41 protein-coding genes and 8 pseudogenes (1 of these 49 running past the window's edge) are annotated in these 57,671 nt (G+C 70.8%); 29 read left to right on the top strand and 20 right to left on the bottom strand.

What is annotated here, in order from left to right; all coding sequences use genetic code 11:
- The 3 genes and pseudogenes from ACFPZJ_RS29465 to ACFPZJ_RS29455 form a co-directional block, all read right to left on the bottom strand.
- Window positions 1-245 carry the start of an MFS transporter gene (locus ACFPZJ_RS29465; RefSeq protein ID WP_381027806.1) on the bottom strand. It extends 1,018 nt beyond the left edge of the window, so only the first 245 of its 1,263 coding nucleotides appear in the window; it begins with the start codon at window positions 243-245; its stop codon lies off the left edge, out of view.
- A 366-nt stretch (window positions 246-611) separates the two neighbouring features.
- Window positions 612-1,712, bottom strand: a pseudogene (locus ACFPZJ_RS29460) (pectate lyase family protein); the annotation flags it as partial.
- A gap of 223 nt (window positions 1,713-1,935) precedes the next feature.
- Window positions 1,936-2,736: a pectate lyase gene (locus ACFPZJ_RS29455; RefSeq protein WP_381027804.1), complete on the bottom strand. Its 801-nt coding sequence runs from the start codon at window positions 2,734-2,736 to the stop codon at window positions 1,936-1,938.
- A 589-nt stretch (window positions 2,737-3,325) separates the two neighbouring features.
- On the opposite strand from ACFPZJ_RS29455, the gene ACFPZJ_RS29450 reads away from it, so the two are divergent.
- Window positions 3,326-4,861 (top strand): fused MFS/spermidine synthase, encoded by a 1,536-nt coding sequence (locus tag ACFPZJ_RS29450; protein WP_381027802.1) that lies wholly within the window; start codon window positions 3,326-3,328, stop codon window positions 4,859-4,861.
- Window positions 4,862-4,918: 57 nt separating this feature from the next.
- On the opposite strand, the pseudogene ACFPZJ_RS29445 reads toward ACFPZJ_RS29450, so the two are convergent.
- From ACFPZJ_RS29445 to ACFPZJ_RS29435, 3 genes and pseudogenes are all read right to left on the bottom strand, one after another.
- Window positions 4,919-5,029: pseudogene (locus tag ACFPZJ_RS29445) on the bottom strand (RNA polymerase subunit sigma-24); the annotation flags it as partial.
- A 255-nt stretch (window positions 5,030-5,284) separates the two neighbouring features.
- Window positions 5,285-6,241 (bottom strand): sigma-70 family RNA polymerase sigma factor, encoded by a 957-nt coding sequence (locus tag ACFPZJ_RS29440; protein ID WP_381027799.1) that lies wholly within the window; start codon window positions 6,239-6,241, stop codon window positions 5,285-5,287.
- A gap of 10 nt (window positions 6,242-6,251) precedes the next feature.
- A complete protein-coding gene (locus ACFPZJ_RS29435) occupies window positions 6,252-7,460 on the bottom strand; it encodes an NAD(P)/FAD-dependent oxidoreductase (RefSeq protein WP_381027797.1) in 1,209 nt (402 codons plus the stop codon).
- A 605-nt stretch (window positions 7,461-8,065) separates the two neighbouring features.
- Here ACFPZJ_RS29435 and ACFPZJ_RS29430 point away from each other — a divergent pair.
- Window positions 8,066-9,742: a multicopper oxidase family protein gene (locus ACFPZJ_RS29430; protein ID WP_381027795.1), complete on the top strand. Its 1,677-nt coding sequence runs from the start codon at window positions 8,066-8,068 to the stop codon at window positions 9,740-9,742.
- 224 nt (window positions 9,743-9,966) lie between these two features.
- Window positions 9,967-10,614: a class I SAM-dependent methyltransferase gene (locus tag ACFPZJ_RS29425; protein ID WP_381027794.1), complete on the top strand. Its 648-nt coding sequence runs from the start codon at window positions 9,967-9,969 to the stop codon at window positions 10,612-10,614.
- Window positions 10,615-10,703: 89 nt separating this feature from the next.
- Here the strand turns inward: ACFPZJ_RS29425 and ACFPZJ_RS29420 are convergent, their stop codons facing one another.
- Both ACFPZJ_RS29420 and ACFPZJ_RS29415 read right to left on the bottom strand, forming a co-directional pair.
- The gene (locus tag ACFPZJ_RS29420; protein ID WP_381027791.1) at window positions 10,704-12,416 is read right to left on the bottom strand and encodes an FAD-dependent monooxygenase; all 1,713 of its coding nucleotides are present in this window, start codon (window positions 12,414-12,416) and stop codon (window positions 10,704-10,706) included.
- Between the two features lie 589 nt (window positions 12,417-13,005).
- Complete coding sequence (locus tag ACFPZJ_RS29415; RefSeq protein WP_381027789.1) at window positions 13,006-15,063, bottom strand: S8 family serine peptidase; 2,058 nt, start codon at window positions 15,061-15,063, stop codon at window positions 13,006-13,008.
- A 388-nt stretch (window positions 15,064-15,451) separates the two neighbouring features.
- Here ACFPZJ_RS29415 and ACFPZJ_RS29410 point away from each other — a divergent pair, with 388 nt between their 5' ends.
- The 4 genes and pseudogenes from ACFPZJ_RS29410 to ACFPZJ_RS29395 all read left to right on the top strand — a co-directional run.
- A complete protein-coding gene (locus tag ACFPZJ_RS29410; RefSeq protein WP_381027786.1) occupies window positions 15,452-15,745 on the top strand; it encodes a hypothetical protein in 294 nt (97 codons plus the stop codon).
- A gap of 38 nt (window positions 15,746-15,783) precedes the next feature.
- Window positions 15,784-16,326 (top strand): hypothetical protein, encoded by a 543-nt coding sequence (locus ACFPZJ_RS29405; protein WP_381027784.1) that lies wholly within the window; start codon window positions 15,784-15,786, stop codon window positions 16,324-16,326.
- A gap of 55 nt (window positions 16,327-16,381) precedes the next feature.
- Window positions 16,382-17,299 (top strand): peptidase, encoded by a 918-nt coding sequence (locus tag ACFPZJ_RS29400; protein ID WP_381027782.1) that lies wholly within the window; start codon window positions 16,382-16,384, stop codon window positions 17,297-17,299.
- A gap of 407 nt (window positions 17,300-17,706) precedes the next feature.
- Window positions 17,707-18,102, top strand: a pseudogene (locus ACFPZJ_RS29395) (hypothetical protein); the annotation flags it as partial.
- A 51-nt stretch (window positions 18,103-18,153) separates the two neighbouring features.
- Here the strand turns inward: ACFPZJ_RS29395 and ACFPZJ_RS29390 are convergent.
- From ACFPZJ_RS29390 to ACFPZJ_RS29375, 4 genes are all read right to left on the bottom strand, one after another.
- Complete coding sequence (locus ACFPZJ_RS29390; protein WP_381027777.1) at window positions 18,154-19,137, bottom strand: TIGR04222 domain-containing membrane protein; 984 nt, start codon at window positions 19,135-19,137, stop codon at window positions 18,154-18,156.
- A 188-nt stretch (window positions 19,138-19,325) separates the two neighbouring features.
- The gene (locus tag ACFPZJ_RS29385; protein WP_381027775.1) at window positions 19,326-20,711 is read right to left on the bottom strand and encodes a M6 family metalloprotease domain-containing protein; all 1,386 of its coding nucleotides are present in this window, start codon (window positions 20,709-20,711) and stop codon (window positions 19,326-19,328) included.
- Between the two features lie 368 nt (window positions 20,712-21,079).
- Window positions 21,080-24,544 (bottom strand): S8 family serine peptidase, encoded by a 3,465-nt coding sequence (locus tag ACFPZJ_RS29380; protein WP_381027773.1) that lies wholly within the window; start codon window positions 24,542-24,544, stop codon window positions 21,080-21,082.
- Window positions 24,544-26,505 (bottom strand): M14 family zinc carboxypeptidase, encoded by a 1,962-nt coding sequence (locus ACFPZJ_RS29375; RefSeq protein WP_381027770.1) that lies wholly within the window; start codon window positions 26,503-26,505, stop codon window positions 24,544-24,546. Before ACFPZJ_RS29375 ends, ACFPZJ_RS29380 begins: the two co-directional genes overlap by 1 nt.
- Before the next feature lie 335 nt (window positions 26,506-26,840).
- Between ACFPZJ_RS29375 and ACFPZJ_RS29370 the strand changes: the two genes are divergently transcribed.
- Window positions 26,841-27,365 carry a bacterial transcriptional activator domain-containing protein gene (locus ACFPZJ_RS29370; protein WP_381027767.1) on the top strand — a complete coding sequence of 175 codons (525 nt, stop codon included), beginning with the start codon at window positions 26,841-26,843 and terminating at the stop codon, window positions 27,363-27,365.
- Here ACFPZJ_RS29370 and ACFPZJ_RS29365 read toward each other — a convergent pair.
- Together ACFPZJ_RS29365 and ACFPZJ_RS29360 are read right to left on the bottom strand one after the other, a co-directional pair.
- A complete protein-coding gene (locus ACFPZJ_RS29365) occupies window positions 27,310-27,546 on the bottom strand; it encodes a copper chaperone PCu(A)C domain-containing protein (protein ID WP_381027764.1) in 237 nt (78 codons plus the stop codon). The two genes, ACFPZJ_RS29370 and ACFPZJ_RS29365, sit on opposite strands and share 56 nt — an antisense overlap.
- 989 nt (window positions 27,547-28,535) lie before the next feature.
- Window positions 28,536-29,480, bottom strand: a complete 945-nt coding sequence (locus ACFPZJ_RS29360; RefSeq protein ID WP_381028330.1) for an MIP/aquaporin family protein — start codon at window positions 29,478-29,480, stop codon at window positions 28,536-28,538.
- 681 nt (window positions 29,481-30,161) lie between these two features.
- Between ACFPZJ_RS29360 and ACFPZJ_RS29355 the strand changes: the two genes are divergently transcribed.
- The 3 genes and pseudogenes from ACFPZJ_RS29355 to ACFPZJ_RS29345 all read left to right on the top strand — a co-directional run.
- Window positions 30,162-31,499 carry a hemolysin family protein gene (locus ACFPZJ_RS29355; RefSeq protein WP_381027762.1) on the top strand — a complete coding sequence of 446 codons (1,338 nt, stop codon included), beginning with the start codon at window positions 30,162-30,164 and terminating at the stop codon, window positions 31,497-31,499.
- Window positions 31,496-32,515: a hemolysin family protein gene (locus ACFPZJ_RS29350; protein WP_381027760.1), complete on the top strand. Its 1,020-nt coding sequence runs from the start codon at window positions 31,496-31,498 to the stop codon at window positions 32,513-32,515. The genes ACFPZJ_RS29355 and ACFPZJ_RS29350 overlap by 4 nt, the downstream gene beginning before the upstream one ends.
- Window positions 32,516-32,723: 208 nt before the next feature.
- Window positions 32,724-32,943 (top strand): annotated as a pseudogene (locus ACFPZJ_RS29345) (prolyl aminopeptidase); the annotation flags it as partial.
- Between the two features lie 33 nt (window positions 32,944-32,976).
- Here ACFPZJ_RS29345 and ACFPZJ_RS29340 read toward each other — a convergent pair.
- Window positions 32,977-33,180 (bottom strand): hypothetical protein, encoded by a 204-nt coding sequence (locus ACFPZJ_RS29340; protein WP_381027757.1) that lies wholly within the window; start codon window positions 33,178-33,180, stop codon window positions 32,977-32,979.
- A 377-nt stretch (window positions 33,181-33,557) separates the two neighbouring features.
- A pseudogene (locus ACFPZJ_RS29335) lies at window positions 33,558-33,677 on the bottom strand (o-succinylbenzoate synthase); the annotation flags it as partial.
- 341 nt (window positions 33,678-34,018) lie between these two features.
- On the opposite strand from ACFPZJ_RS29335, the gene ku reads away from it, so the two are divergent.
- The 6 genes and pseudogenes from ku to ACFPZJ_RS29305 all read left to right on the top strand — a co-directional run.
- Complete coding sequence (ku, locus tag ACFPZJ_RS29330) at window positions 34,019-34,921, top strand: non-homologous end joining protein Ku (RefSeq protein WP_381027754.1); 903 nt, start codon at window positions 34,019-34,021, stop codon at window positions 34,919-34,921.
- Between the two features lie 316 nt (window positions 34,922-35,237).
- Window positions 35,238-35,351: pseudogene (locus ACFPZJ_RS29325) on the top strand (DUF2267 domain-containing protein); the annotation flags it as partial.
- 263 nt (window positions 35,352-35,614) lie between these two features.
- Window positions 35,615-36,067, top strand: a complete 453-nt coding sequence (locus tag ACFPZJ_RS29320; RefSeq protein WP_381027752.1) for an Hsp20/alpha crystallin family protein — start codon at window positions 35,615-35,617, stop codon at window positions 36,065-36,067.
- A 904-nt stretch (window positions 36,068-36,971) separates the two neighbouring features.
- A complete protein-coding gene (locus ACFPZJ_RS29315; protein ID WP_381028327.1) occupies window positions 36,972-37,220 on the top strand; it encodes a hypothetical protein in 249 nt (82 codons plus the stop codon).
- 987 nt (window positions 37,221-38,207) lie between these two features.
- Entirely contained in the window at window positions 38,208-39,056 is an 849-nt protein-coding gene (locus ACFPZJ_RS29310) for an alpha/beta hydrolase (RefSeq protein WP_381027749.1), read from the top strand.
- 69 nt (window positions 39,057-39,125) lie between these two features.
- A pseudogene (locus ACFPZJ_RS29305) lies at window positions 39,126-39,218 on the top strand (IS5/IS1182 family transposase); the annotation flags it as partial.
- Between the two features lie 378 nt (window positions 39,219-39,596).
- Here the strand turns inward: ACFPZJ_RS29305 and ACFPZJ_RS29300 are convergent.
- The gene (locus tag ACFPZJ_RS29300; RefSeq protein ID WP_381027747.1) at window positions 39,597-40,796 is read right to left on the bottom strand and encodes a TolB-like translocation protein; all 1,200 of its coding nucleotides are present in this window, start codon (window positions 40,794-40,796) and stop codon (window positions 39,597-39,599) included.
- A gap of 93 nt (window positions 40,797-40,889) precedes the next feature.
- Here ACFPZJ_RS29300 and ACFPZJ_RS29295 point away from each other — a divergent pair, with 93 nt between their 5' ends.
- The 11 genes and pseudogenes from ACFPZJ_RS29295 to ACFPZJ_RS29245 all read left to right on the top strand — a co-directional run bounded on the left by ACFPZJ_RS29295 (window position 40,890) and on the right by ACFPZJ_RS29245 (window position 53,407).
- The gene (locus ACFPZJ_RS29295; RefSeq protein WP_381028324.1) at window positions 40,890-41,867 is read left to right on the top strand and encodes an ABC transporter substrate-binding protein; all 978 of its coding nucleotides are present in this window, start codon (window positions 40,890-40,892) and stop codon (window positions 41,865-41,867) included.
- Window positions 41,868-41,959: 92 nt separating this feature from the next.
- A complete protein-coding gene (locus ACFPZJ_RS29290; protein WP_381028322.1) occupies window positions 41,960-43,036 on the top strand; it encodes a FecCD family ABC transporter permease in 1,077 nt (358 codons plus the stop codon).
- Complete coding sequence (locus ACFPZJ_RS29285; protein WP_381027745.1) at window positions 43,033-44,040, top strand: FecCD family ABC transporter permease; 1,008 nt, start codon at window positions 43,033-43,035, stop codon at window positions 44,038-44,040. Before ACFPZJ_RS29290 ends, ACFPZJ_RS29285 begins: the two co-directional genes overlap by 4 nt.
- A gap of 17 nt (window positions 44,041-44,057) precedes the next feature.
- A pseudogene (locus tag ACFPZJ_RS29280) lies at window positions 44,058-44,878 on the top strand (ABC transporter ATP-binding protein).
- Between the two features lie 58 nt (window positions 44,879-44,936).
- Window positions 44,937-45,050 carry a streptamidine family RiPP gene (amiA, locus tag ACFPZJ_RS29275; RefSeq protein WP_381027742.1) on the top strand — a complete coding sequence of 38 codons (114 nt, stop codon included), beginning with the start codon at window positions 44,937-44,939 and terminating at the stop codon, window positions 45,048-45,050.
- A 92-nt stretch (window positions 45,051-45,142) separates the two neighbouring features.
- On the top strand, window positions 45,143-45,964 hold the full coding sequence (locus ACFPZJ_RS29270) for a hypothetical protein (RefSeq protein WP_381027739.1): 822 nt from the start codon (window positions 45,143-45,145) through the stop codon (window positions 45,962-45,964).
- A complete protein-coding gene (locus tag ACFPZJ_RS29265) occupies window positions 45,961-47,442 on the top strand; it encodes a CocE/NonD family hydrolase (protein WP_381027736.1) in 1,482 nt (493 codons plus the stop codon). The genes ACFPZJ_RS29270 and ACFPZJ_RS29265 overlap by 4 nt, the downstream gene beginning before the upstream one ends.
- Complete coding sequence (locus ACFPZJ_RS29260; protein ID WP_381027733.1) at window positions 47,439-48,818, top strand: YcaO-like family protein; 1,380 nt, start codon at window positions 47,439-47,441, stop codon at window positions 48,816-48,818. The genes ACFPZJ_RS29265 and ACFPZJ_RS29260 overlap by 4 nt, the downstream gene beginning before the upstream one ends.
- Before the next feature lie 10 nt (window positions 48,819-48,828).
- On the top strand, window positions 48,829-49,914 hold the full coding sequence (locus tag ACFPZJ_RS29255; protein WP_381027731.1) for a SagB/ThcOx family dehydrogenase: 1,086 nt from the start codon (window positions 48,829-48,831) through the stop codon (window positions 49,912-49,914).
- A complete protein-coding gene (locus ACFPZJ_RS29250) occupies window positions 49,911-51,650 on the top strand; it encodes an ABC transporter ATP-binding protein/permease (RefSeq protein ID WP_381027728.1) in 1,740 nt (579 codons plus the stop codon). The genes ACFPZJ_RS29255 and ACFPZJ_RS29250 overlap by 4 nt, the downstream gene beginning before the upstream one ends.
- Window positions 51,647-53,407, top strand: coding sequence for an ABC transporter ATP-binding protein (locus ACFPZJ_RS29245; RefSeq protein ID WP_381027726.1), 1,761 nt, complete (start codon window positions 51,647-51,649; stop codon window positions 53,405-53,407). The genes ACFPZJ_RS29250 and ACFPZJ_RS29245 overlap by 4 nt, the downstream gene beginning before the upstream one ends.
- 89 nt (window positions 53,408-53,496) lie before the next feature.
- On the opposite strand, the gene ACFPZJ_RS29240 is transcribed toward ACFPZJ_RS29245, so the two are convergent.
- Window positions 53,497-54,606 carry an SPFH domain-containing protein gene (locus ACFPZJ_RS29240; RefSeq protein WP_381027724.1) on the bottom strand — a complete coding sequence of 370 codons (1,110 nt, stop codon included), beginning with the start codon at window positions 54,604-54,606 and terminating at the stop codon, window positions 53,497-53,499.
- A 29-nt stretch (window positions 54,607-54,635) separates the two neighbouring features.
- Window positions 54,636-55,073 carry an NfeD family protein gene (locus tag ACFPZJ_RS29235; RefSeq protein WP_381027721.1) on the bottom strand — a complete coding sequence of 146 codons (438 nt, stop codon included), beginning with the start codon at window positions 55,071-55,073 and terminating at the stop codon, window positions 54,636-54,638.
- 944 nt (window positions 55,074-56,017) lie between these two features.
- Here ACFPZJ_RS29235 and ACFPZJ_RS29230 point away from each other — a divergent pair.
- Window positions 56,018-56,898, top strand: a protein-coding gene (locus ACFPZJ_RS29230; RefSeq protein ID WP_381028319.1) for an IS5 family transposase whose coding sequence is annotated in 2 segments (ribosomal slippage) — window positions 56,018-56,369 and window positions 56,369-56,898 — 882 coding nt in all. Because the reading frame shifts where the segments join, the coding sequence is not laid out codon by codon here.
- A gap of 14 nt (window positions 56,899-56,912) precedes the next feature.
- Here the strand turns inward: ACFPZJ_RS29230 and ACFPZJ_RS29225 are convergent.
- Window positions 56,913-57,428: a DinB family protein gene (locus ACFPZJ_RS29225; protein WP_381027719.1), complete on the bottom strand. Its 516-nt coding sequence runs from the start codon at window positions 57,426-57,428 to the stop codon at window positions 56,913-56,915.
- Window positions 57,429-57,671 lie beyond the last annotated feature (243 nt).

Raw genomic sequence — 57,671 nt, 5'->3', positions numbered from 1 at the left:
AGCGCCAGCGCCAGCGCGGGAACGGTCAGCGCGAGGGGAACCAGCGCCTTGGCGCCGGGAGCCGACGCGAAGTGGTCCTGCATCTTCGGCAGCACCGGGGCGATCAGCACCGCCCCGAGGATCGGCAGACAACTGCCCGCCATCAACAGGGTCACCCGCAGCAGATGGGAGGGACCCGACACGGGGACGGGCGGCGGGGCGGTCTCCTCCACCTCGACGGGAGGCAGGGGCACGGAAGCGGGCATGGCGTCTCCAGATGGCGGCGTACGGAAGCGCGCATACCGTCACGGGCGCCGAGGGTGCACGGCATGCTGAGCGCTGGAGGAGGCCGCACGCCGGCGGCGGATCCGGTCAGCGGCGTGCGGGTAGGCCCGACTATGGGGTCTCCGGAGGGCCGCCGCCATCCTTGTCGCCATCGCAATCCCGAATCCGCCTCATCCACGGCGTGGATGAGCGGTGCACGTTCCTGGACGACAGGACGGCGACCACTGGGTTCTGTCTCCCCAACGGTCACCGTTCGCGGAGCCAGAGGGTGCATGAGGCGATGCGGAGGCGGGCGAGGTGGGCGGCGGCCGTCTTGTCGAGACGGGTGGCTCGTCAGACACGGCCTAGCACTTGCCGTCCGACACCTGGAGCCCCTTGTCGGCGCCTGCCGTGCGGCTGACGATGCTCGGCACGCAGTCGGCCGCGTCGAGGCTGTGGGCGTAAGGGATGCTGACCGAGGTGGTGGACTGCGGGTCGGGGCCGGCCGGGTGGTTCTCGCTGCCGGGGCGAGACCAGGTCACGTTGTCGAAGATGTTGCCGCTGACCTGCCAGTATCCGGCGGCATCGGTGTAGAAGGTGCCGAGGACGTCCTTGGAGTCCTCGAAGTAGTTGTTGTCCACCCTGGCGCGGGCTCCGGCCCGGGAGTTGATGCCGGACTCGTTGAGGCGCACGTAGTGGTTGTTGTACATGTGCGCGATGCCGCCGCGCAGCAGCGGGGCGCGGGAGTCGATGTTCTCGTACCGGTTGTGGTGGTAGGTGATGAAGCTGTTCGAGCGGTCGCTCTCGCTGTTCCCGACGAGGCCGCCACGGCCCGAGTTGCGCAGCACGCTGTACGACAGGGTGACGTACTGGGTGTTGTCCTTAAGGTCGAAGAGGCCGTCGTACCCTTCCGACTCCCCACCCGACGCCTCCAGGGTGGTGTGGTCGACCCAGACGTTGCGCACGTTGCGCTCCATACCGATGGCGTCCCCGCCGTTGGACGTGGGGGAGCCCGACTTCTTGACGTTCCGCACGGTCACGTTGCGGATGATGATGTTCTTGGCTTCACGCAGGTGGATGCCCACTTGGTCGAAGACGGCGCCGCCGCCGACCCCGACGAGCGTGACGTTGCTGACCTTCTTGAGCTCGATCACGCCGTCGGCGGTGTCGCAGCTGTCGCCCGACACCTTCTTGGTGTTGGCGTGGTTGATGGTGCCCTGGACCTCGATCGTGATCGGGGTGCTGGTGGCAGCACGGCCGCACAGGGCCGCGTGTATGGCGGTTCCGGTGGTGGCCCGCACCGTCTGCCCGCCCGCGCCGCCGGTGGTCCCGCCGTTCTGGGTCGCGTAGCCGGTGACGCCGCCCGTCGCCGCCGACGCCGCGGCCGGCGAGAGAACCGCACCGGTCGCGGCCGCGAGAGCCAGCGTGGCCAGCGCCGCACAGAGCCGTAGTGCGCCTGGTCGCCTCATCCTTGCCTCCCCATTTCGCCTTCGAATGCCGAGTGTGCTGCTGCTGTGAACTGTCGTCGTTTCGTCAGCCGTCGAGGTTCGTCTGTCCGTCTGTCCCGCCCTGCCGCGCCGACGGTCGGTGAGACTCCGAGTCCTCCGGTCTTCGGCATGCTGCCGGGCCGGGGGCGGCCGTACGAAGCGCCGCAGGGGACGCTCCGTACAGCCGGATGTCACCGCGGTGCGATCACTTGTAGGTGATGTCGGACGCTGAGTACTTGCAGTACTTGCCGTCGGGACCAGTACCGTTTTCCTTCGGCTCGTTTCCCGTGCTGTTACCGATCCACTTCTGGCAGGGAATGATCTTTCGGCTGCTGTCCCCGACGATCGTGATGTTCCTCAGAGTCGCGACGTCGTCGTAGTTGGTGTTGATGCCGACGATCCGGTCGCCCTTCCAATTCACCTCGATATTGCTGAGGTTGATCGTTCGCTTGTACTGCTTGCTGCAGTTGCCGCACGTGCGGGCGAAGGTGCCGAAGTTCTTCACCGAGAAGTTCGACACGTTCAGCGTTCCGGCGCCGTTGAACTGGAACACCTTGTCGCTGGCGTCCCGCGCGCCGCCGCCGTTCACGGTGTACACGTTGGACGAGGAGGTGCCGCGGAACGTCGCCGCGTCCTCGCCGACGTCCTCCCACCAGACGTTCTGCAGGGTGCAGCTGCCCTCGCAGTGGATGCCGTCGGCAGCGGGCTTGCCGAGGATGACGTTCTTCAGGACGGCACCGGGAGTTAGTTGGAGGATCGGTCCCTGGTCCTCGCCCTGGCCGTCCCCGCCCAGGGACCCGGTGCCGTAGAGGCGCTTCATCCCGTAATCCTTGGTGCCGGAGATCTTGATGGTTTTGGAGACCGGCTCGCTGCCGTTCGGGGTCGGCCAGTTGGCTGCCTCCGCCGAGCCGTGCAGTGTCGTGAGCATGCCAAGTGAGAGTGCGAGTGAGGCCAGTGCCCCGGTGAGCGCGCGCCGGCGCGAACGCGAGCGTGTTGCAGAGGTCATGGGCGACTTCCTTCTCTCTCAGTGGAGGGTGAGGTGACGGGGTCGGGTGGTCCCGCTCCCTGTTCCCGTCGTCCGAGCTCGCCGCGCTGGACGCGGGCTCGGTGGTGCAGTCGTACGGCGGGTCGCCGGCTGGAGTCCGAGCAGTAAGTGCCCGTACCCAAGCGCCCGTTGACGCGGTGCGATCCGATGCTTGCCGCAAGGGCGTGGCGGTACCTCACCTCCCTGCTGGGGAAAGTGGGCATCGGCGCGTCCCTTCAGAAGCACTCTCGTACATGTAGGTGCCTTGTGTTCCCCCATCCGAACGGATGGCAGGATCGGAGGGGCATTCCAGGTGCGGAGTGACCTGACTGGTCATAACTGTGACGGAACGTATGGGGCAAGCGCTTACTAGTCAACGGTTCGCGCACACCGTATTCGGCCAGCCCTGGCGGTCCGTGAGGACGAACAAGAAGTCAGCGAAGCGAAGTCCCGTGAGATACGGCGGAAGCACGAGGCAGGCCGTGCCGGGCTGTAGCGCGCCGTCGCCTCAGCCGCTCTCATCGGGCACGACTGGCCTCGCCTCGATAAGTCTCATGCAAGGATGTCGCCCGTGACCGGATCGTCTTCGTCGCCTGTCGCCGAGGGCACGCCTGGCAACTACGGCCTGGGTCCCCGTGCCGCTGTCGTGCTCGTGTTCGGGTCCTCGGCCGCAGTCCTGGTGGTCGAGATCGTCGCTCTGCGGCTGCTGGCCCCCTACCTCGGCCTCACCCTCGAGACCAGCACCCTGGTGATCGGGATCGCCCTCACCGCGATCGCCGTCGGCTCCTGGCTGGGTGGGCGCATCGCGGACCAGGTCGATCCACGCCGGCTCCTCGGCCCCTCGCTCGGGGTGTCGGGAGCAGTCGTGGCGCTCACCCCCGCCGTGCTGCGCACCACCGCGGAGTGGGCACCGGCGACGCTCTTGTTGATTGCGTCGCTGACCATTCTCGTGCCGGGCGCGCTGCTGTCCGCGGTGACGCCGATCGTGACCAAGTTGCGTCTCACCAGCCTCGCCGAGACAGGAACGGTTGTCGGCCGACTGTCCGGCGTGGGTACCGTCGGCGCCATCGTCGGCACCGTCCTCACCGGCTTCGTCCTCGTCTCGCGGTTGCCGGTCAGCGGCATACTGATCGGTCTCGGAGCACTGCTGGTGCTCGGCTCCGCGGTGGTCGAGTGGCGCACGCGCGGGTGGAGCAGCCCCCCTGCCCTGACACTCGTGGTCGTTGTCGGCGGCCTCACCACCACGGTCGCGCCCGGTGGCTGCGACACGGAGACCAAGTACCACTGCGTACGGGTCGTCGCAGATCCCGACCGGGACAGCGGCCGCACACTCGTGCTGGACGGCTTGCGGCACTCCTACGTCGACGTCGACGACCCGACCGTCCTGGAGTTCGAGTACGTGCGCGCCATCGCGTCGGCGGTCGATGCCGCCTTTCCCGAAGGTGAGCCACTTGCCGCCTACCACCTGGGCGGTGGCGGGCTCACCTTTCCCCGTTACCTCGCGGCCACGCGGCCCGGGACGCGCAGCCTGGTATCCGAGATCGACAGCGGGGTCGTGCGCATCAACCGCGACCGACTCGGCCTGAGTTCAAAGGCCGGCATCGACGTACGCGCCGAGGACGGCAGGCTCGGCCTGCGGCGACTGGACACCGGCAGTCGTGACCTCGTCGTCGGCGACGCCTTCGGGGGCGTCAGCGTGCCGTGGCACCTCACTACGGTGGAAGCCATGACGGACGTACGGCGGGTGCTCGACGAGGACGGCCTGTACGTCGCCAACCTCATCGATCACGGTGGTCTGGCCTTCGCACGCGCCGAAGTAGCCACCCTCAGCCAGACCTTCGAGCACGTCGCCCTCGTCGGCGAACCCAGCGATATCGGCCTCGACCCGACCGCCACCCCCGAGGGCGGCAATCTGGTGGTGCTCGCCTCCGACCGACCAGTCGGCCTACGCGCGACCCAGAAGGCGCTGGACGCCCGGCGAACGGGCTGGAAGATCGTCACCGGTGACGACCTCACTGCCTGGATCGGCGATGCCCAACCGCTCACCGACGACTACGCACCCGTCGACCAGCTCCTCCAGCCCTACAGCTCTCCGAGCAGCCAGTGACACGACGCATGAGGTGCGTCGGCAGGGCTTACGCCCCTATGGAGCGTGTTTCACCTGGACGTCCTGGGCGTCGGCCAGTGATGCGAGCATGTCCTGGGCGACGGTGAACAGCGGGTCGCGGTGGGCGAGGAACGTCTCGGTCGTCGGGGCGGTGGCGCGGTCGGTCATCTCTCCGCACTCTCCCTTGCACGGTCGGGGGTCAGGCTGATCGGTCCAGGTCCAGGGTCGGCCTCCAAGCACCGCTTCCCCGGCAGCTGTGACAGCGCGTCAGCCAACTCATCCCCTCGACGGCGATCGGCAAGGATCTCAGCGGGTGACGGCAGCGAGCCGCTGCACGTTGTCCGTATGCGGCTGGTGGCGCCCGAAGCCCGGCAGCGGTTGATCGCGGCGCGGGTGCTGCGCCTGGACCCGGTCGGCGTCGGGTCACCACTGGGGGATGAGCGGTGTGTCCGGCTCGTGCTGCCTCCAGGCTTCGGTGAGGCGGGCGAGGCGGGCGGGGGCGGCGATGCCGCGCACGGTTGCGATCTTGCCGTTGGTGATGTCGAAGGTCACGGCGCCGACGACCTGGTCGCCGAGCACGACGAGGACGGCAGGGGTGCCGTTGACGAGCGCGTAGTGGACGGCGGGCGTCCCGCCGATGAATCGCCGTTTCGCCGGGGTGGGTTTGAAGCCGGCCCGTGCGACGGCGGCGATGCGCTGCGGAGTGTCGTACTGCAGCAGCGTCTCGGTCAGGCCGGCGCCGTCGGAGATCGCGGTCGCGTCGTCGGTGAGCAGCGCCACCAGCCGTTCGGTGCGGCCCGAGGTGGCGGCGGCGAGGAATTCCTCGACGATTCCGCGGGCGGATGCGGGGTCGACCGCGCCGCCGCCGTGGCGGCGCGCGGCGGTGATGCGGCGCCGGGCCCGGTGGAGGTGCTGCTGGCTTGCGGACTCGGTGATGTCGAGGATCTCGGCGATCTCGGCGTGACTGTAGGAGAACGCTTCGCGCAGGACGTAGACGGCCCGCTCGACGGCTGACAGGCGCTCCAGGAGAGTCAGCACGGCCAGGGAGACCGATTCGCGCTGCTCGAAAGTATCGGCCGGGCCCAGCATCGGGTCGCCGTCCAGCAGCGGTTCGGGCAGCCAGGCGCCGACGGTGCGTTCGCGGCGGGCGTGTGCCGAGCGGAGCCGATCGAGGCACAGGTTGGTGACGACCTTGGTCAGCCATGCTTCCGGCACCTTGATCCGCTGCCGGTCGGCGGCCTGCCACTGCAAGAACGCGTCCTGCACCGCGTCTTCGGCGTCGGCGGCGGAGCCCAGCAGGCGGTACGCCAGCGAGGCCAGCCGGTTCCGGCTGGCCTCGAACCGACTGGTGTCGAAGCTGTCGGTGGCGGTGCTGTCCATACGGACCACCCTAGGCAGCCAGGCGGCTGCGCGACCGCCTTGCAGCGGACGCGTCCGGCGCGGCGACCAGGCGGCGCTTGCGCTTGGGCAGGCCGAAGGTCGGGTGCGAGATGCCCCACAGCGCGGTCCTGAGGATGCCCGCCTTGATCCGCGCGGCTTTCGGGCCGCCCACGTACTTCGGCTTGGCCCGCGCTTCGTCGTCGACCATCTGCAGGATCCCGTCCCGCCGCCCGAGGCTGATGTGGTTGCCCACGTACGCCAGCTTGGTGTGGGGGATCTTGCGGCCGGTCAGACGTCCCACGATCGCGGCCGTGGCCTGCATTCCGGTGTAGCCGGCCGAAGCGCAGGACATCGGCAGCGGCCAGCCGTTGTCGCCGACGGCGTAGGCGCTGTCGCCGGCGGCGTAGACGTTCGGGTGCGAGACCGACCGCATGGTGCGGTCGACCACGATCCGACCGTCCTCGGTGACCTCCAGCCCGCCGGCGGCGGCGATGGGGCCCGCCTCGAACCCGGCCGTCCACACGGTGGCGTCGGACGCCAGGGCCGTGCCGTCGGCGCACAGCACCCGCGTCGCTTCGACGACTTCGACGCTGGTGTGTTCCAGGACGGTGATGCGCAACCGGTCGCAGGCCTGGCGCAGGTGGCTGCGGGCTCCGGCGGAGAGCCGGGCGCCCAGCGCGCCGCGGGCGACCAGCGTCACCGACAGGCCGGGCCGGGATTCGGCGATCTCGGTGGCGGTCTCGATACCGGTCAGCCCGTCGCCGACGACCAGCACACTCCCGCCTTCCCCTCGCCTGCCCAGGCTGGCCAGGCGCTCGCGCAGGCGCAGCGCCGAGGGTCGGCCGGTGACGTCGAAGGCGTGCTCGGCAACGCCGGGGACGCCGCGGTCGGCGACGTGGCTGCCGAGCGCGTAGAGAAGCGTGTCGTAGCCGAGCTCGCCGTCGCCGTCGGCCACGGCGACGAGCTGGCGCTCGGGGTCGACGGCGGTGACACGGGCCAGCCGCAGCCGTACCCCCGTGCCGGCGAAGACGTCGGCGAGCTTCCGAGCCCCGATCTCCTGGCCGGCCGCCACCTGGTGCAGCCGCAGCCGCTCGACGAAGTCCGGCTCAGCGTTGACCACGGTGATCTCGGTGTCCGCCGGGGACAGTCGGCGAGCCAGATTCCCGGCCACGTAGGCCCCGGCATAGCCGGCGCCCAGGACGACGATGCGGTGCTTCATATGCTGCTCCTGTCGGTTGACTTGCTCCCCGTGGGTTGAGCGGAACGGCGCCCCGATTGCTGACAGGAACTGCATGTGACATGAGTCACAGCGAGGCGTGGCACTTCGAGGCCGGCGATACGAGTCCTTCTTCGGGTGCGTGTACATGTGCGCGACCGAGTTCGCGCCGGGCGTCTTACGCCGTTCGTACTGCCGCCGTGGGATGCGAGTGAAGGCCGGGTGGTGTGGACGGCCGCCAGGCCGAAAGGCCGGGGCGTAGCGGAACCGGAGTCCGGCCGGGTCTCGGTGAGCGGCCCGCTCCGGGGGAGGGGCAGCCGCTCGGTTGCTGTCAGACCGTTACCGGGGTTCGGTTCGCCGTGCGGTTTCAGACACGGTGGGTCCGGACGCAGCGGAGGGCTGCGAGGGCGACGGTGGCTGCGATGGCCTCCGGGGCCTGCTGTCGTGGGTGGGCGTATCGCACCACGCCATGCCATCCCACCCCGCGCCCGGCGCGGGAGCCACCTGGAACCACCCTCCTGAGTGACACTTCTCGGCCCGTGCGTGAATCGCGAGACGCGCCGCCGTAGTTCTCATGAATATGGCCATATGACATGTCTTATTTAGGCATGCACACACATACGCGACGCACCGTACTCGGTGCCTCCCTCGTGGCCGTCGGCTCCGGAGCGCTGGCCTCCTGCTCCGGTGCCGGCTCGCATTCCGGCGGCGACCTCCACTCGGTGGCCCGTTCGCGTTCCGGGACCGGCGCATCCACGGCGCCCGGTTCGGGCTCCGGGGCCGGGCCCCACTCGGTGGACGGGGGCGGCGGCCACCGCGGCGGCGGCTTCGTGCCCAGAGGGCCCGTGGGGTACGTGAACCCGTCGGATCCCGAGGTCGTCGCCGCCGAGAAGGCACGCGGGGACGGGCCCCTTCGGGCGTTCACGTTGATCGCCACTGAGGCGTCGCTCGATCTGGGCGGGCGGACCGTCAGGTCCTGGGCGTACGGGGACACGCTGCCAGGCAAGGAGGTGCGGGTCACGGCGGGAGACGTGCTCGGGCTCAGGCTCGTCAACCACCTGCCCGAGGCGACGACGCTGCACTCGCACGGCATCCGGCTGCGCTGCGACATGGACGGCGTGCCGGGACTGACCCAGTACTCCATCAGGCCCGGAGCGGACTTCACCTACCGCTTCGCGGTGTCCCACCCGGGCACGTACTGGCTTCACTCACACTCGGGGATGCAGCTCGACCGGGGGCTGTACGCTCCGCTGATCGTCGAGGACCCCAAGGAACCGCTGTCCTACGACAAGGAGTGGGTCGTCGTCCTGGACGACTGGGTGGACGGCGTGGAGGGCTCCACCCCGGACGGCGTACTCGCACAGTTGTGCAATGGCAAGGTCGTGCCGATGGACATGGGGGAGGGCCCAGGGCACACGCACTCGTCGGGCAGCAAGAGACCTGCCGGCCCCTCCCGCGTCCTCCATGGCTCTCACAGCCGCATGCTGCGCAGTGAGGGCGGGCATGTCGACTATCCGTACTACCTGGTCAACGGGCGAACGGCGCAGGCTCCCACCGTGTTCCGGGCCCGGCCCGGGGACCGGATCCGGTTGCGGATCATCAACGCCGGCGGTGACACCGCCTTCCGCGTGGCCCTGGGCGGCCACCCGATGACGGTGACGCACACGGACGGATACCCGGTCCAGCACACCAAGACGGACGCGCTGATCCTGGGCATGGCCGAGCGCTACGACGTCTTGGTCACCGCCAAGAGCGGGGTGTTCCCGCTGGTCGCCCTCGCCGAGGGCAAGAAGGGCAGGGCGCTGGCGCTCCTGCGTACCGGTGGCGGAAGCCCGCCCGGGCCCTCCGTGCATCCGGAGGAGCTCGACGGCCGGATCGTGCCGGCGAGACGGCTCGTGCCGGACGACTCCGTGGCCTTGTGCGACCGCGCCCCGGACCGCGAGCTGCGCCTCAAGCTCCACGGCGACATGCGGAACTTCAACTGGAGCTTCGACCGCCGCCCTTACTCCGTCGAACAACGCCACTCGATCCGGGAGGGGGAACGCGTCCGTCTGACCCTCATCAACGCCACCGACATGTGGCACCCCGTGCACCTGCACGGCCACACCTTCGCCCTCACCGGCATCGACGCGGTCGGAGCCCGGAAGGACACCGCGCTGGTCCTGCCGCACCGCAAACTCGTCATCGACTTCAACGCCGACAACCCGGGATTGTGGATGCTCCACTGCCACAACCAGTACCACTCCGAGGCCGGCATGATGACCAACCTCGGCTACCGGAAATGACGCAGGGCCTCGCGAAGGGGTGCGGGCGTGAATCGTTCGACGGAGGCCGAAGTCCTCGGCCGTCACCCGGCTGATTCCGGCGTGCCAATTACTGGAAAGCGGCTGACAAGGGGGAGCTGGAGCCCGCTTGGTGCCCCCGCCGCCGCTGCCCAGGGCGGAAGCAAGGGAGGGGCGGTACCGGGCCGGAGAACAGCCGCGAACGGCACGGGTGTTAGCGTTCTCCCGTGCTGGCACACCAGGACGAGACCAGGGCGGCCTACGACGGGGTCGTCGAGCTGTATGCGTCGATGTTCGCCAATCGGATGGAGACGCAGCCGTTCGCGCGGAACATGATCGGCACCTTCGCCGAGCTGGTGCGTGGGACGGGGAACCCGCGGGCAGCCGACGTCGGGTGCGGACCCGGACATCTGACGGCCATGCTGCACGACCTGGGGCTGGACGCCTTCGGGATCGACCTCTCCCCAGCCATGGTCGACCACGCCCGGCGGGCCCATCCCACGCTGCGGTTCAACGAGGCACGCATGGAGGCCCTGCCGATCGAGGACGGCGCGCTCGGCGGAGTGCTGGCCCACTACTCGATGATTCACACCCCACCCGGTGAACTGCCCGCGCTGCTCGCCGAACAGGCCCGGGTCCTGGCACCAGGGGGCCTGCTCCTGGCCTCGTTCTTCGCGACCGACGAACCGGAGCCGGTCCGCTTCGACCACAAGGTGACCCCCGCCTACAGCTGGCCGGTGGACCGGTTCGCCGAGTTGCTGGCCGGGGCGGGGCTCGTCCCGTTCGCCCGGCTGATCCACGACCCGGCCTCCGAGCGGGGCTTCCTCGACGCCCACTTGCTGGCCCGTCTCCGCCAGGCCGTTCCTGATAATTGATTTGGAGGCGGAATCGGCCTGGTTGCGGGGGCTCCATTCGCCACAGGGGGTGTGTGCCGGCGTTCGTGGGTCACGTGCTCAGGTATGCCTCACCGGAGTGTTCGCGCCGACGCGGACAGAGCCGCGAGGTAGTCGGAAAGGGCCGCCGCGGTACCGCTGAGGGGAAAGCGGGCGCTGAGGTGTCCGTCCGGGCGGATGACGAAGCCGGTCGGGCCGTCGGGGCGGTAGAGCCGGGAGAACTCCCCGGCGGCATCCCGGTACCCGGGGATGGCCAGCGTGTCGGTGGCGGTCGGTGCGGCTTCGCGGGCGAGGACGGCGATGGTCTGCAGGCCGGTGCCGGGGGGCGGGCGGTGGTGGGCGCCCAGGCTGCTGCCGGCCATCAGCGGTGCCCCTGCGGCCCCGCTCGCATCGGCGGCCTCGGCCAGGTCGGCAGCGTCGGCCGCGTACAGGAGCACGACGTGCCCCGTGCGGCCGCGCAGGATGTCGAGCAATCGCAACGGGTAGGCGGCCACGGGCCCGGTCAGCCCGGCGCAGTCCGGGGCCCGGTCACCGGGCTGAGGAGCGTCGGGCGGCCCGTGAGGGCTGCCGGCGAGCGGTCCGCCCCGGTAGCCGACGAGCAACTGGGCCTCACGGAGCATCACGGTCTGCGGGTCGTCGGGGTCGGCCTCGATGCCGTGCCTGGCGTGCCTGACGGTCCGGCCGACGACCTCCTCGCCGATCGGGCGGCGCTCGGCGTCATAGCTGGCGAGCAGGGTGGGCCCTGCCTCTCCCTGGACGACGAGGGCCAGCTTCCACGCCAGGTTGCAGGCGTCCTGGATGCCGGTGTTCATGCCCTGGGCACCGGTGGGCGGGTGGATATGGGCGGCGTCGCCCGCAACGAAGACGCGTCCGTCGGCGTAGCGGTCGACGATGCGGTGGCTGATGCGGAAGACGGAGGACCAGCGCATTCGGGAGAGGGTGGTCGCCCTGGGGGCAAGACGGTCGACGACGGCCTGGATGTGGGACAGCTCCGGGACACGGTCGCCGTCAAGGCCGTGCGCCACACGGACGCCCTGGGCAGACCCCCGGGCGGTTGCCTGCTTGGAGAGCTCGGGTGGGACCAACATCGTCATGCGGTAGCGCCCGGTACCGGGCAGCGGGATGCAGACCAGCACATCGTCGGTGGACCCGTCCTCGGCGCGATGGCTGGACCGTACGGCGTATCCCTGCGGCAGATCCCAGTCGGCCTCGACGTCGCCCAGCATGTACTCCTCGGGGAAGGCCGCGCCCTTGTAGCTGATGCCCAGCCCTTTGCGGACGATGCTGTGCGCTCCGTCGCAGCCGACCAGATAGCGGGCACGCAGCTCCTCGTCGACGCCGGAGGCAGTGCGCAGCCGGGCAGTGACCCCGTCCTGGTCCTGGGTGAACGACAGCAGTTCGGTGCCGCGTTCGACGACGGTACCCAGGTCAGCGACGTACTCCTCGAGGAGGCGCTCGGTCTCGTACTGCGGCAGCGCGGCGAATCCGTAAGGCACCTCGGGCGGCAGCTTCAGGTCGATCCGCGCCTGTTCCCGGCCGTTGACGTAGAGCAGCTGACCGCGCAGCGGAGTGGCGGCCTCCAGGACGGTGCGGGCCAGGCCCATCCGGTCCCAGATCTCCAGCGTCCGCGGCTGGATGCCGACCGCTTTCGCGTACGGAAGGCGGGCCGGCAGCCGGTCGACGAGACGGCACCTCACTCCGTGCCGACGGAGGTCGGCGGCCGCACTCAGTCCGACCGGGCCGGCGCCCACGACCAGTACGTCGGTTGCTCGGGTGTACGCCACAGGTGCCTCCCAGTGCCTGGGCTCAGCCCCATCCCCGTCCATCGTCACCCAGCGGTGCGCGGGGGGCGAGCCGGGCACGGGCCCGCGATCCCGCCCCCGGGCCGGCCCCAGCGTGAGCACGTAGCCGCGTACCTCACTGCGTGCATTCCGAAGGGCCCCGACAGCGCGGCCTCGCACCACTTCGGGGCGCCTGTCGAACGGCTGCGCTGACGAGGAATGCGCAGGGTAGAACCGGAGAGGGGGCCAGTGGGCGGTACGGGAGGCCGTCTGGGACCGCAGTAGCGACCGGCTGCCAGGCGTTGTCCGTTGCCACGCCCAGACCGAGCTCCGCATGGACCCGGCGGGAGCCGTAGGTGCCGCGGGAGGCGGTATGGACACCCACGGTGGCCTCGGTCACCCAGGCGTGACCGACCAGGCGGTTCGACGACGGTCGGTCCCGCCGGGCGTGGTGCCCGTCGGGACCGGTGCTTACCGCTCGATTCCCTGAGAGGATCGAGTCGTGAGCTCGGCCTGAAGGGCGCCCGACACGGCATACCGGAAGCTCTCACCCGAGATGCCCAGCACGTGATCTTGAAGTGTCGGACCGGCGTCAGCCGGTGACCTTGCCGGTGGTGATCAGGGCGAAGTCGGCGTCGGTCGCGGGTGTCTCCACATGTCCGTCCGCGTTGACCTCGCTGGCGATGACCTGGATCGTCCAGGTGCCGGTAGCCGGGGTTTCGATGAACACGTTCTCGACGGTGTCGACGGTGTTCGCCGAGCCACCCGGCGCTGACCAGTTGCTTGCGGCGAGTCCGTTGTTCCCCCAGTACACGGTGCCGTCCGGGGCGGTGACCTTCAGGGTCAGGTCGTTCACTCGGGCTTGGGCCGCCGACGGCGAGCCCATCGGGTCGGTGTAGACCATCGTCGCCTTCAGGGGTCGGCTGCCGTCGGTGGTCAGTGTGTACGTCGCGCTCTGGCCCGCCGTGAGTACGTCCGTCTCGTTGACCAGGACGGGCAGCTGCCAGTTGTTGCCCTGTGCCTGCTGGTACAGGTTGCCGACGCTGGCCGTACCCCAGCCCTGCTTCATTCGGGACAGGTCCTGGGACGGGCTCGTGAAGGCGTACTGGTCGGCGGAGTTGATCAGCAGCGCCTTTGCGGTCGCGGCGTGTGGCCGGGACGCGAAGACGTCGCGGTCCAGGCCTGGGCCGCCGTCGAAGACCCCGTCGGCCCACATCTGGTAGATGAGGCCCGCGTAGCCGCAGGTGATCGGGGCGGAGGCGCTCGTGCCGTTGAACGTGCCGGTGTACGCGGTGTCGCTGCCGCTGGCGGTGGTGTAGACCGCGTCGTAGTAGTTCGTCAGGTCGGGCTTGATCCGCCCGTCAGCGGCGGGACCGATGCCCGCGCCGCCGTTCCACGCGTCATCGGTGCGGGAGAGGGTGTCGTAGTGGTAGGCGCCACCGACGGACACCACGTTCTTCGCCCATGCCTGTGGCCGGCCCCAGCGGTTACCCGTGTTGCCCTGGGACTGACAGATCAAGATGTCGTGGTCGAAGACGATGTCGTCCATCGCCGCCGACGTCGAGTTGTAGCCGAGCGTCAGCGCGCTGCCCCAGCTGTTGGACTGGAACACCGCTCGGTACGGTCCCGCCGGATCGACGAGCTGCGCGGTGTGCGCCCAGCGGTCGGACACCAGGCTGTTGGCGGCGAAGATGGGCTGCGCTTGGGGGAGCAGACCACGGGCGTCGGCGTTGACGCCCGATGCGAAGATCTGCCCGTACGTCGACGTGCCGTGGCTCGTGCTGCTGGTGTTGCCGGTATGCATGATCGGCGGGGTTGCCGCGAACTCCTGGTGGGTGGTGCGCAGTCCGGCGTCCATGACCTCACCGCGCACACCCTGGCCGGTGTAGCCCCGTGCGGTCTCCAGCGCGTTTGCGCCGCCCGAGATGCGGGCGTTGTCCATGTCCTCTTCGGGCGGCGTCCAGACGTCGAGCGCCAGGACCGCGTCCAGGTGCGCGGCGGCAAGCGTCTGTTCCGGGGTCAGGGTCGCCTCGATCAGTTGCCGGCCCGCCGATGCGACGTGCACGTTTCCACCAAGAGTCCTGATCTGCTGGACCACCGCTCGTTGGTCGGCAGCGTCCTGCTCCACGAGCGTGATCACGTATCGGCGGGAACCCGACGGCACGGTCCCGCCTTCGAGCTTGTCTCCGGCGTCGTACCGGCCGACCCATCGCACGAAGGGCAGCGCGCCGACCCGCTCGCGGGTGGCGGCATCCATGCGCACCACGTACGTCGCGTCGGGGATGTAGGCACCGATCCGCGCACCGAGGGCCACCAGCTCGGCGCGCTGGCTGTCGAGCGGTGTGGTCGCGAACTGGACCAGGTATGCGCGGCCTTCCTGCGTCCGTAGGGGCCCCCGTGGCCGGGTGCGTTCCCCCTCCGGTGTAGTCGGATCGAAGGTGCGGGTGCGCAGCCGGATCAGCGTGGGTTCCGGCTGTGTGGGGCCCCACCTCTGCCGGTCGTTGCGATGGGAGTGGTCGTGGCCGGCGTCGGCGAGCCGGGGAGCTTCCGTGCGGCCGTGGGGCGTCGGCATGGACAGGGCAGGGCTGGCGGATGCGGCGAGAACCAGGGCGAGGACGGTGTACGTCGCTGCGCGTGTGGCGTTACGCATAGGGGCTCCTGGGCGAAGATCCACCGAGGGTGAGGACGGGTGAAACCGGTCGAGGAACGCTAACCAGCCCCAGTCGGATAGAAACCATCCAAAGGGTGATGGCGGATCAAAACGCACCCGGAGTGGTATCTATAGTCGCGGCGTGCGAATCCTTGGGATGCTTATGGGCGTCGGATCGGTGGTCATGGTGACAGCGCTGCCCGGCGTGGCGCCGGCGGAGAGCCGTGTCGCGGGACGCAACGCGCAACCGCCGGGCACACTGTCGATCACCGTGCCGGCCACGGCGAATCTCGGTGCGGCCTTCCCTGGTTCATCGGTCAGCCGGCAGATCGGTGAAGTCCGGGTATCGGATACACGGGGCAGGCAGAACGCGGTGTGGACCACGACGGTGGCGGCCACCGACTTGACCACGCCGGGCGGCGGCGCCGACCGGCAGATCTCCAGGAGCCAGCTCTCCTACTGGTCGGGTCCTGCCACCAGAACGAGCGGCCCCGGCACCCGCCTGCCGGGACAGCTCACGAGCGCGCAGGCGCAGAGCCTGAACGTCCCGCGCACGGCGTTCGCCAAGACCTCGGGCAGCGGGAACAACACCACCGCCTGGCGGCCCACGCTGATCATCGCGATCCCGGCGACCGCCGTGGGCGGCACCTACACCGGAACGGTCACCCACTCAGTTGCATGAATCGCGCCACCAGGCACATGGAGACTTACGGTGATCGAGTGCGCAGAAGATCACTGATTTCGTGTTTTGTCATCGCCATGGTCGGCGCGACATCGCCACCTGCCGTCGCCCAGCCGTCCGGGGACACGACCGTGACCTTCACCGTGGCAACGTCGAACCTCACGATCGAGGTGCCCGCCTCGCGCAACCTGGGGTCCGGTGCCCCAGGGGCGACGATCGGCGGTCAGCTCGGCACTGTCACGGTGAACGACATGCGGGCCGCCGCGAACGCCACCTGGCGAGCGACGGTGGTCGCATCGCAGTTCGATACCGGAGGAGACCAGGAAACCGAGGTCATCCTGCCGAACCTGGTCAACTACTGGTCCGGGCCGGCGACCGCCACCACCGGCACCGGCACCTTCGTGCCCGGCCAACCCGCGCGGACCAACCGGGTCAGCCTGGAACAGCCGCGCACGGCGTTCTCCAAGACCACGGGCAGTGGGAACAACAGCGCGAGCTGGAACCCGACCCTGGAGATCACCATCCCGCCGGACGCCATCGGCGGGCTCTACAGCGGGACGGTGACCCATTCGGTGGCGTGAGCTTGTAGGGGGACTGATTCTTGCGGTGGCACTGCACGTCGGAGCAGTCGCGCCCGTGGCCGCAAAGGCGCCGCGGTGGACCTCCGGCGACGTCGGCATCGGTATCCGGCTCGTCGACGCGCCGGTCAGCCGCCGCGACGACGCCCGCGCCCACCGGTACATCATCGACCACGTGGGCCCGGACCAACAGATTCGCAGGCGGATCGCGGTCACCAACCTGTCGGACACGCAACACCGCGTACAGCTCTATCCGGCGGCCGCCGCAGTCGACGAGAACGGCTTCACCTTCGCCCCCGGCCGTAGCGGCAACGAGCTGACCCGCTGGGTGACGCTCGAGACCAGCGAACTCATCCTGGCACCCGACGAGACGGCGACGGTCTGGGCCGAGATCAACGTGGCGCACGATGCCACCCGCGGTGAGCACTACGGTGTCATCTGGGCGGAGATCAGTTCCGAGCAGGACCCCTCGAAGCAGGTACGTCAAGCAGCCCGCGCCGGAGTGCGCCTCTATCTGTCCGTCGGGCCCGACGGGGAACCGCCGTCGGACTTCCGCATCGAAGGTCTGACCGGCGCCCGCGCCAAGAACGGCGCACCGGTGGTCACGGCCCGCGTGAAGAACACCGGCGGGCGGGCCCTCGACCTCACGGGCGAGCTCACCCTGTCAAGCGGGCCAGGCGGGGTGTCCGCAGGCCCGTTCCACGTCAAGGCAGACACCGTCGGCCCGGGCCGCTCGACGCTGGCGAAGGCCACACTCGACCCGCGGCTGCCGGACGGTGCGTGGACCGCACGGCTGACCCTGGCCAGCGGGCTCGTCGAACGAGAGACGAGCGGCCGCATCACCATCAGCACGCGACAGCGGAACCCGCAACTCGCCGGAAAGACCCCGATGCTCACGGTCGGCAGCCTCGTTTCAGTTGCGGTGATAGTGCTGCTCGTCGGCTACGCGTACCACCGCCGCAGTCGGCGCCGCTGACCGGTCCTGGCCCGGGACGTGCCGAACCGGACCTCGCTGGACTCAGCGCGCTGGACCCACTTCAGCGGCAGCATCCAGTCGACCCCAGACCGTCGACGGACCGATGGATGCCGGGACTCGAGGCCCGACAGGCGGGGAAGTCGACGGGGCCGGTGACACCGCCCTCCAGGTCATGCCTTCGACAGGGGGCGCCAGCATCTGGGCCCCGGAGGCCATGGGGGTCATGCGGGGCGCTCCCGTCGTCCAACACTCCAGGGCCGGGGTCGAGCCGACGATCCATCATCATGTCGACGATGTGGATGGCGATTTCTACCCGGCACTGCAGCGGCATCGTCTGACGAACCGAAAGTTGCGGATGGCGGGCTGTCACACCTGTAGAGGTCCGCGCGATGGCGTGGCCGACAGCCCGGCTGACCGACGCGGAACTGGTCACCCGGGCCGTGGCGCAGGCGGTGCCGGCCTACCACTGCGAGGCCCGCTGGCTGCGCTTCGCCCACGCCTTCCTGCGCGGCCTGTTCCCCTACCTGCCTCAGCGCCCGGCCTGCAACAACCGACTGCGGGCCGCTCTGGGCCTGGTCGAACGGGCCACCCGATCGCTGGCCGCCGACACCGATCTGTCCGGTCCTCCGGCCCCGACGGGCGCGGCGCAGCCGCCTACCCGTCGGGTACGCACAGGAGGGCGGCCGGACCGTCGAAGGCGTCGGAGTCCGGGTGGCCCGGCGGATCCTGGCGAGGACCTGCGCGACCTGGCCAACCGCAGCATCGGCGCACCCATCAGGTCACTGACCGCCTACGACCACTGAGCCACATCGGAACTACTCGTCCAGTTGTCCACCGATGTCTGGTCCGACGGCTCACACGCCTGCGCTTCCGCATCCACCGGCTCCGCCTCCGTCGCCGCCTCCACCCAACGCGCCGGCATTTCCGGACGAGCCCCAATCCCCAGACATGCCGCCCCCGGTGGCAGCGCCGCCGTGGGCAGGGTCTCCAGCCCTCCAGGTCTCCGGGGCGACCAGCGTCCGCAGTTCTGGCTCCTGCGAGGCGGCCAGCCCGTCGAGGGCCACCGCGCCCACAGGGGTGACGGCGAGGGCGGTCAGGGCGCCCGCCGGACGCCAGGCGGCCGGACGCTCGCGTTCGGCGCGCAGGAAGTCGAGCCTCGACTGAACGCCGTACGGCACCCAGGCATGTGCCGGTTTGATGAGCGTGGCCATGGCGGTCGCGCTGGCGGACAGGGCCACACCGGCCCACCAGCGGTCAGCGGTACCGGCGGTGAGCTCGTACACAGTCAGCGCCAGCGGGAGGGCCGCCGACCACCACAGCAGGCGCCGCGCACGGTACTGCCGGCGCCGTAAGGAGGGAACGATCAGCAGGCCTTCCGCTTGCAGTTGGTCACCGATGGACCGCACCGCGCGGCTCGCGGCGGTGTGCGCGACCAATTTACCCACCCGCTCGCTACGGGAGACGCCCGCCGCCTCGATGAGCGCCTTCTCGACGCCGGCCGTCGCATCAGCCGCGTACACGTCGTCATGGAGGGTGACCGTGCCGTCTTCCGCCACGGACAGCCGGCCCTGCCCTGTCATCCGGAACAGCACCGTCGCCGCCACCCGGCGCGGCCCGCCCGCCAGGAAGGCCAGCTCCTCGGCGGACAGATCCCCGCGGACTGTCACCTTTGCCTTCAACGCCGCCGTGATCCTCAACGCGACGGCGAGCCGGTACCCGATCGCGCCGGACGTCAGGATCAGCGCCGCGAGATAGAGCCCTTCGGCAAGCATCGTCATCCCCCGTAGCCCCGTTTGCTCAAGGAGTTGTTTCCCACGGCGGCAGATCGACAAGCTCATCGGCAGGGGGTGCCCCGTGTCTAACTATTGGATTCCTCAAAGGGCGTAGTCGTGTCGGCGTCGTAGGACGCGGACCGCCCTCTGGACGATGACAGCGCCGAGGGTCGTGGGCACGCCGAGGGTTGTGGGCGGTTCCGGGTTCAGCTTCCGGACAGCGTGGCGATCACTGCCCCGAAGCCTCGCGGACGTCACTCCATCAGGACGTCGATCGCCATCCTCTCGTCGCCCGGACTCCCCTCGACCTCGATGGTGACCCCGGACCACCGTCCGTTCGGCAGGTTGAGCGGCGGATTCGTCGTCTTGCCGAGGGTCGCGTTGCCCAAGGACGGATACAGGTCGTTCGAGTCTCCCCGGTTGCCCCGGCCGAAGATCGCCCCGAGGTCCCGTTTGCCGTCGGCCTGCAGCAGCTCGATGGCGAGGGCGTCTTCCTCGCTGACGTCCCTGATGGCCTCGTCGACGACATAGACCGCGATGCCCGAGTCCGGAAGGAACGCGTCCTGCCCGCGGCGGCGCCGGTACTCCACGAGGATGTACTGCTTCTCCGCCATCGTGGCCGCGTTCTTGATGAACACGAGGTCGCCGCTTTCTGCGGAGGGCCGCAGCACCAGGTCCTTGGTGGTCCTCGTGACACGCTGCGGATCCGCCCAGCCGTGGAACATGCGCAGCATGCCGTTGGGGAACGTCGGCGTGAGCCCGCTGTTGCCCCAGGAGCCCGAGGCCATCAGGCAGTAGTTGCCGAGCCCGTTGGATGTGGTCGCCTCCAGTTGGCCGGTGTCGTAGTAATCCGCCCAACGTGCCGCGAGATGGCCCCACTCGTGGGCGCACACGCCCATCGCGCAGTCCTCGGGCACGGTGAGAAAGGTTTCCACGGTCAGCCCGGGCGCGACCTCGATTCCCTCGGGCACGCCCCACTTCAGGCTCCACAAGTCGCCCCGGTCGAGCGTCTCCTCGGCGCCCGGGCCCGCGTGCACGATGAACAGGGCGGTGACCGTATGCTCCCCAAGCGCGTCGAAGGGCGCGAAGTCGACACCCTCGTCCAAGGCGAGTCGTACCGCGTCGCGGGCCATTCCCTGCGCGTTGCGGGGGAAGCCGTCCTCGGTGAGGCCAGAGTTGCCGTCGGCGTAGAACGACAGCGGCTGGGGCATCCGCAACCAGCCATGAACCTCGCCCCGGACGTCGATGCCGGTGTCGCCGACCTGGTCGAAGCCGCTCACCGCGCGGTAATAGTCGCGCATGCTCCCGGTCGGGAGGGACGTTGTGCTGAAGAGCAGCTCCTGGAAGTGGCCGGGTCGACGGTTCGGGTCGTGCGGCCGGTCGGGGAAGTCGACCAGGAGTACGAGCGTTTGGATCGGGCCCCTCAGGCGCTTGCCGGGTCGGGTGATGAGCTGGCGGGCGGCCCTCGGGCCGGCGCGGACGGCGCCGTCGTCGAGTCCGATGCGCCTGGCGCCGCGTCGGGCGGAGCGCCAGGTGTAGTAGTAGTCCTCGAAGGTGGTGGTGCCCGGCAGCCGACCCGAATTCGTCAGATCCAGGTAGCGGGCATAGAGCTGGGCCAGGGCGTCAGGCGCCAGCGGCACCGGGCAGGGCCCCGCGCAGGCTGCGGCAGGGCTCTTCGGCAGAGTACGGGGATATCGCATCGCGACCACTCACAGGGACAGGCCGATCGCGGGAATTGCTGCAAGGCCTGCGAAAGTCAGTGATTCCTTGCACAGGGCGTATGCGCGCGCCCTCCAATCGTGCTGTACACATCCAGGCTCTCGCCGGGCCGAGACCTCGTCAACCGCAGGCGAATGGCATGGGCCGACCGTTGACGCTTCAACACACTGTGCGAAGACAGCTCCGCGTTGAATATGGCCTCCCGGGCCTGGCCCGGGCGGCGACGCGGGGGGCGGGCCGGAGCCCGAGGGGTTCCGGCCCGCCCGGATCTTCCGAGGAGGGTGCCGCGTCAGCGGAAGCGGACGCGCACGCTGTCGCGTGCCGTCTCCGTGCCGCGTTCCACCAGACGTACGACGACCGTGCGGTGACCGACGCCGTAGGCGGACGTCGTCAGGGGGAACGACCAGTCGGCCAGGCCCTCAGCGGGACGCCAGGCGGCCGGATCCACCGGAGCGTTGCGGCTGACGACCTGCCACTCGATGCGGGCGTCCGGGACGACCCGGACGTTCGTCCGCGTGGCCTGTGACGGAGTGCCGTCCCGGACCGCCCGGGCGTACAGCGCGTGCTCGCCCATCCCGAGACGCCCGACCTCGGCTCTCCACGTGCCCGTCGCCTCGTCGAGTTTCGCCGAGATCGGGGAAGCGAAGCCGTCGTCGTCCACGGACACCTGCACCCGGCGGGTTTCCGGTCGGCCTCCGACACCTTCCGGGTCGGTGCCGGCGTCGGGGAAGGTGAACCGGCCGCCGACCACGACGTTCTCACCCTCGCGGACCTCCCCGCCGTCCGCGGGTGCCTCGACGGTGGCGCCGAACGCGAGGCCTGAGGGCGGCAGCGCGGCCGGGTCGACCGTGACCCTCGTGGCGTGGTCGCCCTCGTATCCGACCGAGAGCAACGCGGTCGTGTCGGACAGCAGTTGGACGGTCAGCTGCTCCCCCGTGAAGGCGGGCCGGGCGGTGTCGAACTCGAGGGTGAGTCTCGTCCAGGAGCCGGTGACCGGCTGGGTCGTGGCCTTGCCGCGGCCGATCTCCCGGTCGGTGGCGAGCAGGACGACGGACGGGCCGACGAGGGCCGCTGGAGCCCGGGTCCGTACGTACAGCTCGGCCCGCACCTTCGAGCCCGCCGCGAGCGGTGCGTCGAGCGTGTCGGTGGACGGGTGCGCGGCCGTGGGCAGGTACGGCGCCGCGGAGGACAGCGTGTCGCCGACCGCACAGCCGTCCGCGTCGCCCGCCCGGTCCGCGCGGTCCATGGTCCGCTCGCCGGAGCAGTCGGGCCCCTGGTGCAGGTAGTAGCTGAACGCCTGCTCGGAGTACGTCCCTTGGGGCCGCTCTTGTTGCCGCGCGGCCAGGGTCCTGCGCAGGACGCCCAGCGCGCCGTCGAGCGTCGCCACATCGTCGATACCGGCCGAGACGCCGCCCGGCAGCGCAGCGGGGTCCTCGGTGCCGTCCCCGTCCCGGTCGTAACCGCCCCAGATGCTGTCGCGGATGGCCCGGTCGGCGGCGAAGAAGTCGTCCTCGACGGGGCGTTCGGGCAGCAGGGCGCGGCCGAGCAGGACGTCCGTGGCACGGCGCGCGGTCTCCGGTGTGGCGGCACCGTACCCCTCGAAGAGGACGTTTCCGGCCGTGTGCGGTGAGGCGAGCGGCCAGCTCGCGGACGGCAGGTTGTCCTCGCCGAGCGGGAAGGCGTTCTTCAGGACTGCCTCGCGCAGCTCGCCCCGGGTCAGCCTGCCGTCCTTCAGGTACACGCTCCCGTCGAGCGGGGTGCCCTCGGCGACGACCTGGCCGCTCTTCTGCCCGGCACGTCCGTCACCGATCGCCTCGCGCACCAGTTGCACCGTCGTACCGAACACCCCTGCTGTGTACGGCGTCGCGGCCGAGGTGCCGCTGAACTGGTCCTGGCACAGAACACCGGTGTGGCAGGCCGAGGGAAGGCTGCCGATGCCCCAGGACGACAGGTGCACGGGGACCCCGTCACCGACGACGGCCCGCTGGTCGTCGCGGCGCAGCGCGCCGACGGTGATGTTCCAGTCGGGTCCCGTCTGGTCGGAGTGCCAGGTGCTGACGGGCACGTCGAAGGCGTTGCCGACGCCGTTGCCCGCGGCGAACAGGACGGTCTGGCCGCGCTCGACGGCCTCCTTGGTGACCTCTTCCCCGCTGATCACGGGCCCGACGGGGGCGCCTCCCACGTACCCGAAGGAGTGCGAGGTGATGTCGACCCACGGGTACTGGGTGGCGACCGTCTCGTCGAGTCCCTCGACGATGACGAGCAGGCAGGTCGGACAGTAGCCGTAGCGGTTGCCGGCCGAGACGGAGGCGGAGCCGGTGCCGTGCCCGTGGTCGTCGAGGACCGGATGGGCCCCGTCGACGCTCGACGAGTACGCTCCGATGATCTTCGTGCCCGGGATCCAGTGGAGCTGTCCGCCCCGCACCCGCTCGCCGGTCCACAGATCCTTGTCCTCCTCGGGCAGGTAGCCCTTGCCGAGGGTGACGGGGATCGCGGGGGCGGAGGCCGGATAGCCGGGGATGTACTCCGAGGGGTGCCGGGTGAAGTTCTTCGTCAGCGCCAGCACGTCCGGGTCGGGGTAGGTGCGGGCGGAGAACTCCAGGTGGTACGGGTTGATGCCGGTGTCCGCGATGCCGATGACGGTGACCGGCGGTGCCGCGTCCAGCCGGTCGGCGTCGCCGACGAGCACGGACGTGGTTTCGCGCCGTTCCAGGCCCCGGGCGTCCGTCGCCTTGAGGGTGACGAGGTGCCGGCCCTCGGCCAGTTCCGGCGTGACGGTCGTGCCCGTGCCGTCGTCGAAGCGGCCGTCGCCGTCCAGGTCCCAGGCCGCCTCCACGGGGCTCGTGCCGCCGGTGACCGTGCCGCTGAGCCGCTGCTCGGCACCCGTCTCGAACTTGTACGGGCCCCCGGCTTTCACCTCGGGCCGCGGATCGGCGCTGACCCCGTGGGCGACGACCCGCGCGGTCACGTCGGCCGTGACGGTGGCCCATTTGACGGCCACGACCTTCCAGGTGCCTTCGGCCGGGTCGGCCACGGACGTCTTCTCCGGGTGCCCCGACGACTCCGACCTCGCCACGACCGTGCCGGACGGGTCGGTGACGCGCAGGTCGTAGTCCTGCTCCGGGGTCGTCCAGGACAGGGTGACGTCCAGGGATGTCACGCCGGAGGGCACCTCGAAGGGGAACTCGACGTTCTCGCCGGTCGGGAAGACGCCGGGTGTCGAATCCGTCCTGGTCTCCTCCAGCAGTTCGCCGCTCGTCTCCTCGCCCACGACGGCCTTGACGGTGTCAGTCGTACGGGCGCCGGCGGCGTCGGTGACGGTGAGCCGGATGTCGTACGCGCCCGGGGCGAGCCCCGTGGTGTCGAAGGCGGGACTCGCCGAGTCCGCGTCCGTCAGCTTGCCGTGCTCGGCGGTCCAGGACCAGGTGTAGGGGGCGGTACCGCCGTAGGCGCTGCCGAGGAGCGGTGCCTTGTCGCCCTCGGTGACGAAGGGGCTGTCGCCGGCGTCGGCGTGCAGGGGAGCGGCCTCCGCGGGCGGCGGCGACCCGGTGCGGGCCGTGCCGGCCACGTCCACCGTGCCGCTCAGCGGCTGCTTGACCGAGCCGTCCTCGGTGACCTGCTGGCCGCCGACCGAGGAAATCGTGACATCCGAACCCTCCGCCGCGGTGGCGCCGGTCAGGGGGAGCAGGGAGAGGGACAGGGCCAGCGAGGTGACGGCGGCGAGGCGCCGGGGGCGTAGGCGCAAGCGTCTCATCAGCTCGTGCTCCACTTCTGCGCGCAGGTCTTCAGATCGGCCTTGACGCGCTGACCCCGGTCGACGACGACGGGCACCTGTTCCAGGACCTTTCCGTTCTTCTCGCAGGAGAGCGTCCAGTTCTCGACGAGTCCGCCGACCTCCTGGGTGGTGGCGTCGTAGAGGGAGGCGGTGAGCGTCCAACTCGGCGCGGCGGACGCCCAGTTCTCCACCCGCAGCACGTAGTCGCCGGGTGCTGGGGAGTCGAGCAGCACGCGTTCCTTCTCGCCGACGGAGCCGGTGGACCGCCCGACCTCGGTGAGGGAGCCGTCGGCGTTCCTGTGCAGGACGTAGAGATCGAGATCGTCCGGGGTGGGCCAGTCGAGCCTCACCTCCAGGAGGTCGGCGGCCCGGTCGACGGTGAACACCTGCTCGGTGGGCTGAGCGGGCAGCGTCGTCCCGGTGTACGTCTGCCGCTTCAGCGGCTCGGACGAGACCACCCGTATCTGGCGGGCCTTGACGACGGGCCGGGTGGAGGGGTTGACGTGCCAGGTGTAGCCGCCGCCCGCGCCGACGGTCATGGTGCTGTCGAGGATGTCCATGACGCTGCCGGACCAGGTGGGCGTGGCGAAGGCCTTCTTCAGCCGCAGCGTGGCTCCGGCAGGCGCCTTGCCCGTGATCACCGCGTGCGCCCGTGGGTCGACGGCGTTCTCCAGCGCGAGCAGGAACGCCTCGCGGTTCCCCTTGCCCGCGTACTCGCCCGCACCGAGGTACTCGTCGACGACCTCCCGGAACGGCGGGTGAAACTCGTCGGGCCCGATCTCGAAGGTGTAGCCGTAGCCGCCGGTGGCGTTGTAGGACCAGTCCTCTGTGGTTCCGGTGGTGTCGTACAGCTGCCAGCTGTGCTGGCTCGTGTAGCCGTTCTGTGCCGCCATCCGGTCGCCGAGTTCCTTCATCGCCGCTTCGTCCGGCGGGTCGCCGAGGGGCAGTCCGTCGGGCCCGGTGGTGTCGGGGGCGACGCCGTTCGGACGCAGCACCAGGTTCGAGAAGGTGTGGTTGGTGATCAGGCCGGTGACCTGCCGGCTGCTGATCAGTTCGCGGATGTTCCGCGTCTCCGGTTCGGAGAACGGCCCGGCCCCGCGGTACGTGGCCTGTACCGGCTCCGCCGCCGCGCCCGGACCGCCCCAGAAGCCGCCGTAGTTGCGGTTGAGGTCGACGCCCGCGCCGAAGCCGCCGGGGCTGCCGGCGAGGGCGCACTCGTTCGCGAGCGGAGCCAGACCGTCGGCCATACGGCAGTTCTTGCGTTTGTACGCGTTGCCGGGCGTGGCCAGGACGGATCCGGTGCCGCCCTCGTCGAGGCCGCGCAGGTCGACCGACTGCCCGTCGTTGAACGACTTCTCGAAGCCGTCCACGTTGACCACGGGCACGACGAGCACCCTGGCCTTCTTGAGCAGGGAGGTGATCCGGTCGTCGCTGCCGTAGTGGCGGACCAGGTCGAAGGCGAACTCGATCGCGTGCTCGCCGGAGGGCCATTCTCGGGCGTGGTGCAGCCCCATCATCAGGAAGACGGGCCGGCCGGCCTCCGGGGCGTCCACGTCGTGCGCGATCTCCACCGCGTGGACCGGTTTGCCCTCCAGGCTCTTGTGCGGAAGCGTCAGCTTCCTGACCAGGCCCGGGTGTTCCTCGGCGAGGCGGTCCATGTCGGCGTTGTAGTCGGCGAGTCCGCGGTAGCGGTCCCGGCCGGACGGCAGGGGTGAGGTCGCGGTGGCGGCGGCGTAGGCGCGGTTTGCGGCATTGACGTCGGACTCGCGCCGCACCAGGTCGGGAATGCGCACCCGCCAGTCGAACCCGGCGTCGGCCAGCGCCAGTTCGTCGGCCGCATGGTGCAGGACGACCTCGACGTAGTCGTGTCCGGCGTGCTCGGTCAGGTCGAGGCCGAGCGCGGCGAGGCGGTCCTTGTCGGAGCGGGTCGGGGTGCTCACTGTCACCAGTTGCGGGCGGAAGCCCGCCGCCGCCGCGGCCGGTGCCGCAGGCGCCGGCCCATTGCCGGCCACGACGGTTGCGGCCACCACCACGGCGCATGCGATCAGTCTGCGTCTGCGGGATCGTCGGGAAGAACCCACCACCATGAACTCCTGCTCGTTAGGAGACACGCCGGCTGTCCCGGGCGCGCCTTGTGGGCGGCCGGTTCACCGGGCGTTGCCCGATCACTTGGGGGTGGCGGACAGAACCTACCCGTCCGGATACAGCCCGTACACAGGTTCGCGTGAACTGGAGAACGGGATCCCGGGCGCGCCCTGCCGAGCTGGGGTGAGCCGTGCCGTGCAGCGCCCACACGGCGCGAGGCGCCGGTAGACCGTGGCCGCGGTCGTCATGGTGCCGCGCTCGTGTCTGTGCCGGAGCGCCGCCGGGCGGGGACGTCAGCGCCGGGCGGCGTGGCGCTCCCGTCGACCGCGCCGCCAACGGCGTCGACGACCGGTGTTGGCCGGAGGCGATCCGCTGTGCCGGGCGGCTGGTCGCCCACGTTTCGATGCGGGAGGAGAGCCACCGGCTGCTGATGCGGCGGTACCAGCATTCCGGGGACCGCGCCCGTGCCGTGGGCGCCTACCACGTCCGTGCTGCGGTGTTGGAGCGCGAGCTCGGCATCGAGCCGCCGCCCGATACCCGTGCCCTCTTCCTCCGTCACGAAGGACACGAAGACGTCCCCGGAGGTCGACGCGCTCGTCGGACCAAGGTGTCGTGTCGCCTTCTCACCGCCCCTACCGGATGCGGCAGCACCGGGCGTTTCACCGCGTGGGGGAGGGGCTTCCGTCGTAGGCGGGGATCTGTGACTGGCTGTTGAAGGTGATCGACCCGGCGTTTTCGAGCCGCATGGCGAACTTCATGAAGGCGCCGCCCCTGATCACCTCGCGCACGTCCCGCAGCACCAGATGAACCTTTCCCGGCTCCAGCTCCACGAGCTGGTTCGCCGGCAGCTCCACCCCACGCGGAAGTGGCTTGTCGTCGGGGTCGACGATGTCCACCGAGGCCGCGTTGGGCGTGCTGGCACCCCCAGCCTGTCGGCCTCGCCGCCCTTGTTGTAGAGCCACACGTAGGCGGGGACGTCGCTGCCCGGCTGCCACGGCTTTCCTCGCGGTTCGGACACATGCGCGTACCGGATCATGATGTCGCTGATGCGGGCGTTCTGGCCCGGCGCATCCCAGCCAGGCAGGAAGAAGTCATCATCAGCCCCGCACCCGCCTGCGGTCACCCCCACAGCCAGGGCCGCCGCCGCGAGGGCGCACGGGGTCCTGGATCACCGCTGTGACGGCGTCGTCGTCGCAGACGTCGGGCGGGCTGTCGGAGACAGCCCTCGTGCGGCGTCGGCGAGGCGAAGCCCGTGGAGGGTGGTGGCGGTTGTGGTCTGCCGCGTATGGGCCTCCACGACATGACGGTGCCGGTCAGCAAACCACCTGCCCTGCTGACAGTGCTGCTCGCCTTCGCCGTCTCCACTGCCTTGCTGGCCGGGTGTGTGGGCCCCTCGTGGTCGGAGACGGACTACTCGGAGAAGGTCGCGAATACGGCCGAGGTGGCGCGCTCGGCGGTGCAGACGGCACGCCCGGTCGTGGAGGCGGCCGACGACGGCAAGGCTCCGGGTCCGCACACGGCCACTGCCCTCTCGGATGCGGAAACAGCCCTGACCTCCATCGCCACGCACATCGGCGCCGTGCAGCCCGCGGTCCACACGATCGAGGCCGGCACCGTTGAACCACCTGGTTGGGCCGTCCGAATGCGTTCGGAGGCCCAAGGGCGTCCTCAGGGCTGCCCCGCACCTCACTCCGGTCATCGCGGGACAGCCCAGGAGGACACGGGTGACTGGCCCGGTACACGACCCGGTGGAGGCCGAGCGGCCACCGCCGGTGTGGCAGCCGCGCTGACTGCCTCAGGCGCGCCCGGCGGCACCGGACAGCGTGGCTGTCACGGTGCCGCCGCGGCGAGGGGAGGGTGACTGCCAGGCATCTGGCAGTGCCGGCTATCCCTCCTCGGAGGTGGTGGGGCGCGTCCGACCGGGTTCCGGGAGCTCCCCCGTCTGGGCACGGATGTGCAGCACGTCCCCGATGAGCAGGTCGTAGATCAGCACACCGATCACACCGCCGACGAGCGGTCCGACGATCGGAATCCACCAGTAGCCGTTGAAGGCCCCTGACAAGCTGCCCGGAAACGCCAGATCCTTCCAGCCGGCCATCCATGTGAACAGGCGTGGGCCGAAGTCGCGAGCCGGGTTGATGGCGTAGCCCGCGTTCGCTCCGAAGGACATGCCGATGGCGGCGACGACAAGGCCGATCACCAGCGGTCCGAGGTTCGCCTGCACGGCCATGTTGCGTAGGTCGATGATGGCCACGACCAGCATGACCAGGAAGGCAGTGCCGACGACCTGGTCGATCAGGGGCCCCCAGATGCCGCCTTGGAAGTACGGAGCCGGGAAGGTGGCGAAGATCGAGAACGAGGCGAGCGTGTGCCCGCCCGTCTTGGGGCCCTCCATGGCGTCGTCGAACGCGTTGATGGCGTCGTGATACACGGCGTACACCAGCGCGGCCCCCGCCAGGGCACCGAGGACCTGGGACACCCAGTAGGGGACTACCTTGACCCAAGGGAATTTACGGCGAATGGCGAAGGCCAGTGTCACTGCCGGATTGATGTGTGCCCCGCTGACCCCGCCGGCCACGTAAATACCGAGCATGACCGCCATCGCCCAGCCCCAGGTGATCAGCAGCCAGTCCCCGGCGCCGAGGAAGAACGTGGTGGGCCCCGAGGTGCGGCCCGAGCCGGGCAGTGCCGCGACCGTCATCGCCACCACGCCGCAGCCAAATGAGATGAGGACGAACGTTCCAAGGAACTCCGAGATACATTCGCCCCACAAGCCTCCGCGGCGCCTGAGCCGTGAGGGCTTCAGCAGGGGCTGGATTTCCACGGCCATGGGATCCTCCAGGTGTTTGCTGGCAGGCATGCCGAATGCCCTTAACACGTAGTAACGCGGCTCGGCAGTCGCGGCAACCGCAGGGCACCCGGGCCGATGCTGTCGATGGGCGGCGGTCGGTGTTCTTGGCACCGCGCATGGTCGGCCCGTCACAGGCGGCGCCGTGCCTCGACGTCTGCCGGGTTCGCTGGACGGTCCTTGGTGATGCTGGCTGCTCGGCAGTGTCATGGGGCGAGGCCACAGGCGGCATACGTGGTCGGCAGCCCTGACGGATGTGCCTCGCCGTGATGAAAGCCGGACTCGCTCCATCCCTCCGAGAGCGCTCTGCGCCAACCGGGTGAGCCCGGGCCAGCGCCGTCCGACCTGCCGCGGCGACGGCCGCTGCCGCTCGCGCCCGCCGTCGCGATGCCGGCGTTCACCCCTCCCTGTCCGGCCGGTCTTCCGTTGTCTGACGGAACCGACGAGGGAGTCGGCCTTCCGCCGGTTGAGATGACGGCAGCCCACGCTCCTGCGGTGTTCACGGATGTCGGGAACATGATCGTGGCCGGAAGCGTTTGTCTGTCTGCACACCTAGAAAAGGAGCCACCCCTTGTCCGCCAGACCGACGGACCCCCCGGGGCACAGTCCCCGACCATCCCGCCAGGCATTTCCTGAGCCCGGCACGTGGCGGGATGGTGTTCGATGAGTGCCGCGAACGCCCTCCTGGGCCTGCTGGCGGTCTTCGTCCTGACCGCCGGCACCGGATACTTCGTCGCCCAGGAATTCGCCTACGTCTCCACAGACCGCCTGGTCCTTGCCCGTGAGGCCGAGGCCGGGGACCGGAGAGCCGCCCGCGCCCTGACGGTGCTGGAGCGGCTGTCGTTCATGCTGTCAGGCGCGCAGCTCGGCATCACCGTCACCGGTCTGGTGGTCGGTTTCATCGCGGAGCCATCGGTGTCCGCGCTGCTCACTCCCGCGCTGTCGGGCGTGGGCATCCCCGACGCGGCCGTAAGCGGCATCTCGGTCGTGCTGGCCTTCGTGCTGGCCACGGTCGTGCAGATGGTGCTGGGCGAGCTGGCCCCGAAGAACCTCGCCATCGCCGTGCCGGAGCGGCTGGCGAAATCACTGGCATCTTCCACGCTGGTGTACCTGAAGGTGGTCGGCCCGGTCGTGCGCGTCTTCGACGCGGCGGCGAACAAGCTGCTGCGCAAGGTCGGCATCGAACCGGTCGAGGAACTGCACCACGGCGCCACCCTGGAGGAGCTGGGCCACCTCATCGGCGAGTCCCACGCGCAGGGCGCGCTGCCGAGGGACACCGCCGCCCTGCTCGACCACGCCCTGGCGTTCTCCGACCGGACGCTGGACGAGGTGATGGTGCCGCGCGTGGACGCCGTCTTCGTCCGTAAGGACGCCACCGCCGCAGAGGCGGTCGACCTGATCGCCAAGCACGGCCACTCCAACTATCCCGTGCTCGGCGACCACCCCGACGACGTCAGCGGCGTCCTCGGTGTCGCAGAGCTGATGCGCCTGCCCGCAGACCGCCTTGCCGTCACCACGTCCGGCGCGGCCGCCCGGCCACCGCTGCTGCTGCCGGACACCCTTCCGCTGCCCGATGCCGTGACACAGATGAGAGAGCGGGGCGACGAGTTCGCGGTCGTCCTCGACGAGCACGGCGGCGTGGCCGGCATCGTCACCTACGAGGACATCGCCGAGGAACTGGTAGGGGATATCGCGGACGAGTCGGACACCGTCACCGAGGTCGCCATCGCGGACGGCGACGGCTGGCTGGTGGACGCCGGCCGCCGCCTGGACGAGGTGGCCGAGGCCACCGGCGTCGAGCTGCCCGAGGAGGAGGACTACGACACTGCGGCCGGCCTGATCGTCGACCGGCTCGGCCGCTTCCCGACGGTCGGCGACCAGGTCACCGTGGAGCTGCCGGAGGGCGGCCGGGCGGTGATCGAAGTACGCACCCTCGATCGGCACGTGGCCGAACGCGTGCGGGTCCAGCGACTGGCCGAGGAGACGGAGGAGCAGGCATGAGTTTTCCGATGGCGCTCTTCGTCACCGTGCTGCTGCTGATCGGCAGCGGCTTCTTCGTGGCCGCCGAGTTCGCGCTCGTCGCCGCCAAACGGCACCGCATGGAGAGGGCGGCGGCCGAGGGGCGGCGCGGCGCCGGCGCTGCCCTGGCCGGCATGCGGGAGCTGTCGCTGATGCTCGCCGGCGCCCAGCTCGGCATCACCGTGTGCACGCTGGGCCTGGGCTCGGTGTCCAAGCCCGCGATCTCCCACGAACTCGACCCCCTGCTGCACAAGCTGGGCCTGCCCAGCGCGCTCAGCTACGGCGTCGCCTTCGCCGTAGCCATGATCGTGGTCGTGTTCCTCCACATGGTGGTCGGCGAGATGGCCCCCAAGTCATGGGCCATCGCCCACCCCGAACGCTCGGCGATGCTGCTCTCGCCGCCGTTCCGAACCGCGGTGAAGGCCGTACGCCCGCTGATCCGGCTGCTCAACGCGGTGAGCAATGGCCTCGTACGGCTGTGCCGGGTCGCCCCGCGCGACGAGCTGGCCTCGGTGCACAACCGGGAGCAGCTCACCCACCTGGTGGCGGAGTCCGAGCGGCTCGGCCTGATCAGTGCGACGGACTCGGAGCTGCTGACGCGCTCGCTGACCGAGCCGGAGACCCCGGTGCGGGAGCTGTTGGTACCGGTGGCCGAGATCCCGTCGGTCGACGGCGACGCCGATGTCGACGAGATCCTGCGTGTGGCCGCGGCCCGCGACCGTACCCGGCTCCTGGTCCGCGAGCACGGCTCGGTCCTCGGCTCGGTGCACGCCCGCGACGCCCTGGTGGCCCGCACGAGGGGACGGGCCACCAGTGCCCGTGCTCTGGCCCGCCCGGCGCCCGAGCTGACCGAGGGCGCCACGGTCGCCGACGCGATCGACCTGCTGCGCCGTCGCAGGGCCTCCCTCGCCGTGGTCCGCGACCATGCCGGACGACTCACCGGCACGGTGAGCCTGGACGACCTGCTGGCCCGCTTCCTGCAGCCACAGGCGGCGTAAGGCCATGTGAGTTCGGGTTGTCCGCCGATGGCGTCCCTGCGCACGACGCGTTGACCGCCCGCGTCAAAGGGGGCCGACGCAACGTGGCGAGATACGAGAGAGGGTCCGTGCCGACTGCGTCCGGCACGGACCCTCGCACAGCTTCCCACGCGCTACGCCGCCCACCGCTCCAGCCCGAGGTCGGCCAGCGCCAGTGCATCTCGGCGGTGAGCCGCGAGCACTGCGTGACGCCCACCGCCTGGCCGGCATCCCTGGCGTTCTGGTCCACGGCCGACTGGATATGGGCGGCCCGCTCGACACCGCCTGGGGACTCGCCCGTGCTTGGCCTGACGCGGAGCTGATCGTCATCGACAACGCGGGCCATTTGGGCAACGACACAACACGCGCCCGTGTACTCAGCCCTCGACCGATTCGCTCACGAGGGATGAGCCCGAACCGCAGTCGCCATGCAGATTTAGGCGTCAGCGGTTGACGTCGAGGGTGGTCAGGACCAGCAGGGCGCGCAGGAGGTGGGTGGCGCGGGCAGGATCGGTGCGGAGCTTCGTGAGGGTCCGCCAGTTCTTGAGGCGGGCGAAGCCGTGCTCGACCGGTGCGCGTCCGACGGCGAGGACGCGGTGGGCGTCCTGCGTAGGCCGCATCGGCCAAAGCGGCGACTGGTCGTTCATCGTGGAGTGCGTGGGCAGTGAAGGCTGGGTGCTGGACCCGGCAGTCTCCCGTGGCGCCGGGGTCGTGATCTTAGACCCACGACCGGACGATCCGCCCTCCTTCTGCACGTTCCTCGCCGCCGGCGCTGCGGCCGGCGCTGGAAGCGGCCGGAGTCGTCCCGCCGGAAGACTTCGTCGATGACCTGCTCGGCGCTGACGAAAAACCATTCGATCAGAAGCGCCGGGTGTCGACGGTCGTCGGCAAGCACTTCGGGCTGTCACTGCCCCGGCAGGTGATCGCGCACGGACGGCTTCCTGCCGTGGTCACCCGCACCGCACCTCCGGCCTCCGAGCGCCCCAAGCGCGCTCAGGGATCCGGCAGGCGTCAGTCGTCGAGCTTGCCGCAGGTGCTCGGCGTCGGCGAGCGTGTAGGTGGTGTTGGCGTCGACTTGGAGCGGGAGTTCGTTGCCGAAGCGTTCGCGTACTGCGCGCACCGGCGCGACGTCCCAGCCCGGCTCACTCGGAACAGCGGGAAAGGGATCTGGGAAGTGTCCCACGGCGTGCCGCCTGAGGCGGCGAGCGTCTGGTCGGCGGCGCGCAGCGCGACGGTCTCCCCGGGCACGCGGCACCACAGCTGACCGCTGCCCACAGGGCGAGCGGGCCGCCGTCCGGTGCGACGCCGAACGACGCCGACGGCGGAGCGGACCTCGGCCGAGTCGTACATGCGATGCACGACGACGGGGTGATCGGAAGGCAGGACCCCAGCGTGCCGGTGGGACGAGAGAGGCGCACGGTGTGGTGCCAGCCGCATGCCGACCGTAGGCTGGGTGCTGCTCGGGGCTACTGCGGAGGTCTACCCATGCCCCGAACCGTCTGGAGCGGCGCCATCAGCTTCGGTCTCGTCACCGTGCCGATCAACGTCCAGTCCGCCACCGAGGACCACAGCATCCGCTTCCACCAGTACCACCTGGACGACATGGGCCGGGTACGGGTGCGCAAGTACTGCGAGATCGAGGACCGCGAGGTCGATCAGGGGGAGATCGGCAAGGGCTACGAGCTGACCAAGACCCAGATCATCCCGATCAGCGACGAGGAGCTGCGGGAGCTGCCCCTGCCCACGGCGAAGGCCATCGAGATCGAGGCTTTCGTGCCGCTGGAGTCCATCGACCCGATCCGGATCGGGGAGGGCTACTACCTGCAGCCGAAGGGGCAGGTCGCCCACAAGCCGTACAAGCTCCTGGTCCAGGCGCTCGGCCGCTCCTCGAAGGTGGCGGTGGCCAAGTACGCCTGGTCCGGGCGAGAGCGTCTGGGGCTGCTGCGCGTGAAGGACGACGTGATCGTGCTGCACGCCATGCGCTGGCCCGACGAGATCCGCTCCCCGGAGGAGCTGCTGCCGCCGCCCGTCGAGGTGACCGAGGACGAGATCGAGGGCGCACTCGCGCTCATGGACACCCTGACCGTCGAGGATCTCGAGGCGCTGGGCGTACGCGACGAGTACACCGAGGCCGTCGCTAGGATCATCGAGGCGAAGCGCGAGCACAAGGCCCCGCCGGAGATGCCGGAGCCGGAGCGGCAGCCTGGCCAGGTCGTCGACCTGATGGCCGCCTTGCAGGAGTCCGTCGCCAAGGCTCGGGCGTCCCGCGGTGAGGACGCCGAGGTGCACGAGATGCCGAAGCCGAAGAAGAAGGCCGCGGCGAAGAAGCAGCCGGCCAGGAAGACCGCCGCGAAAAAGCCGGCGGGGCGCCGGTCGAGGAGCGCCTAGGGTCTTCAACCGGCTCAAGCGCCACGGGGCCGTGGCCACGACTGCTCCCCGTGAGCGCCCAACACTGCTAGGCCCGGCCGGGAGTGCCGCTTGTCGACCCGCAGGGCGGCGACGGGGACGCCGGCGGGTCGGGAGGCGTGATCGCCTGACATGCTGGCGGCATGATCGCCCCGTGCCTTGTCGGCATCGTCGTACTGGCCTGCGTCCTCACCTTGGCGGTGTGGGTCTGCACCGAGTTCGTGAGGGCCTGCCGGGAGCGGCGCGGCTAGCCATCTTCCAGAGGTCAGTCAGCCAGGTCGGCCCTGCTGAGCAGTGTGCACGCCCCCGCACTGCCGAGTGGGACACCAGCCCGGTGCTGTCCACTCTCGCCCATGCCGTCTCCGGCGGGGAGCTGAATCAGATCCTCAGCCAGCTGCCGCCCGGCTACGCCGCAGCGGTGAAGATCTTCTCGGCCTCCTCCTGGCCAGGTGTACTTGCCCCGCTCGCGCTCCTGCGCCGGAAACGCTCGTGCCGCATCGCTGCCCTTCTCCCGTTGATCTTGGTCGGAGCGCTCACCTCCGCATGGCAATGGGGGGATATGGGCCGTATTGGGCTGATTATGTGTAGTGGAGGTCCCGGTCAGGGGGACTTCCGGGACGTGATCCGGCCGTGGCGTGCCACCGGCCGAGGAGCTTTCGGAAGGGATGATCGGAGATGACGCTTCCCGTGCGACGCGAGGAGACCGGTGCGGTCTGGGACCCGTTCCGCGAGTTCAACGACCTGTACCAGCGGATGGGGCAGTTGTGGCAGTCGGCCGTTCCGGGCGGCGGCGGCCTGCTCGGTGACGTGTGGGCCCCACTGGCCGACCTGGAGGAGACCGATGATGCCTACACGCTTGAGGTCGACCTGCCCGGGGTGAAGAAGGACGACATCACCGTCGAGCTGAACGCCGGCGAGCTTTCCGTGCACGGCGAGATCAAGGACAAGGAACGCACCGGCGTGCTGCGCGCCCGGACCCGGCGCAGCGGCCAGTTCGACTACCGGGTGACGCTGCCACAGGACACCGATGAGGAGCACGTCACCGCCGAACTCGCCGACGGCGTGCTCACCGTCACCGTCCCCAAGGCGGAGAAGGTCAAGCCTCGACGTATCGAGATCACCGGCTGAGTATCGAGATCACCGACTGACCCCGCCCTCCTCGTCGGCGGGCCCGCCCATCCAGGTGGGCTCGCCCCCGCTCCAGATGGTCAGCTCGGCCCGGAGAGGCCCAAGGGGCGTCGCGCCGCAGAGCTGCGCTGGCCGCGCGGTTGATCAGGCTGGTTCCCGTACGGGGTAGCTCTGGTCCTTCGCGCAGGACGCTGACGGCGAGCATGAGAGCGGTCACTGCGTTGGTGGCGGTGTACCGGATGGTGTCGGTCGCGCGGGCAGTGGCGTGGCGAAGGCGGAGGGCCGCGTGTCCGTCGCTGACACCATGAGCTCGCGGCCGGGCGTTGGCGCCCTCGCCGAACCCCGAGCCGCACCGGAGGCGGCCGATCACCCGCCGGCTCAAGGACCGGCTCCTCCCTCGGCATGCTGATGCAGCAGTACTGCCCGCAAGACCACGGCGCCCCGGGGGATGTCGTGCCCAGCACTCCATGGTTCTGCGCTGTTCACCCACTGCGTCCGCCGCGACTGGCGCTGCCAGGATCTCCTGCCGCAGGTCGTCGGCGACGACGGTCGGCAAGTCCGTGGGTCGATGGACGAGGTCTTCTCATGAGTGATCGTCGATCACGGCCGCGTAGTGGGGGATGTGACTCGTTCGGTGATCACCAGGGACCGGCGGATCACCGGCCTGACGGCCGACGCGTTTGCTGAACTCGCCGCCTACGGAGGGCCATTGTGGCAGGAGCGCCACCAGGCCAGGCTCGGAGCAGCGCAGGGCTGCGGCGAGGCGGCAGGGGTCAGTTGGCTCCCGGTGTGAGTAATCGCAAACGGGTGTGTCGGAGGTGCCGTGCCAGGACGAGGGTGTAACACTCTACGTGTTCATTCAGGCACAGTCCGTAATGGCTGTGGTGTAAGGATCGGAGACGTGATGCAGAAGCTCAGGAAGGCCGCGGCCGTCGCAGCCATGGTCGGCGGCATTGGTCTTGTCGGCAGCGGGGTTGCCCAGGCCGATGGATATCACGACTACCACGACGCCTTCGACATCTTCGTCGGAAACGCGCAGTTCGTGGAGTGTGAGCAGACGTTCGAGGCCGGCGACATTGCGGTCACTGGGGGCCCCGGCGACACGGAGGCGAACACCGGCAACTTCTGCACGGTGATCGGGTCTGCCGACTGATTCAAAGTCACCGCGAACAGTTGGGGTCCGCATCTCCGCAGCACGACCCGGACTCGGCCGACAAGCCGTGCAACATCTTCGGCCCTGAGTGTTCGAGCGGTGCAGGGATCGGCAAGGGCAACACATAGCACTCACGTTGCCCGCTGCGCCCCGGCCAGGAAGGTTCCGGCCGGGGCGCAGCCCGTTCCCGGCCCCGCGAGCCCGCAGCCCGTCATGGCGCTCGCCTGCGGAAAACATCGGCCTCCCAGCGATAGGCGTGCTGCGGTCGCCTTCGTGGACCGGCCGGGTGTCTAGGGCGGCCCTTCATGTGACACATGGCGCGGAATGGCCGTCTGGCGAGTCCCATGCGGCGGAGCCGAGGCCTGCGGGGGATGTTCATGCGAAGACGGCCGCTGCCTGCTCTCTTGGCCTTGCGTGGTGTGAAACCTCCACCCCGGCTATCCCTGCGGCCTGAAGACCGCGTGGTCCTCGCCGCGTGCCCCCAAGGGCCTGGCGGAACTCCTCGGCCGCCTCCGCGGCCCAGGGGGATACTGCGAGACGACGCGCTCCTGGTGGTCAATCCTCTGCGCGCGCATATAGTTCCGCAGGTCATGATTTGCGGAGCCTCGGTCGATGATGACGGCACCCTCGAGGTGGATCTCGGCGAGGACCGAAGTATTCCGGGTGTTTGCGTTTGGAGCTCCGTCGTCGACCGCTTCCGGAACACAGGCGGTGAGACGGAGAAAAGAAAGACTAGTTGGCTTCAGTCGGGTCCAGCGGTAAGCGATGCCAAGACCGATGTCGTGTTCGCTGGACACGGTGCATGCCCGCCGACTTGTCTTTTGTCCTGTGTGGCGTGGTAACAGGCGCGGGCGCGATCTGGATGGCCCTCGGCAGCAGTTCGTGACAGCGAGCCCTTTCCAACCTCGCCACGGAAGCTGCGATGGGGAGCGTCTGGACGAAAATCCCTTGCGGTCAGGGGTGGTGATCGACCTACGGTTGCTCCCCGTGACCATCGAGATGCCCTACCAGCCACTTCCGATCGACCAGTCGGATGTGCGCTACGTCCACGGACCCGATTCCGCTCGACAGCCAGGCGTGCCCGCTGGCGAGACGGTCGCGTTCGACTGGAGGGACAGCGAGGTCTACCCGGGAACGTTCCGGAAGTTCTGGGTCCATGTGCCTGCACAGTACGACCCTGCGGAACGGGCATCCTTGATGGTGTTCCAGGACGGATGGTGGTACCTGGACCCCGAGGGGGAGGTACGCGGCGCGATCGTCCTGGACAACCTCATTCACCGGGGCGACATCCCCGTCACCATCGGCGTGTTTGTCGATCCTGGCGTCTTCCCCGACGCGGAGAACCCCAAGAACCGGAACAACGAGTACGACGCCTTCGACGACCAGTACGTCACTTTCCTCCTCACCGAGATCATCCCGCAGGTTGCGGAGCGCTATGCCATCGCCCGGTCGCCCGAACAGTGGGGCATCTGCGGCGGGAGCAGCGGCGGCAACTGTGCCTTTACCGCCGCGTGGCTGCGTCCGGACAAATTCCGCCGCGTCATCGGATACCTGTCCAGTTTCGCGCAGATGCCGGACGGCAACCCCTACCCCGACCTCATCTCCCGCGTCCCCCGCAAGCCGCTGCGCATCTTCATGCAAGGCGGCCACCGCGACCTGCACTGGAACGAGCCACAGCGGAACTGGCTCGCCGAAAACCTGCGTGTGGCAGCCGCTCTCGCCGAAGCGGGCTACGACTTCCGCCTTGTCCTGGGTGACGGCGGGCATAGCCCCAACCACGGCGGCGTCCTGCTGCCGGACGCTCTGCGCTGGCTGTGGCGGCCCAACGGAAATTGATCGATACCTGCTCAACCAACCTGGCACCGGCTGCGGTGAGGGGGCTGCGCCTGGCCATGGGCTCCCTGAAGCTGGTGTCTCCTGCGCAAACTGCGATGCAGCACCATCCGCATCACCGGTCTCGTGCAGGCCGTCCCCGTGCTTCACATCGCACGGGCTTGAGGTCGGAAAGGGCTCAGCGGTCCGTCTGGGCGCAGAGCCGGAGATGCTGTCCTTGCTCACCGGCCACGTCCTGCGCGGCGAGACCAGGCTGGAGGCGCTGCTGGAACGCGAGAGAGACGCGGCCCGTGGACCCCGCCGCGACAGAGCATGAGGACGGTGTCATCCATTGCCGAGGCTCGCCCTGAGGTGGGTCAGCAAGCGATCGCGGGACGTGAATCCTAGACGACCGCGGCAGCGCAGAACGAGAAGGTGGTCATCACCGAAGGCCATGCCGTCCTCATCGCTCCCGGACTGACCCTGCTGTGGGGCCACCGCACGGCGGCGGCCCCGGTCGGGGTGCTGATCTGTGCGAGGCGGTCGGTTCGGTCTCGATGGGCGTCACCGTCCCACAGGGTCACCTTCGGCCCTGTCCGACGGTGTGCGCAGTATCGCGTGGCCGCCGTGATGCAACGGCGTGCCCAGCTTGAGACAAGCTGCCTCAGTGCCCGTACGGGCGTCGATGACGTGGACCTCGCCGTGGCCGCCCCGGGTGACCGCGACCCAGTCCGAGTCCGGTGACGCGGCCACCGCCCGGCGCTGGACACCGTCCCAGGGGGTGCCGCCGCGGCGGGGTGCGCCGTCCATGGCGGGGAGGGGGACGCGGCGGGCGGTCCTGCCGTCGGCGTCCAGGAGGATCAGTTCGTCGCCGTCCGGGTGGATGCGGGTGAAGGCGGTGTGGTCCTTGGCGAGGGCGAGCCGGAAGACCAGCCCTGGGCCGAGCTCCGTCCGGGTCGTACGGTCGGTGTCCAGGTCGTGGCACCACGCCTGGTTCGTCCACTCCGGCCACCGCAGCGGGTCCGCCGGGCCGCCCCGCAGCGTCGACCACAGGGCCGGCCGTCGCGTGTCGAGCCGCAGATACCAGCCACGGGCGGGCGAGCCCCACGGAATCACCGGCTCCGCGACGAGGGCCTCGCCCTTTCGGCGTGCCCGGTGCACACCCTCGCCGGTGGCCGCCAACACCTGGCACAGGTCCGGGACATGGGCGTCCCCGTGTCCGTCGTCAGGCAGCGGGAGGTGTGCGTGAGCCGTTGCCGTCGGGCAGCCGGGCGGCGCGCCGAGCAGGTCGGCGAACCGGTGGACGGCCAGGGCGCCGGGCTCCCTGTGCCGCAGGACGACGAGGGGGTCGCCGTTGCCCAGTACGGTCACTCCCGGCTCGCCCACGCGTGTGCGCACCCGGGCCGCGTCTCCCGTGGCGAGATCGACGACCGTCAGCAGATCCGACCACGGCTCGGCGTTCTCGCCCAGGCCCGTCGTGACGGCCACCCATCGGCCGGACGGGTCGGCGGCGAGGTGCTCGGCCGGCACGGCGACCGGGATCGCGGCCTCCACCAGCTCGTGGCCGAACGGGTCGAGCACCAGCAGTTCGCCCCTGCGGTCGTCGACGCAGGCCACCCGACCGCCGGGCAGGGCCAGGAACCCGGCGTGCTCGGAGAGATGCCGGCCGTTCAGACGGCCCGTCTCGATGCCATCCGGCACCGTCAGCACATGGACGGATCCCCCGACGTGGTCGGAGACGAGCAGCAGTGGACCGGCGGTCATCGGTGCCTCCATCGCCAAAAAGGATCAACTGAAAACGATTATCATGTATGTTCGGGGGGTCTGGGGACCATCAAGGAAGAAGCGAGGGCATCGATGCTGTGCTCACCGTCGAGATTCGTCCGAAGCTGCCTCGCCGCAGCGGTAGTGGGCTCGGTCCTGGTCGGATGCGGCGCGGCCACCGAACCCGCGAGCAAGCAGAACGCCGCCGCCGGGCCGAAGACCGACGTCACTGTCGAACCGATCAAGGCCACACGTGAATTGACCGACGCGACCGGCGTCAAGATCTCCCTGAAGGACGAACCGACGCGCATCGTCTGCCTCTTCGCGCTCTGCGACGACATCCTGACCGAGCTCGGCATCGTCCCCACGGCCACGAACAGCGCACTCCTCGCCCACCCCGACTTCCTGGGCGCGGAGAAGGCCAAGGAAGTCGACGTCATTCCCGGCGGTTTCATCGCTCCCGAGGTGGAGGCGATCCTCTCTCACAAGCCCGATCTCGTGATCGGCCTGAAGGACACCCACGGCAAGCTCGCCCCGGCGCTGAAGGGCGCGACCACGTTCTGGCCCATGCAGCCGGAGACCTGGCAGGACAGCGTGGGTTACCTGCGCGATGCCGCCGCGCTCACCGGCCGTACCGCCGAAGGCGAGAAGGCCGAGAAGACCTTCCGCACCAAGCTCGCCGAGGCCGAGCGGGCCAGGAGCGACAAGACCGCGCTCGTCATCTACGGCAGTGACGAGAACTTCGGCGTCGCCACACCGGAGACGGACGTGGCCGCCAGCCTGTTCCCCAAGCTGGCCGACTACCCCTGGAAGTCGCGCGGCGTGGAGGGAAGTTACAGCCTGGAGGAGATCCTCGCGGCGGACGTCGACGTGATCTTCTCCGAGACGATCAGCTTCGGCGAGACGGACGGCAAGCTGTCCGAAAAGCTGGCCAAGAACCCTTTGTGGGGCAAGATCCCGGCCGTGAAGAACGGGGACGTCCACGAGGTGAACGCCGAGGTGTGGGCCAAGGGACGCGGCACCCGCTCGCTCGGCATCGTTCTCGACGAGGCCACGGCCGCGCTGCGGTGAGCGCACCCCCTGCGACCAAGGCCGCAGCGGGTGACGTGACCAGGCGCGGGCGAAGGGCCGCGCCGTGGCAACTGCCCTTGTTGGTCTCACTGGTGGCCGTCGCCTCCGGCTGCGCACTGACCCTCGGCACCCCCTACGTGCCGCTGTATCAGCTGCCCGCTGCGCTGCGGGATGCCGACGCCACCCTCGCCGGCATCGTCGTCACCGAACTCCGCGTGCCCCGGCTGGCGCTGGCGCTGGTCGCCGGAGCCTGCCTGGGGGCCGCGGGGCTCGTGTTGCAGGAGGCGCTGCGCAACCCCCTCGCCATTCCCGAGATGCTGGGGGTGTCGTCGGGAGCCGCGCTCGGCGTCGCCGCGCCGCTGGTGCTGGCGGTGTCCATTCCCGCCGCCGTCCAGCCGCTGCTGGCGATCGGCGGGGCCGTGCTCGGCGGCGGACTCACCCTGCTCGCGGCCGGGTTGGGGCGCGGCCCGTCCGCCGTACTGCTCACCGGGGCCGCGGTCGCCGCCGCGTTGCAGGCCGCGCTGCTCGTGCTCATGGTGATGGCCGACCAGCTCGACCTCCAGCTGATCTACCGGTACCTGCTCGGCTCGCTGTCCGCCCGTACCTGGGACGACGTCACCGGGCTGTGGCCCTGGTTGCTCGTCGCGGCACCCGCGCTCGTGCTGTGCGCGCCGGTGCTGTCGGTGCTGCGGCTGGGGGACGAGGACGCCGAGGCGCTGGGTGTCCGGGCGCAGCGGGCGCGGGTGGCCGCTCTGGCCATCGCCGTCGTGCTGATCGCGCCCGTGACGGCCGTGTGCGGGCCGGTGGCGTGGGTCGGGTTCCTCGCCCCCCACCTGGCGCGCAGGCTCAACCCTGCCGCAGACGCCGTGTGTTGGCTGCCCTGGTCGGCGGCGTGGGGTGCGGTCGTGGTGGCCGTCGCCGACATCCCGGCCCGGCTCGCCCTGGCGCCCGTCGAGACACCGGTCGGCGCCTGGACGGCCCTGCTCGGCGTGCCGGCCGGGGTCGCCCTGCTCAGGTCGGGCACGCGAAGGCCGGCTGCCCTGCGCCGAGCGGCGGGGTGCGAGGCCGTGCGCTCCGAACAGTCGGGCCGGGAACCTTCCCCGGAGATCCGAGGGCATGGCCACAGACAGGAGCCCGACGCGGCAACCGGAGCGGGGGAGGGCCGATGAACCGGCGTCTGGGGGCGCTCGTCGCGCTCGTCGTCGCGTGCGCCTGCGCCGGACTGCTGGCGGGGCGGGGCATGTCCCCGGCCGTGGCCTGGGACGTGCTCGGGGGAGGCGGCGACGCGACGGAACGGCACATCTTCTTCCAGCTCCGGCTGCCCCGGCTGCTGGTGTCCCTCGGTGCGGGAGCGTGCCTGGGCGTCGCGGGCCTGGTCCTGCAGTCCGCGCTGCGCAACCCCCTCGCCGGTCCCGAGGTCACGGGTGTGACGCCGGGCGCCGTGCTCGGGGCCGTCACCGCGACCGGCCTCGGCCTCGCGGGGTGGGAATCGCCCTTGGCCGTGGTCGCCGCCGCGTGCGTGGGGGGCTGCACGGGAGCCGCGCTGCTGTGGCTGCTCGCCGGACGCGGCCGGGGCGACCCGGCGCAGACCGCCCTGCACGGAGTCCTCGTCTCGGCGGTGCTCGGCGGACTCACCGCCATGGTGCTGCTGGTCGCGCCGGGTGAGCTGGGCAGCGTCGTGCAGTGGCTCGTCGGCACCACGGAGGGCCGGGTGTGGCAGCACTGGCACCTGCTGTGGCCCTGGGCGCTGGCCTGGGGCGGCGCGGCATGGCTGCTCGCCGGGCCGCTGACCCTCTTGCGCTGCGGGGACGAACTCGCCACCGCGGCAGGACTGTCCACCCGACGGGCCCGCACCCTCGCCCTGCTGTGCGCGGTGGCGCTGACGGCGGGCGCGGTGGCCGCCGTGGGCGCGCTGGGGTTCGTCGGGCTGCTCGTACCGCATGTCGCCGTGGCCGTGTTCGGCGCGGACCTGCGGCTGTCGCTGCCCGGTGCCGCCCTGGTGGGGGCGGCCGTGGTGTGCGGGGCGGACGCGGCGGCGCAGCTGCTGTCACGGCTGCTGGCGGCCGCCCTGGACTTCGGGCGGCTCACACTGCCGGTCGGGGCGCTCACCACCTGCCTCGGGGCCGCGCTGCTGCTGGTCGTCGTGCGCCGCGCGCCGAGCCGTACGTTCTGATGTCGACGGAGGGAAGCATGACCGAGTCCGTGGGGATCCGCGTCGAGGAGGTCCGCTTCGGCTACCCCGGCCGACCCGTGCTGCGCGGCGTCGACATGACCGTCGAACCGGGCGAGCTGACCGCCCTCATCGGGCTCAACGGCTGCGGCAAGTCGACCCTGTTGCGGCTCGCCGCCGGGTTGCTGCGGCCGGACGGGGGACGCGTCCTGCTCGGCGGGGACGACCTCGCCCGGCTCTCCCGGCGTGCCACCGCCCGGCGTGTCGCGCTGCTGCACCAGTCGGCCCCGGCCGTCCCCGGCATGACCGTACGGCAGCTCGTACGTCAGGGGCGCTACGCGGCGCGGGGCCCGCTCGGCATGCTGCGCGAGGGCGACGATCCCGTGGTGCGGCGTGCCCTGCGTGACGTCGGCGTGGAGGAGTGGGCCGAGCGCGATGTCGACGCGCTGTCCGGGGGTGAACGGCAGCGGGTGCGGCTCGCGATGGCACTCGCCCAGGACACCCGTGTCCTGCTGCTCGACGAGCCGACCACCTACCTGGACCTGCATCACCAGCTCGATGTGCTGCAGACCGTGGTCCGGCTGCGTGAGGAGCGCGGTCTCACCGTCGTGATGGTGCTGCACGACCTGGCGCACGCCGCCCGGTTCGCCGAGCGGATCGTCGCACTGCGGGACGGCCGCGTGGTGGCCGACGGAGCTCCGAAGGAAGTGGTCACGCCCGCACTGCTGGCGGATGTCCTCCAGGTGGCGGGACGGGTCGGCCGGGACCCCGAGGGCGGCTGGCCGGTGTGTTACCCGGATCACCCTCTCCCGGGCTAGTAAATGAAAATCATATTCATTAGGTTGTGCAGTGCGGCGCTCATCAGAACGCCGCATCTCCCTTGTCCTTAAGGAGAGTTCATGGAGAACGAGCAGGTCTTCGCGCCGATCGCCGACCAGGGACAGCTGGCCCACGCCTCGGCCACCCACTCCAACGCGCTTGTCGAGAACCCCTTCGACGACACCGAGGAGTGAGCAAGGGATAAGCGCCCTTGACCGTGGGCCCGCCCGATGCCTTCCGGGCGGGCCCACACCCACCTCCGGCCCTTCCCGACAGGAGAACCGACGTGTCCCGCAGCCAGCTCGCACCCGGTGTCGAGGTCGTCGCCGTGCCCGGGAGAGGGCTCGCCGTCCGTACGGCCGACGGGGAGTTCCTCAGCGTACGGACCGGCGAGACGGTCCAGGACGCCCTGCTCGCCCGGCTGTCCGGCACGGCGACGGGCGAGCCGGACGCCGAACTCGACCGCCTGGTCCGTGCCTTCGCGGACGCCGGATACCTGGCAGAGGGTCCGCAGCGCCCGGCATGGCCCGGCGAGCGCCGGGACGTCCGGCTGGTGGGCGACCCCGTGCTGACCGGACCACTGGCCGCGTACCTGCGGGCCGAGGGCGCCGAGCCGCAGCCGACAGCGCCCGAGGACGCGACGCACGGACAGCCCGCCGCTGTCGTGTGGTGCCTCGACGGGCCCGTGCCCGAAGGGCTGTGGGACGCGGCCGACCGCCTGCCCGAGCGCGGTGTCGCCTGGCTGCGCTGTCACCGCGAGGGCTGGCAGGCGTACGTCGAACCCCTCGCGGCCGCTACCGGTGACGTCACCTCCGCCCACGTCCGCGCCCGCCGGCTCGCCGCCACGCCCGCGCACCGCGAGCTGGACGCCTACTGGAGCGGCCCTCGTACATCCGGCCGGTCCGTCCGGCTCACGGCTCCCGCGGCTGGATTCGTCGCCGCCCTGCTCGCCGACGACCTCACCCGGTGGGCCACCGGCGCCCCCGACCCAGGCGGACTGCCCGCCCGGCGCCGGCTCCGCCGTGTCGACCTGCGCACGCTGAACGTCACCGAGCATCCCGTCCTGCCGGTCCCCGACGTCGCCCCGATGCCTGAGAAGACCCGATGACGCCGTTCACCGCGGCCGTCGAGGGCCTCGCCGTCGACATCCAACTCCCGGACGGCGACGGGCCCTTCCCGGCCGTCCTCGTCCGCACGCCCTACGACCGGCGACGCCACCACGCCGAGCTGCGCGGCTGGGCACGGCGCGGGTTCGCCGCACTGGCCCAGGACGTACGCGGCCGGCACGCCTCGGCGGGGGAGTGGCACCCGTACGAGAACGAGGCCGCCGACGGAGCGGCCACCGCCCGCTGGATCCGCCGGCAGCCCTGGAGCGACGGTCGGCTGCTGGCGGCGGGCGCCTCCTATGCCGCGCACTGCGCGCTCGCCCTGGCGCTCGACGCACCGGAGGACGCCCGTCCCGACGCCGTCATCGCGGCCGTGCCCGCGCTGGGCACCGCCGAGACGGCGCGCGAACCCTCGGGCGTGGAACGGCTGGCGGCCCGCGCCGGATGGTGGGCGGCCCACGGCGACCGCCGCGACTCCGACGAGGAAGCGTTGCACAAGGCCCTCGCCGCCGACCCCGGGCTGCTCGCCCACCTGCCGGTGAGCGACCTCCCGGCGCGACTGGGCCGTGAGGTTCCCTCCTGGCCGGGCGTGTGGCGGCACCATGAGCGCGGCCGGTCCGGCGCACGGGCCGAACGTGCTCAGATGCCGCTGCTCGCGGTGGGCGGCCACCACGACCACTTCACGGAGGACACCGTCGCGCTGTGGAACCGCTGGGGCGGACCCTCGGCACGCCTGCTGATGGGCCCCTGGGGCCACCGCCTCGTCGCGAGCCCCGGACCTGACGCCACACCGGCACACCGGGTGAGCCTCGGTGACCTCTACGCCCGCTGGGCCCGTCTCGCCCTCGCCGGGGAGCTCGGGCACGGGCAGCGCGGCGCGGTCGGGCTGGGCGGCAGCCCGCTGTGGATGTCCGCCGGCACGGAGGGGGAGCCGTACCGTCCGAACCTACGGCTGCTGCACGGCGCCTCCTTCACCGCCGACCCCGGACGACCCGCCCGCTCCGATGAGTTGACCGTCCCCACCGACGGCACGCCCGACCGCTGCCTGCTCGTCACCGCGCCGCTGCCTCGCCCGCTGGACCTCGTCGGGCCCGCCGAGGTGCGGCTGCGGGCCACCGCCGACACACCGTCCGCCGACTGGTTCGCCAGACTCGCCGCGGTCACACCCGAAGGAACGGCCGAGCGGCTGGCCGTCGGCGTCGTGCGGCGGGCGGACCCTCCGGGGCAGGCCGCCGAGTTCAGCGTGGTGCTCGGCCGGCTCGCACGGCGGCTGCCGGCGGGCACCCGGCTCCGCCTGGAAATCACCGGGCACCACTTCCCGGCCCACGCCCGCAATCCCCACACCGGCGACGACCCGGTCACGGCCACCCGCTTGCTCGCTTCCCGGCGCACGGTCGACCCAGGGCGCGTGGCGCTGCGGCTGCCCGTGCTCCGGTCCCGTCCCACTCCCACCGATCCCGCAGAGGAGATCCTGCGATGACGGCGCTGCCGCTGGAAGCTCTCGTCGACCCCGTCTGCGGCATCGTCCGCAAGGTGGAGCCCGTCGCGCACCCCGCGGGCGCGCCTCCCCGCTACACCGCGCTCACGGCGGAGATCGCCGACGCGCGCAGGCTCGGGTTGTGGCCCGCCGACCGGGTGTCGCTCGGCACCACCTTCGGCGACCCCGAGGGCGCGCGCACAGCCGCCATAGCCGAGGGACTCGAACGGTACTGCGGCAACCGCGTACCACCGCCCGGCCACCCCGACGCACCGCTGCGTGCCACGGCCGCCGAGCTGGCCGACAAGGGCCTGCGGCTGTACGGGCCGGGCGAGCTGCCCTCGTACGCCGACTGGCAGTACACCCGCGACAAGTTCCCCTACCGCCCCCTCACCCCCGACACCCCGTCCCTGTGGACGCGCGGCGAGGAGCGGCTGCCCGGCGGGGGGACGGCCGAGGTGTGGGCGCCGGTGGCCCTCACCCACCTCAACTGGCGCCAGGGCGAACTGCGTTCACTGCCCCGCACCCACCACCTCAACTACGCGGGCATCGCCACCGGGCAGGGGTTCGACGACGCCGTCGAGCGCGGCCTGCTGGAGATCGTCGAGCGTGACGCGCTGGAGCTGTGGTGGCACCTCGACGGCCCGACCCGTGGCATCGACCCGGCCAGTGTGCCCGGTCTGACCGACGACCTCGCCGGATCCGGGCTCGAGGTATGGGTCGCCGAGATGCCCTCGGAGTTCGCCCCCTGCATGGCCGCGCTCGTCCACGACCCCCGGCTCGGCCTGTACGCCGCCGGGTTCGCCTGCAAGTACGACCCGGCCGAGGCCGCCCGCAAGGCCGTGCTCGAAGCCGTCCACACCTGGGTGTTCACCCAGGGCCTCACCGATCCCGACGGCTGGGTGTTCCAGGCCGTCGAGGCCGGGCTGCTCGCCCGCGGCCTCTACCTGGACCACCGCGAGGACGGCCGCTACCTCGACGCCTGCGGCGAACACTTCGAGCACGTACGCGACCTGGGCGCGCACGTGCAGGTGTGGCTGGACGAGCGGATGGCGCCCGAGGCACGGCGGTTCACCGATCCCGCGCACGGGGTCGTGTCCATCGAGGCGGTCGAGCCGGGCAGCCGGGAGCGGCTTCAGCGCGCGCTCCACGACCGGGGCCATCGCGTCATGACGTTCGACGTCACCACCGAGGACGTCGCCGAGACTTCGCTGCGCGTCGCGCGGGTCCTCGTCTCCGGTCTTCTCCCCAACGCGCCCGCCGCCTTCGGCTACTTCGGCTGTCCGCGCCTCGCCGAGGCCGCAGTCGAACGTGGCTGGCGTACGACCGCGCCGACCGGGCCGGAGGACTTCACACTCGCTCCTCCGCCCCACATGTGAGGGCCGCCCCGTGGATCTCGTCACCGCCCTCGCCCGCGCCCGCTCGCCCGAGCAGCCTGGCCCGGACACGCCCGCCGGTCGCGCCGTCCGCGCGTGGCCTGGGCCGCCGGGCGCCCTGCCGCAGCCCGGGCCCGGGGAACTGGATCTGGGCCGGCTGCTCCGCCTCTCGCTGGCGGCCTGTGACGATGCCGGGCGTTTGCGGCCCGCCCCGTCCGCGGGCGCGCTGCATCCGGTGGACGCCCGGCTCGTCGTGGGCACCGACTGTTCGCTGCCGCCCGGCCGCTACGGCTACGACCCACTGGCCCACCGCGTGCACCGACTCGGCCCGGCACCCGACGGCGCGTCGCCCGGAGTGACCGTCGAACTCTGCGTCACCCCGCGGCGCACGGTCTCCCACTACGGCCACCGCGCCTGGCCGCTGATCCTTCTGGACACCGGGCACGCCGTTGCGGCGCTCGTGCTCGCCGGGCGGGCGCTGGGTCTCGCGGAGCCCGAGCACCGCTGGGACGGGCTCAGCGGGGACTCCCAGGCCGCAGTGCACTTCGGACCATCCAAGGGTGTGCACCGCCCGCCCCCGGACCGGCCCACCGCTGACGAGCTGCTCGCCCGCCGCAGCGCCCCGCCACCGCTGCGAGGCACCCCGCCCCACGACGTCCTGAGGGCGCTGCTCGCCACCGCTGTCGACGCGAGCGCCGGCGAGCTCTCCTGGTGCGTGGCCGTCGGCGAACCGCAGCCCCAACTCGTGGAGTTGGCCCCGGACGGCACACTGCGGCGGCTCGCCGCGGGGGAGGCCCGGCCGACGCTCGCCGCCTGGGCCGCGGGCCAGGGATGGATCGCGGAGGCCGGCGCGGTCCTGCTCGGCTACGGCTGCCCCACGGACGCCGAAGCCCCGCTGATCCGCCGGGCACACCTGCGCGCCGGATTCGCCGTCCACCTGGCCCACGTGGCCGCCGTACGACACGGGCCGGCAGCCCGTCCGGTCGGCTCCTGGCAGCAGGCAGATCTGGGCGCCGCACTCGGCGCCACGCCGGGCAAGGACTGGATCGTCCACGGTCTGGCCCTCGGCACCACCCACTCCGAGGAGAGGACCTCGTGATCGTCCACCCCGAGCTGCGCCGCGCCGCACGGCACGCCCGGCGCCCCCTGTTCGCGGCCACCCTCCTGCAGGGGGCCGTCACCCTCACCCACCTCGCGCAGGCCGTGCTGCTCGCCGTCGCCCTCGCCGACCTGGCCCGGGGCGACACGGACCGGCTTCCCCTGCTCCTCGGGGCCGTGCTCGCCGTCGTCGCCGCCCGGGCCGTGCTCGACAACGGGCAGCGACGTACCGCCACACGCGCCGGGGCACAGGTCAGAGTGGGCCTGAGGGACGAACTCCTCGCCCACCTGGGACGGCTCGGGCCCGCGCGTCTCACCACCGCCCGCGCCGGGGCCGTCCGCACCACACTCGTCGACGGAGTGGAGGGCGTCGACGCCTACGTCTCCCGCTACCTGCCCCAGCTCCTCATCACCCTCACCGTGCCGCCCCTGCTGCTCGCCGCCGTGGCCGCCGTCGAACCGCGCGCGCTCCTCGGCCTCGTCCCCGCCCTGCTGCTCGCCCTGGCCGGACCGCGCGCCTGGGACCGGCTCCTCGCCAAGCGCGGCAAGGAACACTGGGACACCTACGAGGGTCTGGGCGCCGACTATCTGGAGGCCCTGCAGGGCATGTCCGCGCTGCGGGCCGCGGGCGCCGTCGGGCGAGCACGGGAGCGGCTTCAGGAGCGCTCGGCGGCGCTGCACCGGGCGACCGTCGCCAAGCTCCGCGTGTCGCTCGTCGACACCGGCCTGACCGATCTGGCCATCCAGGGCGGAGTCGTGACCGCCGCGCTGCTCGGCTGCTGGTCGGCCGTCACCGGATCCACCACGCCGACGGGCACCTACCTGGTGCTGCTCCTCGCCTCCGAGTGCTTCCGGCCCGTCCGCGACCTGTCCCGCGAATGGCACGCCGGGTACCTCGGCGTGTCGGCCGCGGACGGGATCGCGGCGCTGCGCACCGCCGAACCCGCCGTCCGCGACACCGGAACAGCACAGGCGCACTGGCCGACCCCACCCGAAGTGCGCTTCGAAGACGTCGAGTTCCGTTACGGCGACGCGGAGGCACCCGCCCTGAGCGGGATCACCTTCACCGCCGAGGCAGGGCGCACCACGGCGATCGTCGGCCCGTCGGGCGCGGGCAAGTCCACGCTGCTCGCCCTGCTCCTGCGCCACGGCGACCCGCAGCGTGGCCGGATCTCCATCGGCGGCCGCGACGTGGACCGGTACGCCCTCGACTCGCTGCCGCGGGGCATCGCCGTCGTCTCCCAGGAGACGTACCTCTTCCACGCCACCATCGCCGACAACCTGCGCCTGGCCAGGCCGGCCGCCACGGACGACGAGCTGGTACGGGCGGCGCGCACCGCCGGCGTCCACGACGAGATCGCCGCCCTCCCCGACGGTTACGCCACCGTCCTCGGTGAACGCGGCGCCACCCTGTCCGGGGGCCAGCGGCAACGACTCGCCCTCGCCCGCGCCCTGCTGGCCGATGCCCGGGTGCTCGTCCTCGACGAGGCCACCAGCGCGGTCGACGAACGCCGCGAGGCGGACATCGTCCGCGAACTCCTCGAGGCCGCGGGCGGCCGTACCGTCCTGGTGGTCGCCCACCGGCTCGCCGCCGTCCGGCACGCCGACCGCATCGTGGTACTGGACGGCGGACGCGTGGACGCCATCGGAGAACACGCCACCCTCGTCGAAGCCGGGGGCGTCTACGCCGACCTCGTCAAGGCGGGCCGCACTCATCGAGAAGGGCTCGCCGCATGAGCAGCACCACCGACCCCACCACGGCCGATCCGGCCGCCGTGCCCCCGCGCGGCTCACTGCGCGCCCTGCTGCCCGCCCTCGCCGGGCACCGCGCCATGATGGCCCGCACCTGCGCCGCCGCCCTCCTCGAACAGGGCTCGCTGGTCGCGCTGTTGACGCTGGCCGCGCACACCGTCGGAACCGCCGTCATCGAGGACCGCGCCCCGTCCGCCGGAACGGTCACCGCCCTGATCGTCCTCGTCCTCGTACGCGCCCTGATGACCTGGCGCGAGATGGACCTCTCGCACGACCTGGCCTACCGGGTGCTGGCCGAACTGCGCGTGCGGATCTTCGACGGGCTCGCCCGCAGCGCGCCCGCCCCGGTGGCCGGCAAGCGAAGCGGAGACCTGGCCGCCACCGCGATGGCCGATGTGGAGGCGCTGGAGTTCTTCTACGCCCACACCACGGCCCAACTCCTCGCCTCGGGTGTGGTGTTCACCGGCGGGGCCGCGGTGCTGGCCACGGTGGAGCCGTGGCTGCTGGTGGCGGTGCTGCCGGTCGCCGTGCTGCTCGCCGTGGCGCCCTTCGCCGACGCGCGCGGACGTGCGGTCCGGGGAGCCCGTACCCGGTCGGCCGCCGCGAAGCTGTCGGCCGACACCGTGGAGACCGTCGACGGGCTGCGCGAGCTGCTCGCCTTCGGAGGGCTGACCGAGCGACGCGGTCGGCTCGCCGAACAGGGCCGAAGGGTGGGGGAGGCGCAGCGGGCCGAGGCCACCTGGGAAGCCGTGGCCGCCGCTGTTCGCGACGCCCTCATCGTCCTCGCGGTCCTCGGCGTGGTGGCCGCCGCGGCCCAGTCCGTGACCTCCGGGCGCCTGCACGGCGCATGGGCCCCGGCGGCGATGGCGCTGGCCCTGTCGGTGCTCGGCCCGGTCGCCGAGTCGGCCAGGGCGGTGAGCCGGGCGGTGGGACTGCGCGCCGCGGCCGCCCGCGTCGACGCGGCCCGGAACGCCCCCGCGCTCGCCCCGCCGCCCGCCTCACCCCGCCCGCTTCGCCCGGGCCCGCTGGGCGTCCGGCTGCACCGGGTGAGCTTCGACTACGGGGGCCGGCCCGTACTGAACGGGGTCGACCTGACGGTTCCAGCGGGGACGACGCTCGCCCTGGTCGGTGCCTCGGGGGCCGGCAAGTCGACGTGTGCCCACCTGCTGGCCCGCTTCTGGGATCCCTCCCAGGGAGCCGTCCAGCTGGTGCCCGAGGGAGAGGACCCGGTCGATCTCCGCGACCTGACCGACGCCCAACTCCGCGCAGCCGTCGCCGTGGTGGGCCAGGACACCCCCCTCTTCCACGGAACCCTCGCCGAGAACCTTCGCCTGGGCACCCCCGACGCCGACGAAGACCTGCTCGCCGAAACGGCCCGGCTGTGCGGCATCGACCGGATCGCCACCATGGACACCCTCGTCGGGGAGCGCGGCGCCACCCTGTCCGGCGGCCAGCGCGCCCGCATCGCTCTCGCCCGCGCCCTGCTGGCCGAACCGCGCGTCCTCGTCCTGGACGAGACCACCGCCCACCTGGACAACGCCTCAGACGCCCAGCTCGCCACCGCGCTCGGCACAGGGCACCGCACCACGATCGTCATCGCCCACCGCCCCGCCACGATTCGCCGTGCCGACCGCGTCGCCGTCCTCGAAGCCGGCCGTATCGCGGAGGAGGGCACCTGGGAGGAACTCACAGCCCGCCCCGGCAGTGCCCTCAACCGCGTACTCGCCGTCGCGTCATCCTGAAGCGGCAGGCCGAGGCCGACCACAGGCGAGGGCGTCAGGACACGACGCAGGAGCCGGAGGAGTATGCGGGCGGCAGCCGACGGCTCGACTCAGTCGCCGGACGTCCGCCCCCGGCGCGGTACCTGGGGCGACTTCGCAGCCTCGGCCTCCGCCTTGGCGTCGCTCACCGCGGCGGCGGCCTGCTTCTCGGCCTCGTCAGCAGCCGCGGCGGCGTCGAGGGAGACGGTCGAGCCTGCATCGAGCTGTCGAAGCCGGATGTCGTCCGAGGTGCCGTTGTCGCCGGCGGTGGCTGCTTCCTCCGGTTGCACGGGTGCGGGAGGGCCTGCCGTCGACTGGTCACCGAACGCCCGCGTGACGGTCCGAACCGCCTCGGTCAGCTCCCCCGGGATCACCCAGAACGTGTTGTTGTCGCTGCCCGCCAGGTGCGGGAGCGTCTCGAGGTACTTGTAGGCCAGGACCTTGGGGTCGGCATTGTTGCGGTGGACGGCCTGGAAGACGAGCTCGACCGCCTTGGCCTCGCCGTCCGCCCGCAGGATCATGGCTTGTTGCGTGCCCTGTGCCTCCAGGATGTCCTTCTGCTTCGTGCCTTCCGCGGTCAGGATTTTGGCTTGCCGCTCCCCTTCGGCGTGCAGGATGGCCGCGCGCTTGTCACGCTCGGCCCGCATCTGCTTCTCCATCGCTTCCTTGATGGTGTGCGGTGGATCGATGGCCTTGATCTCGACGCGGTTGACCCGGATGCCCCACTTGCCGGTGGCGTCGTCGAGGACGGCGCGGAGCCGGGAGTTGATCTCCTCACGCGAGGTGAGCGTCTCCTCCAGGTCCATGCTGCCGATGACGTTGCGCAGCGTGGTCACGGTGAGCTGGTCGATCGCCTGGAGGTAATCAGCGACCTCGTAGGCCGCCGCCCGCGGGTCCGTGATCTGGTAGTAGAGCACGGTGTCGATGTTCACCACGAGGTTGTCCTCGGTGATCACCGGCCTGGGGTCGGACGAATAGACCTGCTCACGCACGTCGAGTTTGGTGTTGATGCGGTCCGCCACCGGCAGCACCAGGTTCAGGCCGGGCTGCAGCGTCCGGTGGTACCGGCCGAACCGCTCGATGTTGTAGCGGCGCGCCTGCGGGACGATCCGCACGGTGGAGGCCACGAGGAAGACGACGACAAGGGCCGCCACGAGAATGGGGATGACAACTGGATCCACAGTGCCTCCATTGCTGTCTGCTCAGAGGTTCACGGCAGAAGTTCGCGGGGATAGACGATGGCCGTCGCGCCTTCGATCTCCATGACGTCCACCAACGCCCCCACCGGGATGACCAGGGTCTCGTCGAGGGCACGGGCGGACCATTCTTCGCCGGACAGTTTGATCAGGCCGCGCGTCGCCGTGACCTCCTGCATGACTTCGGCCCGCTTGCCGATCAGCGCATCACTGCCCTCGCGTGTGAGGGGCTGCTGTGCCATGTGCCGCAGCGCGATGGGACGGATGACGACGAGGCCCGCTGCCGCTGCTGCTGCGAGGGCCAGGAGCTGACCGAGAAGGCCGATGCCCACACCAGCGACCACGGCGGCGACCAGCGCGGCGCCCGCCAGCAACCCGAAAACCAGCGTGAGGGTGAAGAACTCCGCGGCACCCAGTGCCGCGGCGACGAGCAGCCATATGAACCACGGCATCGAATCGCCCTCCTTCAGGGGCCTTCTCCTCCAAGCTACCGCCCGGAACGCCGGGCAGACAGACACGACAGCTGTGCTTCTTGAAGGTGAAACGAGACTCGCACTGATCGGCAGGGCTGCCCTCAGGCAGCCGGACGGCCACGGTGATCACGAGCGCCTGAAGACGATCAAGAACCAGGTGGCCGCGGAGACCTCGATCCACGGGATGCGATGATCGCCGGCTATCACTCGACCGGCTGTCGCAGCACGCCCAGCCGTGCCACACCAGGTAGTCGGCGCCGGCGATGGTCGGGGCGGGTGAGCAGGGTCGGCGAGCCCGCCAGGATCACCATCAGGTCCGCGACGGCGAGAAGCGTACATCCCGCTTTGCGGTCGCCTGCGCCCCTGTCCCTGGCTGGAGTGAGGGGGAAGGGACGGGGCGGGATGGACTGCGCGGCCGCGGCCGGGGAGCGGGGCGCGCACTCAGCCAGTTGCGCGTCACCGGAGCCGCCGCGCCCGTGCCGCGTCCAGAAACAGACCGCCAACCGGGAGCTGGTCGTCGGATCCGATGACCTGGCGTCCGGCCCCGTCCCCGCCCGGGTCGACGTAGGGCAGGCGGGTGACGCCCGCGAAGTGCGGGCGAAGATTCACACCACTGGCAGAAAAAGGGCCAGGAAGACCGCCCGGCCGCCGTGCACGTCGTCGACGTCTCGGCCCGGTACCAGGTGGCACCCGGAATGCGCCGCCCTGGGCCGCCTGCGCGTGAGCCGGTCACCGAGGAACCTGCCGGTGGTCGGCCGTGATGTCCGACTCTCGCTCTGGGGACTACCTCCGCACCTCTACGAACGGCCACCTCTTCCGACCGGGCCCGGTCGGCCTCGGCCGATCTCACCCTCGGATGCAGATCACTTGGGCCTGTCCGGCGGACCATGTGACCGTTGCAGGTTCGGCTCGTTGGCATGTCCATGGGGCGGGGAGATCTCACGAACGAGGAATGGGCCCGGCTGAGGCCGCATCTTCCGACGTCCGGTAAGCGGGGCGGTCGTTGGGCGGGGCATCGCAGGATCATCAACGGGATCTTGTACCGAATTCGCACGGGCGTTCCCTGGCGGGATCTGCCTGCACGTTTCGGCAAGTGGAAGACCGCATACGAGCGGCACCGACGCTGGTCGGCGGACGGCACCTGGGACAGAATCTTCGCGGCCATCCTGGCCGACGCCGACGCAGAGGGCCGCATCGACTGGTCGATGGTGAGCGTGGACTCCACCTCCTGCCGGGCCCACCAGCATGCCGCCGGGGCCCGCAAGAGGCGCCCGTGAGTGCCGGGAAAAGAACAACGCCCCGGCAGCACCGTCCCGACGAGGGACTCGGAAGCTCCCGGGGCGGCCTCACCCGCAAGATCCACCTCGCCGGTGAAGGCGGACGCCGCCCGCTGGCCTTGCTGATCACGCCGGGTCAGTGGGGCGACGCCCCGCAGCTCATCCCCGTAATGGAACGCATCCGAGTTGCCCGTCTCGATGGCGGGCGCCCACGCACCCGGCCGGGCCATCTCGGCGGCGACAAGGCGTATTCCTCCCGCCGTAACCGCCGCTACCTGCGACGACGCCAGATCAAGCACACCATCCCCGAACCGAGGAACCAGCGGGCCAACCGCCGGCGCCGGGGCAACAGGGGCGGCCGACCCACCGGGTTCGACAAGACGATCTACAAGAGGAGGAACGAAGTTGAGCGAACGATCAATGCCCTGAAGAACTTCCGGGCTGTGGCCACGAGGTTCGACAAGCGTGCCTACGTCTTCCACGGCACTATCACCGTCGCTTCGATCAGACTCTGGCTCCGCTTGTAACCAGCCGAAGGGGCCTAGACGCCGGTCCGTCCGTCGACGAGCTCCCTCACGATGTCGAGATGCCCGTTGTGTCGGGAGATCTCTTCGATGAGGTGGAGGATCACCCAGCGGAGGTCCACGTGGCGGCCGTCGCTGATGGGGCGCTTGGCCCGTGAGCTCAGGTCGTGGTCGGACAGCAGGCGACGGTAGCGGTCGCTCTGCTCCTCATATTCGGCGAGAAGCTGGGGCAACGGGATGTCGACCGCTGTCCGCATCTCGGGGTCGGGGTCGTCGTCGCTCGCCTGCGTGAGCGGACCCGCGGGTTCCTCCCCCAGGAGCATCACTTGGACCCAGTGGTATTCGACCCACCTCAGATGGCTGATCAGCCCGCACAGGGTCATCAGCGGTGAGTTCGGAAGCGGGGCCCTGCGGGCGTCGTCCGCGGACACGCCCTCGCACTTGGCCCGCGCCGTGTCACGGGCGTAGTCCAGGAAGGTGATCAGCTGCGTGCGCTCGTCCCAGGTGGGAGGCGTATCGGTTCGTTGCGTCATCGTGGGGAGTTTCTCGCAGGCCGGAGGGGCGGTCGAGTGATTAATGAGCGGGACCCGTCGAGTACTGCCTCATCCGCCTTGGGTACGGCGGCCCGGCAAGATCCGTCGGACAGGCCCTAGTGCTGCGTTCCTCAAAGGATGTACACATATCGGCGGTGTAAGCGCCTGGTGGGTGGTGCGGGTCTGCCCCAGATCCAGGGTCGGGCGCGGGCGTTGAGCTGGTCGGTGGCGACGCGGGTCGCG

It is taken from the genome of Streptomyces bullii, from assembly GCF_042657145.1.
Taxonomy (GTDB): domain Bacteria; phylum Actinomycetota; class Actinomycetes; order Streptomycetales; family Streptomycetaceae; genus Streptomyces; species Streptomyces bullii.
The sequence above is the reverse complement of the archived record's forward strand: the minus strand, read 5'-3'. Positions and strand labels throughout refer to the sequence as shown.

Bases quoted from the DNA above. Each gene is read 5' to 3' on its own strand.
- ACFPZJ_RS29455 (WP_381027804.1), bottom strand. From the start codon at position 2,736: ATGACCTCTGCAACACGCTCGCGTTCGCGCCGGCGCGCGCTCACCGGG.
- ACFPZJ_RS29440 (WP_381027799.1), bottom strand. From the start codon at position 6,241: ATGGACAGCACCGCCACCGACAGCTTCGACACCAGTCGGTTCGAGGCC.
- ACFPZJ_RS29435 (WP_381027797.1), bottom strand. From the start codon at position 7,460: ATGAAGCACCGCATCGTCGTCCTGGGCGCCGGCTATGCCGGGGCCTAC.
- ACFPZJ_RS29430 (WP_381027795.1), top strand. From the start codon at position 8,066: ATGCACACACATACGCGACGCACCGTACTCGGTGCCTCCCTCGTGGCC.
- ACFPZJ_RS29415 (WP_381027789.1), bottom strand. From the start codon at position 15,063: ATGCGTAACGCCACACGCGCAGCGACGTACACCGTCCTCGCCCTGGTT.
- ACFPZJ_RS29390 (WP_381027777.1), bottom strand. From the start codon at position 19,137: ATGAGCTTGTCGATCTGCCGCCGTGGGAAACAACTCCTTGAGCAAACG.
- ACFPZJ_RS29380 (WP_381027773.1), bottom strand. From the start codon at position 24,544: ATGAGACGCTTGCGCCTACGCCCCCGGCGCCTCGCCGCCGTCACCTCG.
- ACFPZJ_RS29360 (WP_381028330.1), bottom strand. From the start codon at position 29,480: ATGGCCGTGGAAATCCAGCCCCTGCTGAAGCCCTCACGGCTCAGGCGC.
- ACFPZJ_RS29355 (WP_381027762.1), top strand. From the start codon at position 30,162: ATGAGTGCCGCGAACGCCCTCCTGGGCCTGCTGGCGGTCTTCGTCCTG.
- ACFPZJ_RS29350 (WP_381027760.1), top strand. From the start codon at position 31,496: ATGAGTTTTCCGATGGCGCTCTTCGTCACCGTGCTGCTGCTGATCGGC.
- ACFPZJ_RS29340 (WP_381027757.1), bottom strand. From the start codon at position 33,180: ATGAACGACCAGTCGCCGCTTTGGCCGATGCGGCCTACGCAGGACGCC.
- ku (WP_381027754.1), top strand. From the start codon at position 34,019: ATGCCCCGAACCGTCTGGAGCGGCGCCATCAGCTTCGGTCTCGTCACC.
- ACFPZJ_RS29320 (WP_381027752.1), top strand. From the start codon at position 35,615: ATGACGCTTCCCGTGCGACGCGAGGAGACCGGTGCGGTCTGGGACCCG.
- ACFPZJ_RS29315 (WP_381028327.1), top strand. From the start codon at position 36,972: ATGCAGAAGCTCAGGAAGGCCGCGGCCGTCGCAGCCATGGTCGGCGGC.
- ACFPZJ_RS29300 (WP_381027747.1), bottom strand. From the start codon at position 40,796: ATGACCGCCGGTCCACTGCTGCTCGTCTCCGACCACGTCGGGGGATCC.
- ACFPZJ_RS29295 (WP_381028324.1), top strand. From the start codon at position 40,890: ATGCTGTGCTCACCGTCGAGATTCGTCCGAAGCTGCCTCGCCGCAGCG.
- ACFPZJ_RS29285 (WP_381027745.1), top strand. From the start codon at position 43,033: ATGAACCGGCGTCTGGGGGCGCTCGTCGCGCTCGTCGTCGCGTGCGCC.
- amiA (WP_381027742.1), top strand. From the start codon at position 44,937: ATGGAGAACGAGCAGGTCTTCGCGCCGATCGCCGACCAGGGACAGCTG.
- ACFPZJ_RS29265 (WP_381027736.1), top strand. From the start codon at position 45,961: ATGACGCCGTTCACCGCGGCCGTCGAGGGCCTCGCCGTCGACATCCAA.
- ACFPZJ_RS29260 (WP_381027733.1), top strand. From the start codon at position 47,439: ATGACGGCGCTGCCGCTGGAAGCTCTCGTCGACCCCGTCTGCGGCATC.
- ACFPZJ_RS29245 (WP_381027726.1), top strand. From the start codon at position 51,647: ATGAGCAGCACCACCGACCCCACCACGGCCGATCCGGCCGCCGTGCCC.
- ACFPZJ_RS29235 (WP_381027721.1), bottom strand. From the start codon at position 55,073: ATGCCGTGGTTCATATGGCTGCTCGTCGCCGCGGCACTGGGTGCCGCG.
- ACFPZJ_RS29225 (WP_381027719.1), bottom strand. From the start codon at position 57,428: ATGACGCAACGAACCGATACGCCTCCCACCTGGGACGAGCGCACGCAG.